Source organism: Kitasatospora sp. NPDC032757, assembly GCF_055579305.1.
On record NZ_JBVINN010000058.1, the window covers coordinates 1 to 48,136 of the forward strand.

34 protein-coding genes, 3 pseudogenes and 1 riboswitch are annotated in these 48,136 nt (G+C 72.8%); of the genes and pseudogenes, 21 read left to right on the top strand and 16 right to left on the bottom strand.

Annotated features, from left to right (window positions below):
• The 5 genes and pseudogenes from ACZ5WK_RS37120 to ACZ5WK_RS37140 form a co-directional block, all read right to left on the bottom strand.
• Positions 1–350: pseudogene (locus ACZ5WK_RS37120) on the bottom strand (hypothetical protein); the annotation flags it as partial.
• Between the two features lie 100 nt (positions 351–450).
• Positions 451–1,152 carry an urease subunit gamma gene (ureA, locus tag ACZ5WK_RS37125; RefSeq protein ID WP_465554461.1) on the bottom strand — a complete coding sequence of 234 codons (702 nt, stop codon included), beginning with the start codon at positions 1,150–1,152 and terminating at the stop codon, positions 451–453.
• A gap of 115 nt (positions 1,153–1,267) precedes the next feature.
• Complete coding sequence (locus tag ACZ5WK_RS37130) at positions 1,268–2,485, bottom strand: agmatine deiminase family protein (protein WP_465554463.1); 1,218 nt, start codon at positions 2,483–2,485, stop codon at positions 1,268–1,270.
• Between the two features lie 93 nt (positions 2,486–2,578).
• On the bottom strand, positions 2,579–3,751 hold the full coding sequence (locus ACZ5WK_RS37135) for an agmatine deiminase family protein (RefSeq protein ID WP_465554465.1): 1,173 nt from the start codon (positions 3,749–3,751) through the stop codon (positions 2,579–2,581).
• Positions 3,752–4,176: 425 nt separating this feature from the next.
• A complete protein-coding gene (locus tag ACZ5WK_RS37140) occupies positions 4,177–4,731 on the bottom strand; it encodes a TetR/AcrR family transcriptional regulator (protein WP_465554519.1) in 555 nt (184 codons plus the stop codon).
• A gap of 287 nt (positions 4,732–5,018) precedes the next feature.
• Here ACZ5WK_RS37140 and ACZ5WK_RS37145 point away from each other — a divergent pair, with 287 nt between their 5' ends.
• The 7 genes from ACZ5WK_RS37145 (at position 5,019) to ACZ5WK_RS37175 (ending at position 17,500) form a co-directional block, all read left to right on the top strand.
• On the top strand, positions 5,019–6,668 hold the full coding sequence (locus tag ACZ5WK_RS37145) for a serine/threonine-protein kinase (RefSeq protein ID WP_465554467.1): 1,650 nt from the start codon (positions 5,019–5,021) through the stop codon (positions 6,666–6,668).
• Between the two features lie 212 nt (positions 6,669–6,880).
• Entirely contained in the window at positions 6,881–7,861 is a 981-nt protein-coding gene (locus ACZ5WK_RS37150) for an alpha/beta fold hydrolase (protein ID WP_465554469.1), read from the top strand.
• Positions 7,858–9,963, top strand: coding sequence for a vWA-MoxR associated conflict system protein (locus ACZ5WK_RS37155; RefSeq protein WP_465554471.1), 2,106 nt, complete (start codon positions 7,858–7,860; stop codon positions 9,961–9,963). The genes ACZ5WK_RS37150 and ACZ5WK_RS37155 overlap by 4 nt, the downstream gene beginning before the upstream one ends.
• Positions 9,963–10,898: an AAA family ATPase gene (locus ACZ5WK_RS37160; RefSeq protein WP_465554473.1), complete on the top strand. Its 936-nt coding sequence runs from the start codon at positions 9,963–9,965 to the stop codon at positions 10,896–10,898. The genes ACZ5WK_RS37155 and ACZ5WK_RS37160 overlap by 1 nt, the downstream gene beginning before the upstream one ends.
• Positions 10,891–14,082: an SAV_2336 N-terminal domain-related protein gene (locus ACZ5WK_RS37165; RefSeq protein ID WP_465554475.1), complete on the top strand. Its 3,192-nt coding sequence runs from the start codon at positions 10,891–10,893 to the stop codon at positions 14,080–14,082. Before ACZ5WK_RS37160 ends, ACZ5WK_RS37165 begins: the two co-directional genes overlap by 8 nt.
• 384 nt (positions 14,083–14,466) lie before the next feature.
• Complete coding sequence (locus ACZ5WK_RS37170; protein WP_465554477.1) at positions 14,467–16,425, top strand: glycoside hydrolase family 5 protein; 1,959 nt, start codon at positions 14,467–14,469, stop codon at positions 16,423–16,425.
• Positions 16,426–16,888: 463 nt separating this feature from the next.
• Positions 16,889–17,500 carry a TIGR03086 family metal-binding protein gene (locus ACZ5WK_RS37175; RefSeq protein ID WP_465554479.1) on the top strand — a complete coding sequence of 204 codons (612 nt, stop codon included), beginning with the start codon at positions 16,889–16,891 and terminating at the stop codon, positions 17,498–17,500.
• Between the two features lie 89 nt (positions 17,501–17,589).
• Here the strand turns inward: ACZ5WK_RS37175 and ACZ5WK_RS37180 are convergent, their stop codons facing one another.
• Positions 17,590–19,716 (bottom strand): SpoIIE family protein phosphatase, encoded by a 2,127-nt coding sequence (locus ACZ5WK_RS37180; RefSeq protein ID WP_465554481.1) that lies wholly within the window; start codon positions 19,714–19,716, stop codon positions 17,590–17,592.
• 235 nt (positions 19,717–19,951) lie between these two features.
• Between ACZ5WK_RS37180 and ACZ5WK_RS37185 the strand changes: the two genes are divergently transcribed.
• A complete protein-coding gene (locus tag ACZ5WK_RS37185) occupies positions 19,952–20,875 on the top strand; it encodes a ketopantoate reductase family protein (RefSeq protein ID WP_465554483.1) in 924 nt (307 codons plus the stop codon).
• 57 nt (positions 20,876–20,932) lie between these two features.
• On the opposite strand, the gene ACZ5WK_RS37190 is transcribed toward ACZ5WK_RS37185, so the two are convergent.
• A complete protein-coding gene (locus ACZ5WK_RS37190) occupies positions 20,933–22,642 on the bottom strand; it encodes a PLP-dependent aminotransferase family protein (RefSeq protein WP_465554485.1) in 1,710 nt (569 codons plus the stop codon).
• 180 nt (positions 22,643–22,822) lie between these two features.
• On the opposite strand from ACZ5WK_RS37190, the gene ACZ5WK_RS37195 reads away from it, so the two are divergent.
• The 7 genes from ACZ5WK_RS37195 (at position 22,823) to ACZ5WK_RS37225 (ending at position 30,188) form a co-directional block, all read left to right on the top strand.
• Positions 22,823–23,326, top strand: a complete 504-nt coding sequence (locus ACZ5WK_RS37195) for an Lrp/AsnC family transcriptional regulator (protein WP_396323309.1) — start codon at positions 22,823–22,825, stop codon at positions 23,324–23,326.
• 342 nt (positions 23,327–23,668) lie between these two features.
• Complete coding sequence (locus tag ACZ5WK_RS37200; RefSeq protein WP_465554487.1) at positions 23,669–24,664, top strand: GlxA family transcriptional regulator; 996 nt, start codon at positions 23,669–23,671, stop codon at positions 24,662–24,664.
• The gene (locus tag ACZ5WK_RS37205) at positions 24,661–26,370 is read left to right on the top strand and encodes a thiamine pyrophosphate-binding protein (protein ID WP_465554489.1); all 1,710 of its coding nucleotides are present in this window, start codon (positions 24,661–24,663) and stop codon (positions 26,368–26,370) included. The genes ACZ5WK_RS37200 and ACZ5WK_RS37205 overlap by 4 nt, the downstream gene beginning before the upstream one ends.
• Positions 26,342–26,995 (top strand): SRPBCC family protein, encoded by a 654-nt coding sequence (locus tag ACZ5WK_RS37210; protein WP_396323301.1) that lies wholly within the window; start codon positions 26,342–26,344, stop codon positions 26,993–26,995. The genes ACZ5WK_RS37205 and ACZ5WK_RS37210 overlap by 29 nt, the downstream gene beginning before the upstream one ends.
• Positions 26,992–28,026: a 3-oxoacyl-ACP synthase III family protein gene (locus ACZ5WK_RS37215; RefSeq protein ID WP_465554491.1), complete on the top strand. Its 1,035-nt coding sequence runs from the start codon at positions 26,992–26,994 to the stop codon at positions 28,024–28,026. Before ACZ5WK_RS37210 ends, ACZ5WK_RS37215 begins: the two co-directional genes overlap by 4 nt.
• A 101-nt stretch (positions 28,027–28,127) precedes the next feature.
• A complete protein-coding gene (locus tag ACZ5WK_RS37220) occupies positions 28,128–29,039 on the top strand; it encodes a phytoene/squalene synthase family protein (RefSeq protein WP_465554493.1) in 912 nt (303 codons plus the stop codon).
• 177 nt (positions 29,040–29,216) lie between these two features.
• On the top strand, positions 29,217–30,188 hold the full coding sequence (locus tag ACZ5WK_RS37225) for an NAD(P)-dependent alcohol dehydrogenase (protein ID WP_465554495.1): 972 nt from the start codon (positions 29,217–29,219) through the stop codon (positions 30,186–30,188).
• Between the two features lie 107 nt (positions 30,189–30,295).
• Here the strand turns inward: ACZ5WK_RS37225 and ACZ5WK_RS37230 are convergent, their stop codons facing one another.
• Together ACZ5WK_RS37230 and ACZ5WK_RS37235 are read right to left on the bottom strand one after the other, a co-directional pair.
• Complete coding sequence (locus ACZ5WK_RS37230; RefSeq protein WP_465554497.1) at positions 30,296–31,285, bottom strand: PI-PLC domain-containing protein; 990 nt, start codon at positions 31,283–31,285, stop codon at positions 30,296–30,298.
• Between the two features lie 561 nt (positions 31,286–31,846).
• The gene (locus tag ACZ5WK_RS37235; protein WP_465554521.1) at positions 31,847–32,755 is read right to left on the bottom strand and encodes an alpha/beta hydrolase; all 909 of its coding nucleotides are present in this window, start codon (positions 32,753–32,755) and stop codon (positions 31,847–31,849) included.
• Between the two features lie 469 nt (positions 32,756–33,224).
• On the opposite strand from ACZ5WK_RS37235, the gene ACZ5WK_RS37240 reads away from it, so the two are divergent.
• The gene (locus ACZ5WK_RS37240) at positions 33,225–33,374 is read left to right on the top strand and encodes a hypothetical protein (protein WP_465554499.1); all 150 of its coding nucleotides are present in this window, start codon (positions 33,225–33,227) and stop codon (positions 33,372–33,374) included.
• A gap of 80 nt (positions 33,375–33,454) precedes the next feature.
• Here the strand turns inward: ACZ5WK_RS37240 and ACZ5WK_RS37245 are convergent, their stop codons facing one another.
• Together ACZ5WK_RS37245 and ACZ5WK_RS37250 are read right to left on the bottom strand one after the other, a co-directional pair.
• The gene (locus ACZ5WK_RS37245) at positions 33,455–34,744 is read right to left on the bottom strand and encodes an LLM class flavin-dependent oxidoreductase (protein WP_465554501.1); all 1,290 of its coding nucleotides are present in this window, start codon (positions 34,742–34,744) and stop codon (positions 33,455–33,457) included.
• 271 nt (positions 34,745–35,015) lie between these two features.
• Positions 35,016–37,661 carry a SpoIIE family protein phosphatase gene (locus tag ACZ5WK_RS37250; RefSeq protein ID WP_465554503.1) on the bottom strand — a complete coding sequence of 882 codons (2,646 nt, stop codon included), beginning with the start codon at positions 37,659–37,661 and terminating at the stop codon, positions 35,016–35,018.
• A 430-nt stretch (positions 37,662–38,091) separates the two neighbouring features.
• Here ACZ5WK_RS37250 and ACZ5WK_RS37255 point away from each other — a divergent pair, with 430 nt between their 5' ends.
• Complete coding sequence (locus ACZ5WK_RS37255; RefSeq protein ID WP_465554505.1) at positions 38,092–38,895, top strand: glycerophosphodiester phosphodiesterase; 804 nt, start codon at positions 38,092–38,094, stop codon at positions 38,893–38,895.
• Positions 38,892–40,277 (top strand): MFS transporter, encoded by a 1,386-nt coding sequence (locus ACZ5WK_RS37260; RefSeq protein ID WP_465554507.1) that lies wholly within the window; start codon positions 38,892–38,894, stop codon positions 40,275–40,277. The genes ACZ5WK_RS37255 and ACZ5WK_RS37260 overlap by 4 nt, the downstream gene beginning before the upstream one ends.
• 50 nt (positions 40,278–40,327) lie before the next feature.
• Here ACZ5WK_RS37260 and ACZ5WK_RS37265 read toward each other — a convergent pair whose 3' ends face one another.
• The 5 genes from ACZ5WK_RS37265 to ACZ5WK_RS37285 form a co-directional block, all read right to left on the bottom strand.
• Positions 40,328–43,114: an ATP-binding protein gene (locus ACZ5WK_RS37265; protein WP_465554509.1), complete on the bottom strand. Its 2,787-nt coding sequence runs from the start codon at positions 43,112–43,114 to the stop codon at positions 40,328–40,330.
• A gap of 214 nt (positions 43,115–43,328) precedes the next feature.
• Positions 43,329–44,060 (bottom strand): heparin lyase I family protein, encoded by a 732-nt coding sequence (locus tag ACZ5WK_RS37270; RefSeq protein ID WP_465554511.1) that lies wholly within the window; start codon positions 44,058–44,060, stop codon positions 43,329–43,331.
• 213 nt (positions 44,061–44,273) lie between these two features.
• Complete coding sequence (locus ACZ5WK_RS37275) at positions 44,274–45,695, bottom strand: uracil-xanthine permease family protein (protein WP_465554513.1); 1,422 nt, start codon at positions 45,693–45,695, stop codon at positions 44,274–44,276.
• A 72-nt stretch (positions 45,696–45,767) separates the two neighbouring features.
• Positions 45,768–45,953 carry a hypothetical protein gene (locus ACZ5WK_RS37280; protein ID WP_465554515.1) on the bottom strand — a complete coding sequence of 62 codons (186 nt, stop codon included), beginning with the start codon at positions 45,951–45,953 and terminating at the stop codon, positions 45,768–45,770.
• 82 nt (positions 45,954–46,035) lie between these two features.
• Positions 46,036–46,662: a hypothetical protein gene (locus tag ACZ5WK_RS37285; protein WP_465554517.1), complete on the bottom strand. Its 627-nt coding sequence runs from the start codon at positions 46,660–46,662 to the stop codon at positions 46,036–46,038.
• A gap of 375 nt (positions 46,663–47,037) precedes the next feature.
• Here ACZ5WK_RS37285 and ACZ5WK_RS37290 point away from each other — a divergent pair.
• The 3 genes and pseudogenes from ACZ5WK_RS37290 to ACZ5WK_RS37300 form a co-directional block, all read left to right on the top strand.
• Positions 47,038–47,313, top strand: a pseudogene (locus ACZ5WK_RS37290) (PTS transporter subunit EIIC); the annotation flags it as partial.
• A 139-nt stretch (positions 47,314–47,452) separates the two neighbouring features.
• A riboswitch (SAM riboswitch) is annotated at positions 47,453–47,594 on the top strand.
• A gap of 6 nt (positions 47,595–47,600) precedes the next feature.
• Positions 47,601–47,819, top strand: a complete 219-nt coding sequence (locus tag ACZ5WK_RS37295) for a hypothetical protein (protein WP_396461375.1) — start codon at positions 47,601–47,603, stop codon at positions 47,817–47,819.
• 210 nt (positions 47,820–48,029) lie between these two features.
• Positions 48,030–48,136, top strand: a pseudogene (locus ACZ5WK_RS37300) (IclR family transcriptional regulator); the annotation flags it as partial.

A 48,136-nucleotide genomic window follows, 5' to 3' on the forward strand; every position in this document is an offset into this window, starting at 1 on the left:
CCGATCGAGGCGATCCGGCCCTCACGGATACCGATACTGGTCTTCCGGATGCCGAGCACCGCGTCGATCACCAGCACGTTGCTGATCACCACGTCACAGGTGTCGCGGACGGCCGCGGCCCGCAGGAGCATCCCGTCGCGGGCGGTCTTGCCGAAGCCGGCCAGGAACTCGTCCCCGGGCGCCTGCGCGTCGGACTCCACCCGGACGATCAGGCCGGAGTCGCCCAGCCGGATCCGGTCCCCGGCCCGGGGCCCGTGCACGGCGATGTAGTCGTGCGGGTCGATACCGGTCGCCACCACACCGCCCGGACGGCCGTGGCAGCCCGCCGCGTCGAAGACACTGCCGCTCATGCGCCCGCCTCGCCGCAGTCGACGGCCGCTTCGCGAAACGCGCGCCCTTGACCGATTCGCTCTCCCCCGGCCTTCGGCCGTGGGCACCCCCATCGCTCGCTCATGCCTGCTCCTGCCAGTTCGTGAGATAGCCGGTCGCGCGGGCCTTGGCCAGCGCGGCCTCCTTGACGCCGGGCGCGTCCAGCGGGCCGTCCACCAGCCCGGCGAAGCCGATGACGACCCGCTCGCCGCCGATCGGCACCAGCCCGACCTCCACGGTGGCCCCCGGGTCGAAGCGCACCGAGGAGCCGGCCGGCACCGCCAGGTGGGCGCCGTAGGCGGCGGCCCGGTCGAAGGCGAGCCGCGGGTTGACCTCGAAGAAGTGGAAGTGCGAGGTGACCGAGACCGGCACCGTCGCCGTGTTGCGCACCGGCAGCCGCAGTGCCGCCTCGGCCGGCCGGTAGCCCGCGCCGTCGCCGGCGAGCGCCGCGCCGGGGGTCTCGGCGCCCAGGGAGCCGCCGGCCCGGAACGGATCGTCGATGACGCAGAGTCGCGTCCCGTCCTCGAAGACGGCCTCCACCTGAAGCGTGGTCACCACGTCCGCCACACCGGGCAGCACGTCGGCGGCGGTGAGGACGGAGCGTCCGGCCTCGACGGCCTCGGCGAGGCGCCGGCCGTCGCGGGCGGCCTCGCAGACGGTGTCCGCGATCAGCGCGTGCGCCTCGGGGATGTTCAGTTTCACGCCGCGGGCCCGGCGGGCACGGGCCAGCTCGGCCGCTGTGAAGATCAGCAGCCGGTCCCGCTCGGTCGGGGTCAGTCGCATGGTGCCTCCTCGTGGGTGGGAGCGGATGCGCGCGGGAACCAGCCCCGGCACGTCGGTGGCGTCGGTGCGGGGCCGGTTCTGCGGGGGTGGTACCTGGGCGGGGGGTGGGCGCGGGTCAGCCCTCGGCCGGACCGCCCGGCTGGTCGTGGGTCGAGCAGTGGATCCCGCCGCCGCCGGAGGCGATGTTGTCGATCTTCACCGGCACGATCTCCCGGCCGGGGAAGTGGTCGCGCACGATCTGCTGGGCGCGGTCGTCGGCCTTGGCGTCCCCGAATCGCGGGAGGAACAGCGAACCGTTGGCGACGTAGAAGTTGATGTACGAGGAGACGAACGCGTCGCCGCGCCCGGTGATCCGGTCCGGGTCGGGCTGCGGCAGGTCGATCACCTGCAGCGGCTTGCCGTGGGCGTCGGTGGCGCTCTTGAGGACTTCGCGCGCCTGCGCGGCGGAGCGCGACCAGACGTCGGCGGGCGCACCGGGGAAGGGCTGGTCCAGCAGGACGACCCCGGGGGCCGCGAACCGCACCAGGCAGTCCACGTGCGCGTCGGTGATGTCCTGGTCACGCACGCCGGCGAACCAGATCACCTTGGTCACACCCAGGACCTTCTTGAGCTCGGCCTCGATCTCGTCCCGGCTCCTGCCCGGGTTGCGCCGCTCGTTGACCACCGAGCTCTCGGTGACCAGCAGCGTGCCCTGGCCGTCGGTTTCGAAGGAGCCGCCCTCCGCGACCACCGGCGTGCGGATCCGCTCGATCCCGTACTTGCCGAGGGCCGCGGCCGCCAGCGCGGTGTCGTTTCCGTGCTCCTTCTGCTTGTTGCCCCAGCCGCTGAAGTTGAAGTCGACGCCCTTGAGCGTGCCTCCCTCCTCGACGAAGACCGGGACGGTGTCCCGGGCCCACAGGTCGTCGACGGGCAGCGGGACGACCTCGACGTCCTTGCCGCACGCGTTCTGCGCCGCGTCCGCCTGGGCGGGGCGGGCGAACATCACCACCGGCTCGTGGCCCGCGACGGCGCGGGCCAGCCGCGCGATGTCCGCGCGGACGTCGGGCAGTTGGTCGGCCCAGATGCCGGTGGACGCCGGCCAGGCCATGAAGGTGCGGGCGTGGCTCTCCCACTCGGCGCCGAACCGGCGCCCGGGTGTCGCCCCCGGAGCACCCGGAGCACCCGTCGGGCCGGGCGCCGGCGGCCGGGAGGCGTCGGGTGTGGCCGGGGCCTCCTCCCCCTCGTCCGACGGGGCGCAGGCGACGGCCCCCAGGGTCAGCAGGCCGGCCCCGGCCACGGCACGCAGCACCGTCCGGCGGGACGGGGAGGGACGGGAGGAGGTGAGGTCTGACACGGAGCACTCCGGCGGGAGGAGGAAGGAGGGTGGTGGTGCGGGGCACGGCCCCGGCTGCGTCCCGGGCTGCGGCCCGGCGGCTGCGCGCCGGAGCTACGGCAGCGGCTGCTGCATCGTGGAGCAGTGGATGCCGCCGCCCCCGGCCATCAGGCGGTCGACGTCGAGCTGGACCACCTCCCGGCCGGGGAAGGCCGCCGCGAGGGTGCGCCGAGCGGCCTCGTCCTTCACCCGGTCGCCGAACTGGGCCGCGATCACGGCGCCGTTGACCACGTGGAAGTTGAGGTAGGAGTCGACGAACTTCGAGTCCCTCGACCGCACGGTGTCGGGGCCGTCCACGCGGATCACCCGGAGCCGGCGGCCCCTGGCGTCGGTGGCCCGGGACAGGATGTCGAACTGCTGGCGGGCGTCACGGGCCCAGACGTCGTTGCGGTCCTCGGGCGGAAGCTGCACCATCACCACGCCGGGCCGGACGAACCGGGAGGTGACGTCGATGTGGTCGTCCGAGATGTCCTTGCCCTTGATGCCGGGGACCCAGATCATCTTGTCCGCGCCGTAGACGTGGAGCACCTCGTGCTCGATCTCGTCGCGGCTCATGCCCCGGTTGCGGTTCTTGTTGACCAGGCTGCTCTCGGTGGCCATCAGGGTGCCGTCACCGTCCGTCTCGACCGATCCGCCCTCGCCGACGAAGTCCGCCCGGCTGAACCGGAGCCGGGCCCGGTCGGCGACGTAACCCGCGACCTCGGCGTCGTCGCGGTGGGTCTGCTTGTTGCCCCAGCCGTTGAAGTTGAGGCTGACGGCGTCGAGGCCTCCCCGGGCGTCCCGGCGGAACAGCGGGGCGATGTCCCGCATCCAGAGGTCGTCGGTGGGGATCGAACCGATCACCTCGACGGTGGGGCCGCAGAGCGACCGGGCCTCCCGCACGCTGTAGTCGTCCGGGGCGCACAGGACCACCGGCTCGTAGCAGGCGATGGTCCGGGCGATCAGGGCGATGTCCTGCTGGACGCCCGCCAGCTGCCGGCCCCAGATGGACTTCCGGGAGGGCCAGGACATCCAGGTCCGGGCGTGCGGCACGTCGTCGCGCTCCACCCACCAGCGCGGGAGCGCGCCGTCGGCCGGGCCCGCGGACCGGGCGGAGGCGGGCGCCGCGCCTGCGGCGATCCCCGCCGCCCCCAGGCCCGCGGCGGCGCCCAGCACCGACCTGCGGGAGGGCTCGCCGCCGAAGAGCCGGCCGAACAGGGAGCGGTCGTCGCGGTAGGGGTCGCTCATGCGGATCTCCAAGTCAAGTATTGCCCACCGGTCCGTACCGGGCGCGGCGCGGACGCTGTCCCGGAGGGGACGGTGTCCGCGGAACGGGCGGCCCGTCGGTACGGTGCGGTGGCCTCGTGCTGCGCCGCCTGCGAGCGGTGCGTCGCCCGCGGCCCTGCGGGGCAGGGTGGCGGCGTGGCACGGCTTCACGGAGGCGTCGTGCGGTGCCGTGCTCACACTCTCGCACTGACTGAAAATTCAGTCAAGGCGCGCCGGGCGTGGAGATGGCGGGTGTGGAGGTGGCGGGCCACCCGGCGAAGGGCGGCGCGCCCTGGGAAAGGGGCGGGCGTCCCTGCGAAAGCGGGGGCCGGCAAAAGGCGGGGACCCGGCAAAAGGCGGCGGGCCCCGGGATACCCCGGGGCCCGCCGTCGTTCGCCCTGCTCGCGCTACCCGCGCAGGTGCTCCAACTCGCTGTCGATCGCGCCGGCCATCAGCTCGCGCGCATGCGCCAGCGGCACGCTGCCACTGAGCCACCGGACGCTCAGCCCCTCCAGCAGTGCGGTCAGCCGCTCCGCGGAGGCGGCCAGCGCCGCCGCCCCGCTCATCGGCCGGACCTTGCCGAGCAGTTCGGCGATCTCCTGGACCCAGACCAGCGTCGCGCGGGCGAGGTCCTCCCGGAGGTCGGGGTCGAACACCGCGCTCGCCCGCAGCTCCCCCCAGGCCGTGCTGTTCTCCCGCACCTGGGGGGTGTCCTGGAACTCCAGCAGCAGTGTCTGCTCCAGCTCGCCCCGGGCATCCAGGGGCGGTGCCTCCGCGGCGCGCTCGGTCGTGTACCGCTCGGCCCGGTCGTTGATGAACTCCAGGGTCGCCCGGAGGATCCCGGTGCGGTCCTTGAAGTGGTAGTAGATCAGCGCGGTGGACACGCCCGCCTCGGCTGCCAGCTCCTCCACGCGCAGCCCGCGGACGCCGCGCCGGGCAATGACCCGCGCGGCCGCTTCCATGATCAGGGTTCGACGGTCAGCCACAAGCGATCACCCTACCCGGACGGCCGCCCGACCGGACGCACCGGTCCGACCCTGACTGAAATTACAGTCCGGGGTATGATCCGGTCCGATCCGGAACGCCGGCGCACACATGGGCCCCGACGACCCGAACCCCGGTGCCGAACGCTGGTGCCGAACCCCGTCCCGCCGGACACCGCGTTCGCGGATCCGCCGGCCGTCCGGCCCATCCACCACGGGCGGCCCGTGCCCGCCCGCCCCACCCGCTCGACCCGCTGGGAGCCAGCATGACCGCAGAGCCCTTCGGCGCCCCGTCGCCCACGGCCTTCCAGGCGCTGTCCTCCGACGACCCCCGTGAGGTCGGCGGCTACCGCCTCTGCGCACGGCTGGGCGCGGGCGGCATGGGCCGCGTCTACCTCGCCTACACCCCCGGCGGACGCCCGGTCGCACTCAAGGTCGTCCGGCCCGAACTCGCCGGGGATCCCGAGTTCCGGTACCGCTTCGCCCAGGAGGTCGCCAGTGCCCGGCGCATCCACGGCCTCTACACCGCCCAGGTGGTCGATGCGGGCAGCGACGCCGCCACTCCCTGGCTGGCCACCACCTACGTACCCGGCCCCTCCCTCCAGCAGGTCGTCCACCGCCACGGCCCCCTGCCCGAGCGGACCGTCCTGCTGCTCCTGGCCGGCATCGCCGAGGCCCTGCAGGCGATCCACGCCGCGGGCGTCGTCCACCGCGACCTCAAGCCCGGCAACGTCCTGATCGCCGCCGACGGCCCTCGCGTCATCGACTTCGGCATCGCCCGTGCCGCCGACGCCGGCGCGCTCACCGGCACCGGCCTACGCATCGGCTCGCCGGGCTTCATGGCCCCCGAGCAGGCCCTCGGACTGTCCGTCACCCCGGCCACCGACGTCTTCGCGCTGGGCGCCCTGATCGCCCACGTCGGCTCCGGCACGCCGCCCTTCGGTGACGGGCCCGAGCCCGCCTCGCTCTACCGGGCGGTGCACGAGGAGCCGGACCTCTCCGGCCTGCCGGCCGGACTGCACGAGCTGGTCCGGCTCTGCCTGGCCAAGAACCCCGCGGACCGGCCGGCCACCGCGCACCTCATCGCGGCCGCCCGCAACCACCCCGCCACCGGCGGCGAACTCCGCTTCGCCGACGACTGGCTGCCCCAGCAGGTCAGCACCGAGATCCACCGCCACACCGACCTGCCGACCACTCCTCCCCCGCCCGCCACCGCCCTCGACCGGGCCCGGGTCGCGGCCGACGCCCCGACCGCGCGTGTCCTCCCCGCCCCGCCGGCCACCCGGCTGGAGCCGGCACCCCGCCGACGCAGGGCCGCCACCGCGCGCCGGGGGGCCCGCACCGCCCTCCTGACGACCGCCGCGCTCCTTGTCGGCGCCGCCGGAGCCTTCCTCCTGCTCGATCCCGAGTACCTCGACAATCTCGACGACCAGAACGTCGCCGCCACCGGCGGCCCCGCCCCGTCTGCCGGCACCACCTCCACCCCGTCGCCGTCCGCGCCCCCGACCGCGACCCCGACCGCGCCGGCCACCACCCTCCCCGGCTTCACCGCCGTCTACACCGACCTCGAGCTCACCTCGCCCGATCACTCCTACGAGTTCGACCTCAAGGCCGGGAAGGTGGCGGCCCAGGACACCTCCACCTGGTACGTGGGCCGCCACGCAGGCGAGTTCTACATCCCGGAGGACAGCGACGCCTACATCGCGCCGGCCGGCGGCCTCACCCTCCCCGACTGCATCAAGGGCGTCGAGACCCGGCCCGCCTCCACCCTGCCCTTCAACGCCCTGCGCCCGGACCGGAGCTTCTGCGTCCGCGGCCCGGGCGGCCGGGACGTCGCCGTCGTCCATGCACTCACCACCGCCCCGGACGACGGCCCGGTCAGAGTCACCGTCACCTACTACCGCCGCTCGGCCTGAGCACGAGCGGACCGGCGGGCACGCATCGGCACTCCGGGAGGTGCCGGTGGCCGGAGCCCTTCGGACGGGACATGCCTCGTCGGTTCCTCACAGAACCCGTGCTGTTGGTACCGTTCTTTTCCGCCGTCTCCGGCACGCAGGGGCAGCGCTGCGCGCGGACGGGGAAGTCGGTGCCGGTGGGGTGACGCGTTGGTGGAGCGGGGGAACGGACCATGGCGATCGAGCGTGTGAAGCCGAAGCTGGTCTTTGTGCACGGGATCGGCGGCCGGCGCGACGCGCAGGCGGAACTCACCGACTGGAAGAGGGCGCTGGCCGAGGGCGCGCGGGAGTCCGGGTACGCCTCAGAGATCTCCGCTTTGACCGCGGAGTGGTCAGCCGACTGCTCGTTCGCCTACTACGGGGACCTGTTCGCCTCGGACCGACAGGCCCAGGGGTCGGCCGGAGCGGAGGGGTTGGACGAGGATCAGACGGACATCGTTCTCGGCCTGCTGGAGGAGTTCCTCCGCGAGCTGGCCGCCCTACCCGAACACCGCGACAACCGGCGCCTGGCCCGGATCCGCGCTCAGGTGCGGCCGGACGGCGAGGCACAGGGCATCGGAAATGCCGGCCGGCACCTCAGCAGCTTGCTCGCCGCAGTAGCCTCCGTCCCCGGGCTGAGCTGGGGTGCCCGGAAGCTGAGCCAGCGCGAACTCCTCGGGATTCTCTCCCAGCCGGGCCGCTACCTGCGACGGGCCGAGTCGGACGAGTCCGGCAGAACGCTGGACCAGCGGATTCGTGAGCGGGTGCTCGACTGTCTCGTTCCGGGAAGGCCCACGATCGTGGTGGCCCATTCACTGGGCACCGTCGTGGCACTGGAGGCGCTGGCCGAATTTCGGGGCCCGGTCGAACTGTTCGTCACGGTCGGCTCCCCGATCGCCATGCGAGGCCTCATCTGGCCTCTGCTGCGCCCCCGTCCCCCCGCCACTCCCGAGTCGGTCGCCGCCTGGCTCGACTTCCGGGACGGTGACGACGTCATCGTCCCGAAGCGCAGGCTGGCCGACGTCGTCGCGCCCAACACCGCGGGTGTGCAGCCGGTTCCCGATCGGCTGGAGTCGGCCTTGTTCTGGTCCCACAACGCAACGACCTACCTGAGGCGCCAAGAGATCGCGAAGCCCGTGATGGAGACGCTGGCAGCCTGGACCGCGCGGTCATGAGCGAGGCGTGGCAGCCCCCGGCCCGCCATGTCCTGCTGATAGCCACCCAGTCGGACGCGGCGGGGGAAAAGCTGCCGCAGCTGGAGTCGGCGGCCGACGATCTGTTCAGGGCGCTCACCGACCCGGCGATCGGGGGCTGCCTGCCCAGCCCCGCGGCCGAAGCCACCCGCCTGCGGTCGGGATCGGTGGGCCGACACGAGATCGACGAGGCCGTCCGCGCAGCCGTCCGCGCGGCCGGCCAGGCCGGGGCGACGCTCGTCCTCGCCTTCCTGGGCCACGGCCAGGCGCCCTCGAACGGGACGCGGCTCTGGTACATGGCCGCGGACAGCGAGGCCGACGAGACCGACAGTTCCGTCGACGTGCCGGCCCTGCTCGAGATGGCGGCGGACTGCAAGGGGGTGGCCGGAGTCATCGCGGTGATCGACACCTGCCACGCCGAAGCCGCGATGCCCGACATCAGCGCGCTGATCGGGGGCTTCAACACCGGAGGCAAGCGAATCGCCGTGCTGGCGGCGTGCGGCGCCCGGCAGGAGGCGTACGGCCTGAGTTTCACCCGGGAGCTCGTCGCCACACTGACCCAGGGCATTCCGGGGGAGGGCGAGTTCCTGCGCACCGGAGTGGTGAAGCTACCTGTAGCAGGGAGGCTGAAACAGCAGAACGTCAAGGCGTTCGAGTTCGACGGGGACTCCGACGCCGACGGACCGCTGTGGCTCGCGCTGAACAGGCAGCGCCCCGCATGGCGGCCGAGCGCGGCCATCGGCCGGATCGGCACCGACCACCTCGCCAGGGTCCTCCGGAATTGGCCTGACGCCCCCGCCGCACCGGCCGTCTGGACTCGTCAGGGCCTGGTCGAGCTGGCCGCACAGGCCGCCGGCTCCGGCGCGGGGTGGGCCGTTGAGGTCGCCGCGGGCGTGGTCGCTGCCATGGACACCGGCCGCCTCATTCTCGAGTCGGCCGGTCCTGCCTTGAACACGCCGCTGCTCCGCCGCCTGGCCGCCGACTTCAACCGCCAATGGGCCGACCGCCTCCCTCGGCCGGTCCGACCGCCCGCACCGCTCGCCGGCAGACCGCTGCTCCAGTACCTCCTCGAACACGCCGCCCTGCGAGCGACGCTGACGGACAGCCAGCAGAGCATGCACCTCGCGCTGGCCTGGTACGTGGTCGCAGCGGCGGAGGCGTGCGGGTTCGACCCGTCGGATGCCAGGGTGAGGCACTGGGCCGAGCAGACCGGCGCCGAGATCGCGCTCAACGACGCCCGCGCGATGCACGAGGCACACCGTTCGCACGGCCGGGCGCTCCGGCTAGTGGTCAGCCTGCACGCCGCCCGGGTCGACTGGCCTGATTCCCTCTCCGCCTGCCTGCGTAACGGGCCCGACTGCGTCCACCACCAGCACTTCCCCTGCGTGCCGGACCGGCACGGTGTGGAGAAGGCACTGCCCGAGGTAGTCGCCTGGGCCGAGGACCGACTTCCCGGGGAGGCTCAGGTGACACACGTCGACATCGTCGTTCCCGCGCCCGTCCTGCTCGACTGGCATCCAGAACAGACCATGGTCGGCATGTTCGTCCTGGGTGCCACTCGCACCGTGACCCTCCGCTGGGCCGGACGGCTCGTCGTGCCGGGCTACATCCGCGGCATGAACGAACACGCCCGTGCCCTGCTGGAGAAGATGGACAACGCCTCCCTCGACCAAGGCGCACCGGTCGACTGGGTGGACCTGGGCGGGACCGGCACGCCGCAACTTCTGCGCGCCTTACAGAGGGGCGCGTACCAGCGGGCGATCGGGATCGGCCACCACCCACCCCACCTTCAGGACCTCGTCACGACGTTGCTGCCGTACACCCCGATCCTGTTCTGGCCGAGCGCGGACGCCGACCACTCCCGCACCGAGTGGCCCTGCCTGGCCCACCTCTGGGAAACCCTGCCCGACGGCTTCAGCGACGCCTACCGCCGTCGCTGGCACGGCCCCGGCGACCGAGACCCGGAGACCGATGGCCACCTCGACGACCTGGCCGACGTCCGCTCGGCGTGGCACGACCGCGATTGGCTCGACTTCTGCAGCCGCTACGCGCAGCACCCCTCCCCCGCCCCGAGGAGCACCTGATGTCCTGGAACAACTACTACCGAGGCGACGGCGAGCCACGGGACGTCGAACTCGCACCTCCGCCGCCGTGGCGCAGCTTTACCCGGAACGGCGCCCACAGGGCGTTCCTTCCGCCGGAGGGCCTCACCGACGCCGTCAACGCCGCCCTCTACCTGCACCGACCGTTGCTGATCACCGGCAACACCGGCACGGGAAAGTCGACGGTCATCGAGCAGGTCGCGGCCGAACTGAAGCTGGGCCCGGTCCTGCGGTGGCACATCACCTCGCGCAGCACCCTGCCGGAGGCCCTGTGCCGGTACGACGCGCTCGGGCACATCCACGCGCTCCGGCTCCAGCAGGGGCGCTCGGAGGAACCCGCGGACATCGCGCCCTTTCTCCAACTCGGCCCTCTGGGCACCGCGCTGCTTCCCGGGAACCGGCCCCGGGCACTCCTCGTCGATGAGATCGACAAGAGCGACATCGACCTGCCCGCCGACCTCCTTGATGTTCTGGAGAGCGGGCGGTTCGAGATCCATGAACTCGCGCGGCACTCGACCCGGGAGGTGGCCGTCCGGGAGTGGGACGCGAAGGCCACCCACGCCGTCGTGGACGGTTTGGTGCAGTGCACGACATTCCCGTTCATCGTGATGACCAGCAACGGCGAGCGGGACTTCCCCGCGCCTTTCCTACGCCGCTGCATCCGCTTCGACATGCCGACTCCCACGGAGGAGACGCTGTGCCGGGCCGTCGAGTCCCATCTGGGGCTCCGACGCGACGAGCTGGGCGAAGCAGCCACGCTCATCAGCGCGTTCGCCGAGCGGGTCGCCCGCGGGGACAGCCTGGCGGTGGACCAACTCCTTAACGCCGTCCGGCTGGTCACCGACGCGGACGCGCCCACCGGGGCACTGCGAAGCCGGCTACTGGACCTGATGCTGCGGGACCTTTCCGGTGGGTGACCGCGTCGTCGGCCTGGTCGCGGCTCTCAGCCGGATCCTGCCACCGGACACGGACGCCGCCACGGTGGCGGACGCGCTCTGGCTCGCCGCCAACTCGGGCGAGGACACGACCGACGGTGGCGAGCCGGCGAGTATGCCGTTGCCGTCCGCCGCGGCCGGTCTACCGGAGGGGACGCGCCCGAGCACCGCCGTTCCTTCGCCGGACACCCGGCCGAACCCGGCGCCCGAGGCCGTCCCCGGCGTGCCGCTGTACGAGAACCTGCCTGCCGGGCCCTCAGCGCCAGGCCGCCCGGTGCGGGTGGCTGCCGGCCGGGCGCTGCCACACGCCCTTGAACTCGGCCGTGCGCTACGCCCGTTCAAGCGCCGCCACCCGCGCGGTGCGCGGCGGGCACTGGACCTGGAGGCGACCGTACGTGAATACGCCCGGGGCGGCGAGCTCGCGCCCGTCCTCGGTCCCGCACCGGAGCCGTGGTTCGAGGTCGTCGTCCTGGTCGACACCCATCCGACCATGGAGGTGTGGCGGGAGACCATCGAGGAGTTCGCCACCCTGCTGGCGAGCATCGGCGCGTTTCGCCGGGTCCTGTCGCTGCGGCTCACCGTCGACGACGAGCCGCCGATCACGGATGACCGCGGCCGCGCCGTCCCCCGTGGCCGGGTGACCGCACCGGGCGGGCGGCGGCTGATCCTCGTCCTCTCCGACTGCGCGGCCCCCGGCTGGCGCCGGCCGGAGTCCTGGCAGCTGTTGCGCTCCTGGGGCGCCAGCACACCGGTGGTACTGCTCAACCCGCTACCCGGCAGGCTGTGGAGCGCCACGGGCCTCGACCTGCCGACCGTCCGGGTACAGAACCGCAAGCCGTCGGCCCACAACACAGAACTCTCCTACGACGTACCACTGATGGTGAGCGCCCTCTTCGGCACCGACCCCGGCTGGATGCCGCTGCCGACCCTCGCCCTCACCCCGCACTCACTCCACCGCTGGGCCAACGGCGTGATGCGCGGCGCACCGGCGGGCTACGATGCCGCGCTCGTCCCCGCTTCGGGCGTCCTCGACTCCCCCTTCGCCGACCATGCCGAGCCTGCCCCCGATGCCGCGCGGCGAACGGCGGCCTTCCTGCACACCGCTTCCCCGGCAGCGAGGCAACTGGCGGCCCTGTGCAGCCCGTTCACCCGTCTCAGCCTCCCACTGCTCCAGCTCGTCCGCCAGACGGCAGTGCCGGAGGCCACCGTCGGTGACGTGGCCGAGCTGCTCACGAGCGGCCTCCTCGACATCCAGGTCGTGGAGAACGCCCCGGCCATCCTCACCTTCCACGAGGCCGCCCGCACCCGACTGTCCCGCCTGGTCACCCGTCACGACGCCTGGACGGTCCAGGCTGCCCTGACCCGCCACACCGCCTCGCACCGGCCCCAGGCAGGCCGCGGGCTGGCGGCCGTCGCGGTGGAGGACCCGGCCCTCCTCCCGCCTGACGTCCAGCCGTTCGCGGTGGCTTCGGACGAGCTGCTGGCGGTGCTCGACGGAGGCCGACGGGAAGCCCGGGCAGGCACGCCCGAGCCGGCGCTCTCACCCGAGGAACTGTCGGAGGCCGAATCCGCCGGGCCCGAGTTCCCCGACCCGGCCAGAAGCGCCGCACTGCTCATCGGCGTGTCCGGGTACCGGGAGTTGCAAACGCCCCCCGGTGTCGAACAGGCACTGGAGGACATGCGGTCCATTCTGACCTCGTCGAACAGTTGGAACCTCAGCACCGACCGCTGCCAGATCCTGCTCGACCCGAGCTCACCCGAGATGGTGCTCGACGCTCTCCGGGCCGCCTGCGACCGGGCCGATGACACCGTTCTGGTGTACTTCGCCGGGCACGGTGTCACGAGTGGGGCGCGCGGCACCGACAGTCTCCTGGCGCTGGACGACAACGTGGGGCTTCCCCTCTCCCGGCTGAACGCGGTTCTCGCCCGAGAGCCGGCCGAGCGAGTGGTGCTGCTGATGGACCTGTGCGGCAGCAGCAGAGCCGGGACGCATCTCGGTTACGGCAGCCGGGAGTCGGACTTCTACGCGTTGTCCACCCATGACGTGAACGACACGGAACACACGCTCCTGCTCGCCGACCACCTCGTCGGCCTACTGCAGAAGGGACTACCGGGTGCACCGGAGCTGCTGGACTTCCCTACCGTCGCCGCCAGCGTGCACCGGGACGCGGCCAGCGGGATGCGACACGGCTCAGGGGCGTCAAGGCGCCCGCTCGCGATGCTCCGCAACCGGAGAGCGCCGGGCTATGTCGAGCCCCACCTCCGCGACGTCTTCGCCCAGGTGTGCCATGCCGTGCGCGGCCAGTTGGTGGCCCGGTATCCCGTGCGGTACTACAACGAGATCCACCGCATCCTCCTGGCGCTGATCACGCTCACCAGCAACCACGTCATCACGCTGACCGAGAAGAGGCCGTCGGCGATGGTGGAGCGCTCGGTCGAAGACTTCCTCACCCGCAATCTGGAACCCGAACTCGTCGTCCGTCGGGCGGAATCCGACGTGACGACGCTTTACGTCCAGGAGGCTGACGGTGACTTCCGCATGCCCGTGGACGTTCGCACCGTGAGTCTTCGCGGGCTGAGCCCAGTCGACGCGATCATGATCAGCAGCGTCAGAGAGCCTCTCAGGGTCACTGTCGTGCTCGACCGATCCGACGGCATACGGGACTCCGAGCTGTTCGACATCTCGCGCGATGTCGGCGTGACCACCGTCCACGGCGCCGGCCAGACATCGGAGGTCGTCGTCCTGCGGATCCCTGTTCACGGTCCCGAGGCGTCGAGGGCACGGACACTCGACGAAGCGCTACGCGAAGCCGTGGTCAGCGCCTGCGAGGACCTGCACGGCGACGTCATAGAGCTGGGCCTCGAACCGGACATGCCCGAGCTGTCGGGTGCGTCCGACGCCACGATCGAGCACCTGGAGCCCGACCTCCTGACGGTGGAGTGGCACCTGGTGGAGGCCTTCGAATCCGGACTCACTCTGGGCGAGGTCCGGGTGGATGCGGATATCGTCCTCAGTTCGTTCGTGACCCCCGTCGAGGCCCCCGAATGGATCGACGAACACCCCGCCGAGCTGTCCGCGAGGATCCGGGTGGAGCTCGTCTTCCACGCCCAGGTCGACGGGCCCGACTTCCAGGTGTCGCTGGAATACGCAGGCATGGAGGTCTGAGCCCTTCCGAACCGGAAGCCGCGCGACTTTCAGAGGGCGTTATGTGGTGTTTGGCGACTCGTTCCGGGATCGGCGAAGTTCCTTTTGCTGCAAGCCCGGCCTGTTCACCCTGGCGCGCCCGAAAACACGCACCTAGCCGCCCCCGGCGTCCAAAGAGGAATCGGGCGAAGGCTCATATATCGCCCTCTCAGACGATCTCGGCCAGGGTCGGGCCTTCCCAGGCAGGTCGAGGACGGGCGGCCGGAGGTGCCGGCGAAGCAGGCGGGTCAGCGGTCTCCCGGGCGGGCCGGGGGTGTGCCAGGATCCCGGGTGACCGTGTACATGCGGGCCGGGGCCCGACGGGGGGCGACCGGCGTCCATCACCCTCACCAGTTCGGGACGACCATGAGAAGACTCGCACTCCGCGTGCTGTCCGTGGCCACGGCCTTGTCAGCACTGATCCTGGTGCCGCCGGGAGCGGCCCCCGCGGCCCCGGCCACCGCCGCACCGCTCGTCACCGCGCCGGCAGCCGCCCCGGTGGCGCTCACCGGCGCACAGCTGGCGGCCTCCTGGACGGGCCCGTTGAGCACCCGCGGGCGGTACGTCGTCGACGCGTCCGGCAACCGGTTCAAGCTGATGTCCGGCAACTGGTCCGGCGCGCAGGGTACTTGGCAAGGCAGCGGCTCCACCACCGACCCGGCGAACAACCAGGCCGGCCAGGTCTCGTACAACCTGCCGCTCGGTCTCGACCGGGCACCGCTGTCCGAGATCATGACAGGCTTCCACAGCCTCGGACTGAACAGCATCCGGCTGCCCTTCGCGGACGCGATGATCCGGGACACCACGGTCGTCCCGGACGCCGCCGTCGCCGCCAATCCGCAACTGCGCGGCAGCACCCCGCTCCAGGTCTTCGACGCCGTGGTGGCGGCCCTCACCGCCGACGGGTTCGCCGTCATCCTCAACAACCACACCACCACCTACCGCTTCTGCTGCGGCCTGGACGGCAACGAGCGCTGGAACAGCAGCCAGTCCACCCAACAGTGGGAGGAGGACTGGCTGTTCATGGTTGACCGGTACCGGGCCAACAAGCGCGTCGTCGGTGCCGACCTGCGCAACGAGGTCCGCCGCGACACCTGGGACAACCCCAACTGGGGCATGGGCGACAGCCACGACGAGTACGCCGCCTTCGAGGGGGCGGGCAACCGGATCCTCCTGGCCGCGCCCGACCTGCTGATCATCATGGAGGGCATCAACTGGCAGGGCATCCCGCTGGCCGGTCTCCCCCACGGCCGCCCGATGCTCAAGCCGGTCGCCACGCTCTCCAACACCCTGATCGACTCCGGCAAACTGGTCTACTCGGCCCACTTCTACGGCTACACCGGCTCGGCCAACACCGGCGCGGGCAGCGGGCCCGGGTCGACCAGTGATCCGCGCTACCAGGATCTGACGCCCGAACAGCTGGCCGCGGTGGTCGACGAGGAGGCGCTCTTCGTCACCCGCGCCGGACAGCACTTCACCGCTCCCGTCTGGATCAGCGAGTTCGGCGCGGGCGGACGCGGCTCGACCGATGCCAAGGAGCAGGCCTGGCTCGACCACTTCACCGCGATCCTGGCCGCACGGGACGCCGACTTCGCCGTCTGGCCGTTGGTCGGCTGGCACAACGACGGTGTCCCGCAGGACAGTTGGGCGCTGCTTCACTACGACCGGGCCGGCCGGCGGCTCAGCATCGAGGACCAGGGCGACTGGCGCGCCGACGACTGGAACCGGCTGGTCACGGCCCCCTCGTACACCGGCCGGGTGCCGCAGGCGCCGCGCTGGAACCTGCTCGACCTCGACCACGCCGACCAGAACGTGTCCCGGCGGATGCTCGCCCTGCCCGACTGGAGCAGCGGCAACCGCAAGGGCAACTGCCCCGACGGGCAGCGCCTGATCGGCCTCGGCCGCAGCGACAGCCGCGGTCTGTGCACCGACGCCGGCCGGCCCGCCATCGGGCCGGGCGCCTGGGTCACCGTGACCGACGAGCGCTATGTCACCGACGGCGACTGGGCCTCGGGCTACAACAAGCTCCAGTGCCCGGCCGGCCACCTCGCCGTCGGTTACAGCGTCCACAGCAACGCGATGGCGGCGCTGCTGTGCGCTCCCGCCGGCGGTGCACTGCCCGCCACGAACCGGGTCCTCTGGTTCGACCGGGGCGACAACCGTCCGCCGGCCTCCACCGGCGCCGACTCGGCCGCCAGCGACTGGGCGCCCGGGTACTACAAGGGCCAGTGCGCGGCCGGCGAGTACGTCGCGGGCGTGGCGATGACCTGGCGTTGGCTGCACGGCGGTGTCCCGGACGCGCTGCTCTGCCGCCCGCTGGCCTGACCCGTCGCCCACGGGCGCGCATCACCCCGGGGCCCTGCCCGCCCGGCCACCCGGCTGGGCGGGCAGGGCCCCGCCGGGTGGCCGGTACGTGATCCGGGTTCGGTACGTGATCCGGGTACGGCAGGGCGCCGCGCACGGCGGGGGCAAGGCCGGAACGCCGGCGGCAGCCCCCGGCCCGTGAACACCCTGTCACCATGACGGCCCGCTCCGAGAGGGCCGCCGCGCCCCCTCGGAGCGGGCACCGACCGGGCACGGACACGGACCGGGCACGGACCGTGACGGTGCCGGGTGGCGAGGGGGCGGCCGGGCGGCGGACAGCCGTCCGCCCCGGCCCGGACGGACACCCGGCGTCACCGCGACTGCGCCGTCCGGCCTCGCCGTCGAAACCGGCCCGGCACCTCTGGCCTGTCACGCCCCGTAGCGGTTTACTGGGAGGGAGCAGGGCAGGAACGGAGGCCCGGCGATGGAATGTCCGCACCCGTCCGGGACCCACACGGAGGTCCGCCGGCACTACGCGGCCGCCGGGGCGGAGGTGGCCCGGCTGATCCGGGCCGCTCCCGAGGACCAGTGGTCGGCGCCCACCCCCTGCCGTGACTGGGAGGTGCGCACGCTGGTGAACCACCTGGCCGCCCAGCACCTCTGGGTCTGCCAGGCGATCGCCGGCTACACCCCGGACCAGATCGGCCGCCGCTTCCAGGGGGACGTCCTGGGCCAAAACCCGCTCGGCGTGTGGGAGATGGCCGTGGACAGCGCCGTACGCGCGCTCGGCCGGCCGGGCGCCCCCGACCTCCTGGTGCACGTGTCGTACGGGGTGCGGGACGTCGGCGGGTACGTCCGTGAGCTGACCGCCGAGACCGTCGTGCACAGCTGGGACCTCGCCCGGGCGCTGGGCGAGAGCGGCCGGATGCCGCAGGGCGCCGCCCGGTACGCGCTCGCGGAGTTCCGGGGCTACCGCGACCTGGCCGGCACCGGCCTGTTCGACCCGCCGCTCACCGCACTGCCGGGTGCCGACGCCCAGGAGCTCCTGCTGGCCCTCACCGGCCGCGACCCCCACTGGTCCGCCGAGCGGATCTGACCGGACCCGGGCCCGCCGCCACGTCCCTCCCGCCGTCGGTTCACCGGCGGCGGACCGCGTCCGTTCATCCGACGACGGACCGCGTCCGTTCACCCGGGGACGGAGCGGACCAGCAGCAGCGCGATGTCGTCGGTGCGGTGCTCCGACTGCCCGGCCTGGCCGATCAGCGCATCGGCCAGCCGGTCCAGCGGTTCGCGGCCGTGCCGGGCAAGCGTGTCGACGAGGCCGGCCATCGCCTGGTCGAGGTCGGTGCCGGGCCTGTCGACGAGGCCGTCGGTGTACAGGACCAGGGTGGTGCCGATCGGCAGGTCGATGCGGATCTGCGGGTACTCCGCATCGGGGTCGACGTTGAGCACCATGCCACCGGGCGACTCCAGTGCCTCCGCCCGGCCGTCCGGGCCGTACCGCAGGGGCACGGGGTGCCCGGCATTGGCCAGCCAGGCCTCGCGGCGTTCGAGATCGACGCAGAGGTAGGCGCAGCTGGCCAGCAGGGCCGTGTCCAGGTCGGCCAGCAGGCGGTTGGTGCGCGCGAGCACGGTGCTCGGATCGGCATCGGCCGCGGCGAAGGCACGGACGGCGGTGCGGACCTGGCCCATCAGCGCGGCGGCGTGGACGTTGTGGCCCTGGACGTCACCGATGACGACGGCCACCGTGTCGGGCCCCACCCGGATGAGGTCGTAGAAGTCGCCTCCGACGTCCATGCCCTCGGTGGCCGGCAGGTAGCGCGCGCTGATCTCCAGGTTCCGTACGACGGGCAGCGCACGGGGCAGCAGGCTCTCCTGGAGACCGTGGGCGAGCACGAGCTTGGTGTCGTACAGCCGGGCACGGTCCAGGGCCTGGGCGATCAGACCGCCGAGCGCGGTGAGGACGGCGCGCTCCTCGACGTCGAAGCGGTGCGGTTCGTCGAACGCCATCACGCAGGTGCCGAGCAGCCGGCGCGAGGTCACCAGGGGCAGGTAGGCCCAGGCGGACATCCCGTCCTGCGTCTCGTGGCGGTCCGGGTAGAGCCGCTCCAGCTCCGCACGGGTCTCGAAGAAGGCCGGCACGGAGTTGGTCGACGCCTGGACACCGGGCGTGGGCTCCGTCAGCCGGGTGCCGTCGAACTGGTCGACCAGGCCGGCCGGATAGCCACGATGACCGGCGAGGCGCAGCCGTCCGCCCTCGGCCATCAGGACCGCGACGGCCCGGCCGCCGAAGGCCGGCAGGATCTGCTCGGCGACCATGCTCACCACGTCCTGAACGCTGATGGCCTCGGTCAGCGCGCTGGCGAGGTGCAGGAGGTGGTAGAGGGCTCCGGGCCGCGTGTGCACCGCCTGTTCGGCGGGTGCCTCGGTGTGCTCGTACAGCGAGGCATCGGCGGCGGCGATCCGCGCGGTGACTCCGGTGGCGTCCGGGTAGAGCTGGAACGACAGCCACCGGTCCGGCGGCCGCATGGCGACGAACGACGTGGTAGCCCCGCCGATCACCGCTGCCCGGTAGTGGTACTCGTACACCGGATCGCGCAGCCAGGGCAGCGCCGTCCACGGCCGGACGCCCAGCAGCCGCTCCACCGGCGCGCCGAGCAGTTCGGCGGCGGCCGGCGTGACCGCCGCCAGCCGGCCGTCCAGGTCGATGCCGCAGATGCCCTCCGGCAGTCGCGCCGCCACCATGGTCAGGGGGTCGGCGGACCGGTTCTCCGCCGTCGCGGCGCGGGGGGAGGGCCTGATCGGACGGCCCGCCCTGGCCGCCTCCGCCAGCAGCTCGGCCAGGCGCAGCGCGAGCGCGTCGAGCAGGTCGCGTTCGCGGCGGGACAGCTCGGCGGGGTGGGCGGCGGGCCAGATGCCGAAGACGGCGCCGTACGTGGTCCTGCGCGTGACGAGCGGCGCCGCCGCGAGGCCGAACGCGTACGGCATGGCGACCGCGACCCTGGGGTAGCGTCGGGCCATCTCCTCCGCACCGCCGACCCAGACGGCCTGGCCGCTGCGCACGGCTTCGACGACCGGAATCGGCGCGGTCATGCCGATGTGCTGCCACGGCCTGGTGAACTGCCGGGCCGCTCCGAACGTCATGACCAGTTCGAGCACCTGCTGGTCCTCCGACAGCAGGTAGAGACCGCCGGAGTGGGCGCCCAGCCTGTCCGGCACCGACCGCAGGATCTGCGCTGCCACCTCCAGGCCGCGCCCGGCCACCGCCTCGGCAGCCTCGTGTCCGGGCTGCGGCACCCCATCCCGTGACATGCCCATAACAGCACTCTCGTTCGAGCCGACGGTGGACCCACCGCCTTCCTTCCATAGTGCAGGTCGTGTCCACCGCCAGGAAGCCGACGGAGTCCGGCGCGGTACGGACGGACGACGCGTGACGGACGCCCCCCGAAGGCATTGACTCGGCCGCGGACCCGCGGAGATGATCACGCAGGGCCCAGGGCGACAACCCATTCCGGGTGTCGACCCGCAAGCTGAGAGGAACCCAGCCATGTCCGGATCCGGACAGCGCACCATCGAATCCGCCCCCTTCCCGACCCGTCCGACCATCGCCGTGCTCGGCCCCGGAGGAGTCGGCGGCCTGCTCGCCGCACTGCTCTCCCGTGCGGGGCACCGCGTGATCTGCCTCGCCCGCGAGGAGACCGCCGGCCCGCTGCGCCGGGACGGCATCCGCGTCCGCAGCAGGCAGTTCGGCGAGTTCACCGCGGCGGTGGAGGCCGACGACATCCTGCGCGAGCCCGTCGACCTGTGCCTGGTGACGGTCAAGAACACGGCACTCGACGCCGCACTCGACCGCCTCCCGCCGCAGTGGCTGGCGAACGGCGCGGTGGTGCCCCTGCTCAACGGCGTCGAGCACACGCAGGCCCTCCGGGCGCGCTACGGGGGCGAGCGCGTCGTCCCCGCCGTGGTCCGCGTGGAATCGACCCGCACCGCGCCGGGCGTCATCGACCACGGCAGCCCGTTCGTCGAGATCGACCTGGCCGGCCGGCCGGAGCCGTTGGCGCCGCTCGCCGCACTCTTCGAGGGTGCACGGGTGACGACCCGCGTCGTGCCGGACGAGGACCGAGTCCTCTGGGGGAAGCTCGCGTTCCTGGCCCCCTTCGCCCTGCTCACCACCCGCCACCGGCAGCCCATCGGCGCCGTCCGGTCCGAGCGGCGGCACGAGCTGACGGCCCTGGTGGAGGAAACCGTGGCGGTCAGCCGGGCCTGCGGAGGCCGGACGGCGGTCGCCGACGTCCTGGCGCGCTATGACACGTTCCCGGCCGACAGCAGGTCGTCCATGCAGCGCGACGCCGAGGCGGGCCGCCCGCTGGAGCTCGACGCGATCGGCGGAGCCCTGCTGCGGGCGGCCGAACGGCACGGCATCCGGGTGCCGCTGACGACGCGGCTGGTGGCGGAGCTGTCGACCGGGTGAGCTCCGCCGGACCGGCGTGACCGACCACGGCCGGGTGCGCCGGAGCTGACCGGGGACCTACGCGCGCAGGGCGGGGTCCTCGGCCAGCTCGGCCAACAGGGCGTCCAGCTTCGCGCGGTCGACCGAGGGCATCAGGAAGACGTGCACGTAGCTGCGGCGGGTGGACTCGTCGCCCGGGACCATCAGCACGTCCTGGGATGACAACGACCACTTCGCCACCAGCTCGGGGCTGGGCTTGCGGAAGCGTACCGTGACGGCGCCCGGGGTGCGGGCCGGCCAGAGCTCGACGCCCGTCTCCTCCTCCATGGCCCTCAGGCGCCGCTCCAGGTAGCCGGCCAGCTCCTGGGCGCTGCGGATCCGGTCCACCTGGTCCTGGTAGGAGTGCCGGGACAGGTGGTCCCAGATGACCAGCGGGGAGAACCCGTTCCTGGAGCCCGCGAAGGTGGTGTCCGGCGCGCCTATGTAGTCCGGCTGGGACGGGGGCGAGATCTGGTACTTGACCTTCGTCATGTAGATGCCGCAGGGCCACGGCGCACCGGGCCACTTGTGGCCGCTCATGGCGATGGAGGAGACCATGTCGAGGTCGCCGAACTCCGTGGTGGGCAGCCTGAGGCCGAAGTCGTATTCGGGCAGCTCCACTTCGGGGGTCCAGCCGTACGCCGGGTCCTGGGCGGCCATTCTCAGGAACGGCGCGTAGCCGGCGCCGAGGGCGCCGTCCACGTGGATCCAGAAACCCCGGCGCAGGTCGACCAGCGGCTCACCGGTCCGCGGGTCCGTGCCGTAGGTCACCTGGCGCTGGATCAGACCGTGCCGCTCGAAGATCGGCAGCAGGCGCTCGCAGACCTTCCGGACGTCGTCGTGGGCGCCCTTGAAGGTGCTGCCGAGGTTGAGGTTGACGAAGACCGGGTGCCCGTTCGCGGCGAAGAACTCGACCAGCACCGCGAGGGCGTCGATGTCGATCTCGCCCGGCCCGTCCCAGGACCGGCCCGAGGGGCCGGGGCGGGAGGGCACCTCGGTGGGCCACTCACGGCGGCCCGTGTCGGGGTCGACCAGCGGGCACTCGTCCGCGTACTTCTCCAGACCGACCGCGTGGAAGGTCTCCACGCCGAGCACCCGCACCGCCTTGGCGAAGGAGTAGTGGGTGTCCTCGGAGTAGAACGCCACCGGGCGGTGGGCATTGGGGTTGTGCCGGTCGGGCGCGGCCTGGACGTACCGCAGGGCGTCGAACGGGGCCGCCGGCGGCTGGATCAGCGCCTTGCCGCTCAGGTAGTCCCGGGCGTTCCAGAGCGCGTACATGTTGCCCTCGGTCGAGCCCATGGACAGCATGTAGCCCCAGTACGACTCGGGGTCGGCGGGGTCGTGCGGTCGCTCGGCGTTCCACAGTGCCGCGTAGTAGTCGAGCACCGCGCGCTCTACGACCTTGGTGTTCGGCTTGTAGCCGCCGCTCTGGAACGGGTCGCCGAGGTTGTTGATGTTGTTCGGCATGAACCGGGCCAGGTCCAGCGCGCAGCCCTGCATGTCCTGGGTGGCCTGGTAGCCCACCAGGTGCCGGCGCTTCCTCGACAGGTACTCGTCCACCGTGTCGAGGGCGCGCAGCCGCCGGTCGTCGTCCAACCCGCTCGCGGGGAGCTCGAAGTCGCGGCCGTCCAGCTCCGCCCCCGGGTCGACGACGGTGCCGGCGGCCGCGGCGGTCACGGCGGTCGCATCTGTCCCGGCCGTCTCCGCCGTCTCGGCGGCGATGGTGGCGAAGGTGGCGGTGGGGCTCATGGACGCGGCACTCCGGGGTCGGTGCGGGCCGGTCCACGGGCGGGGAACGGCGGAGGGGCGTTCGCCGCCCGCGGCCAGGATGGAACTTCGCGGAGCCGAGCGGAAGATCTTCCGAACATCATTCGGTATGACCACGTAATGTCTTGCGAATCGACGGGATCAGCTGGAATCCTGCCCTGCATGCCGAATAATCCGCAGGCCCGGAGGGCGCCCATCGACGACGTGGACCGGGCGATCATGCGCACCCTGGCCGACAACGCCCGCATGCCGAACAACGCGCTCGCCGAGGCGGTGGGCATCGCCCCCTCCACCTGCCTGGCCCGGGTGCGCGCACTGCAGGAGCGCGGGATCATCCGCGGATTCCGGGCGGACGTCGACCCCGCCGCGATCGGCCTGCCGCTGCAGGCGATGATCTCCGTCCGGCTCCGGGCCCACACCCGCGAGCAGAACGAGAGCTTCCGCAGCACCGCCCCCGACCTGCCCGGTGTCCTGGCCGTGTTCCACATGGCGGGATCCGACGACTACCTGCTCCACGTCGGCGTCGCCGGCCCCGAGGGCCTGCGCGACTTCGTCGTGGACAACCTGACCACCCACCCGGCGGTCGCACAGACCCGGACCAACCTGATCTTCGAGCAGATAGCCGGCCGCCGCTACCTGGGAGACCCGGCGTCGGCCACCACCTGAGCCGCCGACGGCCGGATGATCCACCGCCCGCCGGTCACGTCCGAGGCGGTCCCGTGGGGCGACGACCTCCGGAAACCGCCGTCCGGAGCGGGCCGTCCTGGTCCCGCTCGGTTCGGGAGCCGACGGGCTGCGGAAGTGCCCGCGGATGCGGCTGCGGCTCCCGCCGACCCGCCCCCACCGTGATCCACTTCACACCCGGCCGTCGCTATCCGTGAGCAGAGCTGGTCAGTGCCGGTCCCCGGCCCCCGGCGACGGGCCCATGGCCGAATTCGTCAGTAGACCGTCATTGCCGCCGTTCCGCGCCGGATACAGGCTGTGACTGTGCATCAGCGACGAGTTGTGGTGTTGGTCTATCCCGGTGCACAGGCACTGGACATAGCGGGTCCGATCGAGGTGTTCGACACCGTGAACCGCATGCTCCCCGAGGCGGGTGTCCGGTATCGGACCGAGTTCGTCTCCCCCGACGCACCGCTCGTGCGGACGTGCTCGGGCATGGTGATCGCGGCCGAGCCGCTCGCCACGGGTGACGGCCCGATCGACACCCTCCTCGTCCCGGGCGGATGGAGCCTCAAGGAGGCTTTGGCGGATCAGGAGTTGGTCGCCTGGATCCGCCGGGCGGCGGCCCGGTCGCGCCGGGTCACCTCGGTGTGCGGCGGGGCGTTCCTGCTCGCCGAGGCGGGCCTTCTCACGGGGAGGCGCGCCACGACCCACTGGGCCTTCTGCGAGGAGATGGCCCAGCGCTACCCGGACGTGACGGTGGACCGTGAGCCGATCTTCGTCTGGGACGGCTCCTTCGTCACCTCGGCCGGAGTGTCCACCGGGATCGACATGGCCCTGTCCCTGGTGGAGGCCGACCACGGTGCGGCCTTCGCGCTGGACGTGGCGCGGTTCCTGGTCCTGTTCTTCAAACGCAACGGCGGGCAGTCGCAGTTCAGCACCGTCCTGGAGGCGCAACTCGCCGATCGCGCGCCGATCCGTGCCGCGCAGGAGTGGATTCTCTCGCACCTCGAACAGCCACTGCCCGTGCCCGAGATCGCCGAGCGCGCCAACATGAGCGTGCGGAACTTCGCCCGGGTGTTCCGGCGCGAGGTGGGGACACCCCCGGGCCAGTACATCGACCAGATGCGCATCGCCCGGGCCCGCAAGCTTCTGGAGTCCACCGATCTCCCGGTCACCCAGATCGCCCGGCGCTGCGGCTTCCCGGCCCCCGAGACGTTCTTCCGCTCCTTCGGCCGAGCCCTGGAACTGACCCCGAAGGAATACCGCCAACGCTTCCAGACCGCCTCGCCGGCCGGCCGCATCGTCGGGCCGGGCCCGTCCGACAGGAGCACCGCATGACCGCCGTGGTCCGGCTCGTCGACCACCTCGCGAGGGAGCTGGCCGAGTGCGGCGTCAGGCACGTGTTCGGTGTCGGCGGCGCGAACATCGAGGATCTCTACGACGCCCTGCACGCCACCGGCGACGTGATCCGCACCGTCGTGGCCAAGCACGAGTTCTCCGCCGCCACCATGGCGGACGGCCAGGCCCGGACCACCGGGCGCCTCGGCGTCGTCGCCGTGACCTCGGGCGGTGGAGCGGTGAATCTGGTGCCGGGGCTGGCGGAGGCGTACGCCTCGCGGGTGCCGATGCTGGCGATCGTGGGACAACCGCCCACCGAGCAGGAGGGTTTCGGGGCGTTCCAGGACTCCAGCGGCAGGGCGGGTTCCATCGACGCCCGGGAGCTGTTCACCCCCGTGACCCGGTACTGCGCCCGGGCCGACGACCCGGACTCGTTCCCGGAGCTGCTGTCCCGGGCGGTCGCGGTGGCCCAGACCGATCCCAAGGGCCCGGTCGTGCTCCTGCTGCCCAAGGACGTGCAGCGGGCACCGGTGGAGCTCCGGGAGCCGCTGCCGGCCGCCCCGCCGGTCCGTACGGAACCCCGCCTCCCGGACCGCACGGTGGACGTCCTTCGCGGCGCGCAACGCGTCCTGGTCATTGCCGGTGAGGGCGTGGCCTCGGCCGACGCCCGGGCCGAGCTGGCCGACGTGGCAGGCCGGCTCGGTGCCTGGGTGGCCGTCACCCCGGACGCCAAGGACGTGTTCGACAACCGGGACGCCCGGTTCGCCGGGGTGGCCGGGGTGATGGGTCATGAGAACGTGGCAGAGTGCCTTCGGCGGGCCGACGCCTGCCTGCTGGTGGGCACCCGGCTGCCGGCCCTCGCCCGCGGCGGCCTGGAGCAGGCGCTGGCCGGGACGCCGGTGATCTGCATCGATCCCGAGGCGCCGTTCGTGCCCGGGATCTCCCTGCGCGGCGACCTGCGGGACACCCTGCACGCGCTCGCCGCCCGGCTCGCTCCCGGCCGGCACCCGGCCCCCGCACATGCCGGCCCCTCCCCTCTGCCGACCCCGCACGCCCCGGCCGGTTCCCACCCCGCGGCCGGTTCCTACGCCGCGGCCGTGGCCTCGGTCGAGGCCGCGCTGCCCACGGACGCACACGTCTTCGTGGACGCCGGAAACGCCGGGGCCAGCGCGATCCACCTGCTCCCCGCCCCGCGCCAGGGCCGCTTCGTGGTGGCGGTCGGCATGGGCGGCATGGGCTACACCTTCGGTGCCGGCATCGGCGCGGCGCTGGCCACCGGGCGGCGCACGTACGTGATCGCCGGTGACGGCGCGTTCTTCATGCACGGCATGGAGGTCCACACCGCGGTCGAGCACACCGCGCCCGTCACCTTCGTGATCTTCAACAACAACGCCCACGCCATGTGCGCCACTCGTGAGCAGCTGTTCCTCGGGGCCGTGCACCCCGGCAACCTGTTCCGCCCGGCGGACATCGCCAGGGGCGTGGCCGGCATGTTCCCCGGCCTGGACGTGACCCGGGCCGAGGACGGTGCACAGCTGCGACGGGCACTGCTGCGGAGCAACGCGAGCAACGGTCCCGCCTTCGTCACGCTGGATTTCGATCCCGCCGAGATACCGCCGTTCCTTCCCTTCCTGAACATCGCCGGCCGGGAGCCGGCCCAGAACGAGGAGACCTCCCATGAGCGCGGACCAGTCCGTGTTGGCTGACATTCCCGGCCTCACCAGGGTCGAGAACACCGACCTGGAGCAGCTGACGGCCCGCTGTGCGGAACTGACCCGGCCCGCCTACCCACACGGCGAGGTCTACGGGAAGTACTGCACGATCCAGGAATACGTCGCCTGCCCGCCGGAGCAGGCGTACGAGTACCTGAGGCAGGGCCACCACCTGGAGGAATGGACATACAGCCTGCGGAACTTCGGCCCCACCGGGACCCCGGGGCTCTGGGTCGGTGACGACCGCCTGGAGGAGCAGACCCGGATCTTCTGCAGGGTGGAGACCAACGCCGAGGCCATGACGGTGGACTTCCACTGCTCCTGGGACCAGGGCGACGAGCTCTGGATGGTGTACCTGATGCGCGTCCTGCCTGCCCGGTCGGTGCTCGGCAAGCCCGGCTCCGTGATCACCTGGACCAACTGCCGGCACCCGTACTACGACGCCAACCCCCACCCCGGCCTGGCCCCGCGGGCCGACCGCCCGTGGGTGGGCGACTACTGGGACCTCTTCTACGCCGGCCACACGGTGGAGATGGGCAACCTCAAGGCGATCCTGGAGCACCGCCACCGCAACGGCCTGCCGGTCTGCTCCTCCCCCACCACGGCGGTGGTGCGGTGACCACGGTCAGCCTCACCGACGTCGCCGGCTACCTTCCCGGCGAGCCGGTCCCCGCCGAGTTCTACACCGAGTACCCCGGCGCGGAGGACAGGCTCCGCGACAACCCCATGTTCAGGATTCCCCCGATGCGGCACCACGTGGCCGCGGGCGAGACCAACGTCGACATGGTCGAGCGCGCGGTCGCGCCCCTGATCGAGCGGCACGGGGCTGGCGAGATCCGCTCCGTGGACGTCCTGCTGATGCACAGTCAGCTCCCTGACTCGCCCTTCGTGGGCGCCGGGACCGAGGTGGCACGCCGGCTGGGACTGAAACCGCAGTGGCTGATCGACGTGGCCAACGCCGGGTGCGCCTCCTTCGTCCACATGCTCGAACTGGCCCGGCAGATCCTCACCACCACCGACGCCAGGACCGCGCTGATCTGCAACGCGCAGAGCGCCGCCGGCCAGCTGTTCACCCAGCCCGACGTGCGCCGGCTCGCCCAGGCCGCGATCCCCGGGGACGGCTGCGGGGTGGGGTACGTCACCACATCGGAGGGCTCTCCGGTCCTGGCTCTGACCACACATCATATCGCTGGCTACGGAGGCGACATGAAGGCCGTCCTCGATGACGGCCGCAAGTACTGGGAGCCCGGCGAGTCCCAGCTGCGGATCGGCTTCACCGAGGCCACCACCGCCAAGGTCCTCGAACGCGGCAACCGCCTGGTGCCGGAGGTGGTCACCGCGCTGTGCCGACGGCTCGGGGTCACCACCGGCGAGATCGACCTGCTGGTGACCAACCAGCCCAACCGCACGTTCCTGCGCAACTGGCGGGAGCAACTGCGGCTGCCGCCGCACCGCCACCCCGACACCTTCGACAGCTGCGGCAACCTGTTCGGCGCGGCGATCCCCATCACCCTCGACCACGCCATCCGTTCAGGACGGGTCAAGGAGGGCGACCTCGTGGTACTGGGCGGCTTCGCCCACGCGGGCGACTACGCGGGCGCGGCCGCGATCCGCTGGAACACCGGCAGCACCGGCCCACTCGGCCGGTAAGGGCTGCCGACGCGGCAACGCGAGCATCATGGCCTCCTGCTCGGACGGTGTCCCCCGGCGTCTAGGCTCGGGGACATCGACCAAGGAGAGGGCGAACACGAGTGGGCAGCTGGGAGCGCGCGCTGGACGCGGCCGGGATCGACGACCCGGGACTGCGCGACGACTACAGTCGGCAGCGCCGGCAGGTCACGCAGTACAAGCGGGAGGCCGTGCTGGCCGCCGATCTCCTCCTGCCGGCACGGCTCGTGCCGCACGTGATCGCGGCCACCGCCCACATGCACCGCACCGACACCCTGCTCGACAGCGGGCCGCGCGACGAGCGGAAAGCCGCGTACTCGCGCTGGGAGCAGGAGGTCGCCGACAGCCTCGCCATCGGCGGGACGGACAACCCCGAACTGCGTCCGCTGCTGAACACCGTCGCCGCCCACCCCGCCCTGCGCGACCGAGCGCTGGAGCACCTCGCCGGGGCAGGCGCCGACCTCGACTTCGCCGGGTTCGCCACCGAGGCCGACTACCAGCACTACGTGGACGCCTACTCGCTGCCCGCGTTCATGGTCGTCGCCACCCTGCTCGGCCCGAACGGAGACCAGACGGCCTACCGTGCCGCCTGTCGCACCTTCATCGACGCCAGCCAACGGCTCGACTTCGTCAGCGACCTCGCCGAGGACCTGGCCGACGACCGCCTGACGATCCCCGAGCAGACCCTGAACCGGCACGAGGTCACTCGCGCCGACCTGGAACAGGCCGGCAACCTCGCGGGCATCCGGGCGCTGATCACCGACCAACTCGACCGGGTCGACCGCACCCTCGCCGAGGGCCGCGCCGTCGTCGGCCTCGTCCCGCCCGCCCACCGGCCCATGGTCCGCTGCATGATCGGCCTGGACGAACTGACCAGCGCCGCCGCCCGCGCCGACATCCCCGCCCTGCTGCGCCGCTCGGCGGGCCCGCCCAAGCTCGCCGCCCTTCGCCTGCTCGGCCTCGAATACCTGCGGGCGCGCCGCGTCGGGCGCTGAACGTCACCATCGCGCCGGTCGCTTCGGGCGGTGCGCTGCGGGCGGTGCGGTGCGGGCGGTGCGCTGCGGGCGGTGCGGTGCGCGGGGGCCTTCCCCAGTTCCTCACCGGGTCCGCCGGAAGAAACCTGCGCGATGACGCTCCCCGGCCGGCCGCCCGCCGCCGTACGCTACAGAGTCATGAAAGCCATGGCGCAGCGCACCTGGAAGGCCGGGGAGCGGTTGGAGCTCGTGGAGCTGCCCACGCCCGAGCCGCGCAAGGGTGAGGTCCGGGTCGGCGTCCAGGCCGTCGGGGTCAACCCGGTGGACTGGAAGATGCGCAGCCACGGCCCGCTGCGGCAGGCCGCCCGTCTTCTGGGGCCGAAGCCACCGGTGGTCGTGGGGGTGGACTTCGCCGGGGTGGTCGACGCCGTCGGCCCGGGGGTCGTGGGCTTCTCACCTGGCGACCGGGTGGCGGGCGGGACCGACTTCTCCCGGGGCCAGCGCGGCTCCTACGCCGACACCGTGGTGGTGCGCGAGGACCAGCTGTGCCCCGTCCCCGACTCGGTCGACATCGCCGTGGCCGCCGCCCTGCCGGTGAGCGGCGTGACCGCCCGGATGGCGGTGGTGGACCTGGGCCGCATCCGCCGGGAGAGCACCGCCGACCGCCGCGTGCTGGTGCTGGGTGCCTCCGGCGCCGTGGGCCAACTCGCCGTGCAGATCGCCAAGTCGGAGGACGCGTTCGTGGTCGGCGTCTGTTCGGCGAAGAACGCGGACCTGGTCGGGGGGCTGGGCGCCGACGCGGTCCTCGACTACGGCCGGGGCGACGCGCTGGTCCAGGCCCGGGCCCATGCTCCCTTCCATCTCGTCATCGACTGCGTCGGCGGCTACTCCGGCGCCGGCTGCCGGGCCCTCCTGTCGTCGGGAGGGCGCCACATCATGGTGGCGGGCGACGACCCCGCCGCCCTCGTGCAGATGCTCGTGGCGCCGTCGCGCTCCAGGGGCATCCTGGGCAGGCCCACCGGCCGGCGGCTGGCACCGCTGGTGGCGGCGGTGGCCGACCGCCGGCTCCGGGTGGCGATCGCGCGGACCCTGCCGCTCACCGCCGCCGAGGAGGCCCACCTGCTCAGCCGAAGTGGGCGTATGACGGGCAAGTTGATCCTGCTGCCCTGAGGTCCGCGGCCTGCCGGCCCCTACCCCGCCCCGACCGGCCCCCGCAGCGCGACTCGCGGCGGCGCGGCTCACGGCTCCCGTGGGCTGGGCCCGGTGAGGGGCGCGCCCTACCTGAACATGCGGTCGGCGCTGGTGGCCAGGCGATGGGTGGCGCTGTGGCGGCTCACCCAGTCACGGACGAGGTTGATGGCGTTGGCGCACTGCCAGCTGTTGTCGTACTCGCGCACTCCGGTGAAACTGCCGTAGCCCGCGATGATGCCGTCCACACGCGCGTCGCCCAGCAGCTTGTCGACGTACCACGGATCGTTGTAGGTGATCGTCCAGGACAGCGTGGCCGCGAGCCGTCCTGCGGCACGGTCCCCGGCGCCCTTCTTCAGTTCCGCGCAGGTGTTGTAGGTGGCTTCCGTGCAGTTGCCGAACCCGTTGGCGATATTGCTGTCGCCGTAGTCCATCGCCCGGTGACCGGGCGGGATCGCGGCACCGGACCGGTCGAAGGCGCTTCGGGCCTGGTCGCGGGTCCCGGTCGTCGTCATGCCCTCCAGACGGCCGAGCTTGCCTTCCAGGCTCTTCCAGCCCCTGCCGCCGACATCCGGGGTGCTGCCGCCGTGGTACTCGTAGAAACCGTAGAGCACCTGGATCCCGGCAGCCGTCAGCCGCTGCGCCTTGTCCCGCAGTCCGGCGACGCTGCACCCACGGTTCGGCTCCTCCCCACAGTAGTTCGGGTCCTTGATGTCCAGCCAGACCAGTGCCAGCCGACGCCCTGCGTTGGCGTTGGAGACGATGCGGTCGATCATGCTGTCGAAGCTGGGGCCGAGCCGGGAGTCACCGGCCGATGAACAGTCGTGGTACGCGCGCCATTCGTTCGGGTTCCACCAGGCACAGACGTCTATCTCGATGCCGTTGGCACCGTGGTTGAGCGCGGCGTCCACGCCGTCCAGGGTGTCGACGCGGTGCGCGATGGCGTAGATCGCCTGACGCTGATCGGCTGCCGCCGCCGGGGTCGTACCCGTCACGGTGACACCGATGATCCCGCACAGCGCTGCCATCAGCGCCGGTAGGATCCGCGGGCCGGCGCCGTGCCTGAGGCGAGTGGTCAAGGAACGTACTCCTTCATGTCGTTTCATGTCGGTGTCCGGGTCGGGGTGGTCATGAGCGGCAGACACCCCTCTCCCCCGCGCCGACGTGTGGCGAAGAGAGAGCGATCCGGCAGCCGCTGCGCCCTCCAGGGCTCCGACGGCATGGCCGAGGTGGCGTGCCGGCGGCGGAGAAGCGCCGGCCCGCCACCTCGGCGGGGAACTCTGCCGAGGGCCCCCGAGCCGATCGGTCGTACCCACTCTGCCCCGAGTCCCCGGGCTGCGCGAGGCACCCGGGTCGGATCTCGGCCAGGCAGGTCCACAGCCCCAACTCCCCACGTGGATATCCATGGTGAGTGACGATCAGAGGCCCCCGCCAGGAGTACCGGGGCCGCGGCGTGCGGCGCTGTGTCCGGAACTCGACGTGGCCCGGGGCGAAGCGCCGGTGGAAACCCTCGGCCGGAGGCGGTAGCCGGGGTCAGTCCACTCCGAGAAGCTGTCCGACCGGCGGTGACGTGGTCGCGCACAGCGGTTGGCGCGTTCGGGGGCCGGCTGCCTCGGTGGGGCCGCGCCCGCCACCCGTGGTCATGTGGCTTCCTCGTAGACGTGTGGCCCGGTGCGGACGGAGCCGGTGACCTCGCCGACCGCGCGACCCAGCGCCGTGGAAGGGTCCGCGAGGTCGAAGCACAGGTCGAAGTGGTTCCGGCCGGTGGCCACCACTTCGGCCAACCGGCTGGTGCGGCTGCGGGCCGCCCGGGCGAAGTCCTGCTGCTGACGGGCGAATTCGTCCGTCTCGTGTTCTCCGCGTGCCAGCACCAGCGAGGGCAGCGTTCGCGGCAGGTGGTGGAGGGGGCTGTTGCGCCGCGCCTCGTCCCGGGTCATGCCCACGCGGTCGTTGACATAGGTCAGGCGCACCGGTTCCAGGTCGTACACGCCGCTGAGCAGCACCGCGCCGGCCCATCCGGCCGACTGCCCCGGTGCGGCCGCCGGCGTCTCGTCGAGCAGGCACATGGCAGCCAGGTGCGCGCCGGCGGAGCTGCCGGCCAGCACCATCCGGGCGGGGTCGCACCCGAGTTCGCCCGCGTGGGCGAGCAGCCACCGCGCCCCCTTGCGGACCATGGCAACGATGGCGTCCAGCCCGTACCTGGGAGCCAGACCGTAGCCGAGGGCGGCGTACGCGACACCACGGGAGTTCAGCCCGGCCGCCGGGAACGACGCGTCCGCCCTGCCCAGTTCCTGCCAGTAGCCCCCGTGCAGGAACACCACCAGCGGCGCCCCGGGACCGCCCGGCCCGGCCGGTGCAGGGGCGGGAAAGAAGTCCAGACGCTCCTCGGGGCGGGGCCCGTAGCTCAGGGTCCGCCACTCGAGCGCGGCCCGGGTGCGGTCGCTCGCCGCCGCGTACGCGTCCAACTCCACCCGCAGGTCCGGCACGCACGAGCTGGGCGAGTACTGTACGGCCAACTGCTCCGCGGTGTACTGCCGATACACGGTCATCGAGCTCACGCGGCACCGCTCCCGCCCGACAGGCGCATCCCTGCTAAACGGCCGCCCACAGCCACCCGTCCCGCTGGTAACGCGGACCGGAGCGACGCCCGTCGCGAGGACCACGCGAGGACCGGCGCCTCGTCCGCGGGCGTTCGCCGCTGCGCGCCGGCGCCCGCCGGCCTCAGGGCGCGGCTGCTGTCGCACCGGCCCGCCCACCCGACATCCCCCATGCCAAGCCCCTTTCGCCTCCTACGATCCCGCCGAGCAAGGCGGGCACCGGCAGGATATGCCCGATCTCGCGGATCATTCGAAAGAACGGCCGAGTTGGCCCAACTACCGGGCAATTCACCGGGAACTGACGCTGTGACAGTAGAACGAAACAGCGAACTTCCCTCCCCGCCTGTCGACTTCACCGAGCCGGCGGCGACACTGCAACGCAACGTCGCCGCACTCGACGCGCTCGGACCACGGGGCCCGGGTGAGCACGGAAGGCCTCCGACTGCCGCTCCAGGAGCCGTACACGGCGCCGTCCGGCCTCCAGGCCGAACCCGGCGCGGTGCTGGAGCAGCACCGCGTCGGGTGGACGGTGCGGGCCCGCGATCAGGCGGTCCGCCTCGTCGCGGGATGACACCGCTCCCCCACCCGCCGGGGCATCGTCGCTCGGGGGGATCGTCGGTGCATCCGAAGCCGTCGGCCCTCAGGTGCCCGTCAGCGGTGACCGGACTGCGGGCCGGCCGGCGCCTCCTGACGGGAGCTCAACTGCGCCTCCTGGTGGGAGCCGAAGTGGCCGGGCAGGAGTGGCACGACCTTGGCGATGAAGCTCTCCATCTGCCGGCACACCTGCGCGCTGTCGTGGGTGAAGAAGTCGAACCAGAGCATCAGCCGGTCGTCCGGATGGAAGCGTTCGGTGATCTGCCGGGCGATGTCGGACGGCGTGCCGATGAGGGCGTTGTCGGCGGCGGAGGCGACCTTTCGGGGATCCAGGGTGCCTTCCAGGGCCGTCCAGTACGCGCGCAGGCGGCGCTCGGCGTCCTCGCGCGCCGCGGCCCGGGAGCGCTCGGCCGACCAGCCGGGCCGGTCCTCGAGGAAGACGAAGACCGTGCGCGGCATGTACGAGCGCTGCCAGGGCCCGCCCGAGGGGTGGTAGGCCTGCGCCAGGCGGGTGTGCGTCGCCTCGATGACGTCGGGCGGGGTGATGCTCAGGTTGAACACCCGGACCGGCCGGAAGCGGTTCAGGCGCGCCTGGAGCGCCTGGTCCTGCGATCCCAGGACCAGGGTGAGCAGTTCGGGCCGGACGGGCTCCGGCACGGCCTTGACCGCTTCGAACTGCCAGCGGCGGGGCACGACTACCCGGTCCCCGGGCGACCCGGTCTCCTTGAGGGCCTGCCGGTAGCTCTCCGCGTCGGGGAACTGCTCCGGTCCCAGTTCGGCTTCCGGAATGTCCTCGCTGGTGAGGACCTCTCCGGAGAGCAGCCGGACGAAGATCTCCGCGGCCTCCGCGGTGATCGCGGACCGGACCTGCGGCCAGGCGGCGCGCTCCCAGTCGGTCCGCGCGTCCACTCCGCTCAGCCGGTTGATGTAGTCGAAGCGCCCGCCCGCGAAGCCCACGTGCAGCCGGCGCTGCTCGGCCGGATCCAGACCGTGCCAGGCCAGCAGGGCGGCGACCCGCTCGGCGGCGGCCAGCGGGCCGCCGTTGCAGACGACGTTCATGATGGCCGACCCGACGTCGATCCGCCGGGTGCGGGCGAGCACGCGCGATGCCAACTGGCAGAAATCCGTGTTGAGTCCGACTTCACCGCGCCAGTGCGGGATCACCGGTTGCCGGTGGGTGCGCTGCAGTTCACTGCTGTAGTGGCTCTCGGCCACCCAGAGGGTCTGGAAACCCAAGTCGTCGGCCACCTGGGCCTGTTCCAGGAAGTTCTGTAACACCGTGGCGTGCGGGGGGAAGGCATCGCCTGGCTGAGCCTGCGTCAGACTGCAGAAGAGATCGAACTTCATACGCGTCACTCCAGATAAGGGGCCTGCCGTGGAACCGATGTCGCACACGGATGCGCGCGCCGGTGCGCACTCCTTCTCTCCGCTGCCGGCCGCCGCTTGTAGGTCACATCCGCAGGGAACGGTACCAACGCCCGTGGCGACCACTCGTGTTGCAGGTACGGGCCGCCATGACTGCGAGCGGGGCGGTGCGCAGGCCCCCCGGTCCGGCGACGCGCCTTCTCGGGCTGCCCGCCTATCGGGCGGCCCGCTTCTCGGGCTGCCCGCCCACGCGTCAGGCCGTCGGGGTGTCCGGTCGCAGGAACTGCTCGGCCCAGATGATCTTGCCCTCGGGGGTGTAACGGACGCCCCAGCGTTCGGCGAGCTGCGCGACGAGGAACAGGCCGCGGCCGCCCTCGTCCTCGGCCGCCGCGTAGCGCAGGTGGGGGGCGGTACTGCTGCAGTCCGAGACCTCGCAGATCAGCGAGCGGTCGTACAGCATCCGCACCTTGATCGGACCGGCCGCGTAGCGGATGGCATTGGTCACCAGCTCGCTCAGCACCAGTTCGGTGACGAAGACGGCCTCGTCCAGGCCCCACTCGGTGAGCAGCCGGGTGGCCTCGGCGCGCGCCTGGGCCACGGCCGCGGGGGTCCCGGCCACCTCCCACTCGGCGGTGCGATCGGGGTCCAGTACGCGGGTACGGGCAACGAGGAGGGCGATGTCGTCCGTCTGACGGGCGGGCAGCAGGGCGTCGAGCACGGCGTCGCACACCTCGTGGGGCGACCGGCCGGGGTGGGCCAGGGAGGCGGTGAGGAGGTCCAGGCCGACACCGATGTCGCGGGTACGGTCCTCGACCAGGCCGTCGGTGTAGAGGACCAGGCTGCTGCCCTCCGGCAGCCGCACCTCCGTGGCTTCGAACGGCATCCCGCCCACGCCCAGCGGCGGACCGGCGGGGAGGGAGAGGAGCTCCACTCTGCCGTCCGGGTGGACGAGGGCGGGCGGCGGATGGCCCGCCCCGCCCAGGACACAGGTGGCGGTGGTGGGGTCGTAGACGGCGTAGAGGCAGGTGGCGCCGCTGATCGCGAGCGCCCCCTCCGTGGTGGCCGTCTCCTGGTCGATGTGGCTGACCAGTTCGTCCAGGTGCCCGAGGAGCTCGTCCGGCGGCAGGTCGAGGGTGGAGAAGTTCTGGACCGCGGTGCGCAGGCGGCCCATGGTCGCGGCCGCGTGCAGGCCGTGACCGACCACGTCGCCGACGACGAGCGCCACACGGGTGCCCGGCAGCGGGATGACGTCGAACCAGTCGCCCCCGACCCCTGCCTGGGCGGGCAGGTAGCGGTAGGCGATGTCGAGAGCGCTCTGCTCGGGCAGCTCGCGCGGCAACAGGCTGTGCTGCAGGGTGACGGCCATCGCGTGCTCGCGCGTGAAGCGGCGGGCGTTGTCGACGGACACGGCGGCCCGGGCGGCCAGCTCCTCGGCCAGGGACAGGTCGTCCTCCTCGAACGGACCTCTGTCCCGGCCGCGCCAGAAGCAGGCGATGCCCATCAGCACACCCCGTGCCGTCAGCGGAACGGCGATCAGCGATGTCAGGCCGAACTCCAGCGCTGCCCTCGTGCGCTCGGCGTCCTGCATGCGCCACCCGGCGTCGGTCGCCAGCTCGGGGACCAGCGCGGAATGCCCGCTGGCGAAGCCCTCCGCCTGCGGGGTGCTCCCGGCCCACGTGACCAGTTCCCCCTGGGGGTACAGCGGCGAATCGTCCCGGATGCCCGTGAGCGCCACCCGCCGCAGCTCCACCGGGGCGCCGACCGCCAGGGACCGCGGCTCCTCGCCGCGCATGACCTCCTCGGCGAGATCGACGGTGGCGTAGTCGCAGAATTCCCGGGCGGCCATCCCGGCGAGCTCCTCCGCGGTGCGCCGGACGTCCAGGGTCGTGCCGATGACCATGCTCGCGTCGTACAGCAGCCTGAGCCGGCCGCGGGCGATCTCGGTCTTCCCGGCGAGGACGAGCAGCTCGGTGGAGTCGCGCAGGGTGGTGACGCTCCCGGGCGGGCCTCCCCCGCTGTCGGTGGGGCGGTGGTTGACGGCCAGCACGCGGTCACCGACGGAGAGCACCTCGTCGGTGACCGCGTGGCCGGCGAGCAGCAGCTCGGTCGTCCGGGGGCCGAGGCCGAGGTCGGTGACGGCGCGCCCCTCCGCGTCGGGCGGCAGGTCGAGCAGCCGGCGCGCCTCGTCGTTGGCGAGCAGGACGCGGCCGTCGCCGCTGACGATGGCCACTCCCTCGCGCACCGCGTGCAGCACCGCGTCGTGGTGCTCGTACATGCGCGTCATCTCCTCCGGCCCCAGGCCGTGGGTCTGCCGGAGGAGACGCCTGCCCACCAGCGCCGTACCGGCCGTGGCCAGGCCGAGCGCGACGGTGCCGGCACCCAGGACGACCGGCAGCTGATGGTTGATCGCGCTGCTCACATTGGTGATCTTCATCCCGGACGACACGATGCCCACGACCGCACCGTTGGCGTCCTCCACCGGGACCACCACCTGGTACTCCCGGCCGAGAGGGCCGTTCACCTGCTCGACGGTGACCTTGCCCTGCAGCGACGGCCCGATGGTGCCGACGAACTTCTTGCCGATCTGCTCGGGCTCGGGGTGGGTGAAGCGGATGCCGTTCCGGTCGGCCACCACGATGAAGTCGACCTGGGCGCCCTTGCGGGCCGCTTCGGTCAGCGGTTGGAGCTCTGCGCTGGGGTTGGGGCCCTGCATCGCCGCCACCAGACCGGGACTGTGGGCGAACGACTCGGCCGCGGCGAGCGAGCGGTCGCGCGCTGCGGCGTACCGGTCGCTGCGGGACTCGATCAGCAGCGCGACGACGGCCGCCACCACGAGCAGCAGCACGATCAGCACCTGGAGAACGAACATCTGCCCGGCGACGCTGCGGATGCTCAGCATCGACCGCAGGGGTCTGGCCGACGACTCCCCCGGGACGGGGCGTGGGTCTCGCCGCCCACGACGGCCTCCCGACCGGCGCGAGGGCGGCCGGGGAGAGGAGCCCTTGTCTCTGGCCATACACCCATGGTCCCGCCCGGGCAGGAGGTGGTCACATCGCACAGAGGCCCGTAGGGCAGCCCCACAGCGCAACGTCGCCGGTGCGGTGCTCTCCGTGCCCGCCCCCGGCGGACGGGCGGCTCTCCGTGCCCGGCCCGGTCGACGGGCGCACCGGCCGGCCGGGGCTCCGGTCCGGCCACTCGCACCGGGCGTTACCGCTTGACAAGGTGCGTAATACTGTAACGCGCACCACCCGGACGTCGTCGGAGCCGGCAGCGCCGCCTTGGGCCTCGCGGGCCCGGCCGGTCCCTCTCCCAGCAGCTCGGAGCACGACATGCACCCCTTCCTCGACCATCCGGGGCCGCTCGCCTTCGCGCACCGGGGTGGTGACCTCGGCCGCCCCGAGAACTCGCTCGCCGCCTTCGAGTCCGCCGTGGCCCTCGGGTACCGGTACCTCGAAACGGATGTGCACGCCACCCGCGACGGCGTGCTGGTGGCCTTCCACGACTCCCGCCTCGACCGGGTCACCGACCGCACCGGGGCGGTGTCCGAACTTCCCTGGGACGCCGTCAGGCAGGCCCGGATCGGTGGCACCGAGCCGGTACCGCTGCTGGAGGACCTGCTCGGCGCGTTCCCCGGAGCCCGCTTCAACATCGACGTCAAGGCGGCACCGGCCGTCGGGCCGCTGGTCGAGGCGATCCGCCGGACCGACTCCTGGGACCGGGTCTGCGTCGGCGGCTTCTCCGACGGCCGCCTCGCAGCCGTCCGCGCCGCCGCCGGCCCCCGGCTGGCCACCTCGCTCGGCCCGCGCGAGGTGGCCCGGCTGCGGCTGCGCTCGCTGGCCGGGCCGCTGCTGCGGGGGCGCGGGGCGCCGTTCACCGGGGTGTGCGCGCAGGTGCCGGAGCGTCACCGGGGCCTGCCGGTCGTCGACCGCGCCTTCGTCCGTGCCGCCCACCACGCCGGACTGCAGGTGCACGTCTGGACCGTGGACGATCCCACACGGATCCGGGCTCTCCTCGACCTGGGTGTGGATGGCATCATGGCCGATCGCATCGACGTCCTGCGGGACGTCCTCGGCGAGCGCGGCTGCTGGACCGACGGCAGCACCGGCTCCAGCACGGTGATAGGAGCCCCATGAACACCACGGCCCAGCTACCGCACCACCTGACGACCGCCACCGACGACCGCGCCCTGCGCCGGATGCAGTTCGGCTGGTACATCAACGACTGGGCCAACGCCGCCTTCTCGGCCACCGTCCTGACGGTGTTCCTCGGCCCGTACCTGACCTCGGTGGCCAAGAACGCCGCCGACGCGGCCGGCAACGTGCACCCGCTCGGCCTCTCGGTCCGCGCGGGGTCGTTCTTCCCCTACACGGTCTCCTTCTCCGTGCTGCTCTCGGTCGCGGTGATGCTGCTGACCGGGACGGTCGCGGACCGCACCGGGCGGCACAAGGAGCTGATGTGCGGCTCCGCCTACGTCGGTGCGACCGCGACGATGGGGATGTTCCTCCTCGGCGGCGACCGCTACCTGCTCGGCGGCGCACTGCTGGTGGTCGCCAACATCGCGTACGCGGTGTCGGTCGCGCTCTCCTACGCCTACCTCCCGGGCCTGGCCGCGCCCGACGAGCGCGACGCGGTCTCCTCCAAGGGCTGGGCGTACGGCTACGCGGGCGGCGGCCTGCTGCTGATCGCCAACCTGGCGCTGTTCGAGGGCCACGACGCGCTCGGCCTGTCCTCCGGCACCGCCGTGCGGATCTGCCTGGCCTCGGCCGGCCTGTGGTGGGCGCTGTTCACGATCGTCCCGATGCTGCGGCTGCCCTCCCGGGCGGGTACGACCCCCGGCCGTACCGCGGCCGCGGCCGTGCCCGACCGGCCCGCCGCCGGCAGCCTGCGCGAACTCGCCCGCACCCTGCGCGGCATGCGCGACTACCCGCTCACCCTTCTCTACCTGGGCGCCTTCCTCTGCTACAACGACGGGATCCAGACCGTCGTCTCCCAGGCCTCGCTCTACGGCAGCGAGGAGCTCGGCATGGACCAGACCTCGCTGGTCGTCGCCGTGCTCCTGGTCCAGATCGTCGCGATCGGCGGGGCGCTGCTCCTCGGCCGGATCGCCCGCCGGTACGGCGCCAAGCGGACCGTGCTCGGCTCCCTGGTCGGCTGGGTGGTCACCCTCGCCCTCGGGTACCTCATGCCCGCCCACCAGCCCGCCTGGTTCTTCGCCCTGGCCTGCATGATCGGCCTGGTCCTCGGCGGCAGCCAGGCGCTCTCCCGCTCGCTGTTCTCCCACCTCATCCCGGCCGGCCGGGAGGCCGAGTACTTCAGCGTCTACAAGGTCAGTGACCGCGGCACCAGCTGGATGGGCCCGCTCGTCTTCGGCCTCGCCTACCAGATCACCGGCAGCTACCGCTCCGCGATCATCTCCCTGCTGGTCTTCTTCGTGATCGGCTTCGCCGTGCTGGCGAAGGTGCCCGTCCGCCGCGCCATCGAGGCCGTCGGCAACCCCGTCCCCGAGCGGCTCTGACGGTCCGACCCACGGCGGCCTGAGCTCGCCTCGGCCCGCCACAGGCCGCCTCAGGCCGCCCCGCCCGTGCGCAGGAGGTCCCCGGCGCGGGCGGCCAGGCCGTCGGCGCCGCAGTGGGTGGCCAGCTGCAGTCCCCGGGCCAGGGCGGTACGGGCGGACGGAGCGGTGCCCAGCGCCTCACCGAGGTCGACCAGGGCGATCGCGTGCTCGTACCGGGCGGGTGACCGCTCCAGGTGCCGGACGGCCTCCGCGAGCAGCCCGGCCGCGCGCGGCCGGTCGTGTACCGCCGCGCAGAGCCGCAGAGCGCTGCCGACCGCCGAGTCCGTCCCGGACTCCCGGGCCCGGCGAACGGCCTCCTCCGCGAGGTCGCGGGCCCGGTCCGGCTGGTCGGGGGCGACCGCGCGCGCCAGGTGCCCGAGCCACGGCGCCCACACCGTGTTGCGCCACCCGCGCGCGTCCAGGGCCGCACCGGCGGCGGTCAGCGTCGCGGCCGCGGCGGGCGCGTCTCCCCGGGCCAGCAGGAGGCGGCCGTACAGCGTGGGGGCGTCGGGCAGCACCATCACCGTCGGGTACGGCGGGCCGAAGGCGTGGGTCTGCGCGAGCTCCAGGGCCTCGGCGAGCCGGCCGCGCGCGGCCAGGGTCTCGGCCAGCGCCCCGACCGCGTCCCAGTGCAGCGGGACGCCCGGACCTATCCGTCCGGCGATCCGCAGAGCCCGGCGCAGGTAGTCCTCCGCCTCCGCCAGGGCACCGCAGCGGAACCGGAGCATGCCGGTCAGCAGGTACGCGAAACCGAGGTGGCCGCCGCTCCACCCGGCGACCTCGTACGCGCGCACCGCCTCGGTGAACAGCTCCTCCGCCCGGTCGACGCGGTCGGCGTAGAGGTAGCTGATGCCGAGGATCCCGGGCAGCTCGAAGCCCCAGGTGGTGTTGGTCCAGCCGAGGCTTCGGGGCAGTCGGCCGTCCGGCAGCGCGGACTCGGCCAGGGCGATCGCCTCCTCGCGGTCCGCGCCGCGCAGCGTGAGGTCCCAGCAGCGCAGTACGGCCACCGCATGGGCCAGGCCATCACGTTCGAACAGGGCCTCGTCCGGAGTCGGCTCGCCGACCGTGCCGGTGTCAGTACCGGTACCGGCGTCAGTGCCGGTGTCGGTGAAGGCCAGACCGACCGTGCCGAGCATCCGGTCGAACTCCGCGAGCCGCCGGGAGCGGCCCGGGCCGTCCTCGTCCTCGAACTGGAACGCGGCGAACATGAAGTGGGCGACCTCCAGGCGCAGGCGGCCCGGGCCGGGCCCGGTGCGAGCGGCCTCATCCGCGCACACCACGGCGGCCTCGCCGAGCCGGTTGCTGTGGGCGAGGGCCTGGGCGAGCCGGAAGGTCGCGTCCACCCTGAGCTCGGGGCCCAGCCCGGACGGGTCCGCGAGCGCCAGGCGCAGCTGGTTGACCGTGGTCGCCGGGTCGGTGAGCAGTGCCGAGCAGCCGAGTTCGTAGAGCACGGCGGCCCGGTCCTCGTCGGCGGGCGGTTCGCTGATGGCGCGGCGCAGGCAGCGTTGGGCCGCCTCGGGCGCGCCGATGGCCAGGTGCTCGCGGGCGGCCCGGCGCAGCTTGCCGACGATCTCGCGGTCTCCGTCGGGCACGGTCTCCAGCAGGTGCCGGGATGCCGTCAGCAGACCGAGGCCGGCGTGCTCGGTCTCGACGGCGGCGACCCCGTGCATCCCGGTACGGGTGGCCTGCGGCATCGACCGGTAGACGGAGGTGGCGATCAGCGGGTGGACGAAGTCGAGCCGGCCTCCCGGCGTGCCGGTCAGCACCCCGTGCCGGCGCAGCTCCCGGATCGACTGGGCGGCGGTCTCCGGGCCCTGGGCGCAGATGACGGCGGCGAGGTCGGGACGGATGTCGGTGCCCAGCATGGACGCCGCCCAGGCGAACTGCAGCGTGGTCGGGCCCAGCTTGTCCAGCCAGTGACGGAGTGTCATTCCCAGTGCGGCAGCGGCGAGTTCGCGCAGCTGTCCGGTGCTCTCCTCGACCGGGTCGAGCCGGTGGTCGCGCACCTCGCGCAGCAGGGCGGCGGTCTCGTACGGGTTCCCGGCGGTGACCGCCCAGACGTGTCGGCAGAAGGCGTCCTCCGCCTGCGCGCCCAGGGCCGCGCGGACGAGGTGCGCGACCGAGGCCGGCTGGAGCGGGCGCAGTTCGTGCCGCCGGTCGGCCCTGCCGACCAGGCCGCGCTGCAGTGTCAGGGCGTCATCGGGGAACTCGTCGCGGCAGGCGAGCACGAGCAGGGCCGGCAGCTCCCGCGAGCGCAGCGCGAAGCCCGCGAGCCAGCCGAGCGACTCCGGATCGGCCCAGTGCAGGTCGTCGACGATCACGGCCACCGGCGCGCCCCGCTGCACGAGGCGGGTGAGCACGAAGTCCAGCCCGTCCCGCACCCCCTGTGGGTCGAGCTGTCCTCCGGGCGGCTGGAGCCCCACCGCCGGACCGACGATGTCCTCCCACGGTCCGAAGACCTGCGCCCGCTCCTCGTCGGAGAGGGCCGCCAGCACCGGCTGCACCAGCTGGCGCACCACGCGGAACGGCTCATGGCGCTGCCGCTCCCCGCCCCGGGCGAACAGCACCGTGCAACCCGCGCGTTTCGCCGCCCGTCGCACCTCGGTGAGCACCGCGGTCTTGCCAAGCCCGGCCGCGCCGGTGTAGAGCAGCAGCTCGCCGGTCCCGGCACCGGCGGGCCGGGTGAGCGCCTCGACCGCCTGCCCGGCCGACCGGATCTCCGCCTCGCGCTCGTGCAGCGGACAGCCGTCCTTGCCGGCCCCGCCGTCACCCCCGGCCCCGGGCCCCCCATCGGCCACCGTCGACTCCAATTCGTCGTTCCACGAACTTCGTTACCGCCGAGGCTACTGCCGAACGGACGACTCCGCTGCGGGCTTGACAATCCGCCCGGTCCAGCAAGAGTCTGCGGCCGGCCGTAGAGGTGGCCGCAGCGGGCCGAGGCGAACCCCCGGCCCGTCGTGCGTCATGGGCCGGTGGACCGGCCGGGGGCGGCTCGGCCGGTCCACCGGGCCGTCACGAACCGGCGGTGGCCGCCTCCAGGGTGGTCGCCATGACCGGGCTGGTGAAGGTGTTCGTCGCGTTCCCCGAAGAGGGGTGGTACGAGCCCCACTTGAGGTAGTTGCGCTCGCCGTCCCAGGTGGTGCCCTTGAAGGTGCCCGAGCCGGTGGTGAAGGTCTGCTTCACGCCGTCGAACCAGAAGTCGATGGTGCCGTCGGTGCGGCCCAGACGGATCTTCAGCGCGTACGAGTGCCACTGGTTGTTGGCGGTCGGCGCGGTCCACAGCGTGTGCGCGACGTGGTCGGTGTCCCACTCCTGGAGGCGGATGCGCCCGGTCGTCGCGTCGATCTCGATCGGGTGGTTCGCCGTGTCGGTGCTCGGCGAGCACTTGAGCTGGAAGACGTAACGGCTGTTCGAGTCCTTGATGTCCACCTTGGAGGACCAGCCGAGGTAGAAGGTGTCGCCCTCCTTCAGATCGGGGCCGAGCGTCTCGCAGCGCTCCTCGCCCGCGGCCTGGAACGCCCGCCACACACTGCCCTTGGCGGAGTCCTTGACGACCTTGAAGTCGCCCGACGCGCACTGGACGGCGGCGAAGGAGGACGGGCCCTTGCTGGTGCTCGGGGTCCACAGGACCTTGCCCGCCGCGGCGGCGGAGCTGCTGGCGGTGGCCGAGCCGCAGGAGATCGCGAGCGCCGTGAGGGCCACGACGCCGACGGCGGTCTTGCGGTGGTGGGACAGAAGGGACATGCCTCTCCCGGGTGATCGAGTGGCTTGGATCGGACGCCGTCCGGGCCGGTGGCCCGGACGCACGGAGCGATTCGATCACCTGACGGCTCGTCGGGCCAAGCGGGCCGACCGGCAGCTGCACTTTCGGGCAGTTCCACCGGTCGGCCGCGGGCACCGGGTCGGGGGCACTCGGGTGCGGGCACCCGGGGCAGGGGTGCCGCCGCGGGCGGGCCGCTACCGGGTGCGACGCTGCGCCCCGCCGCCCGGTTCCCCGGCGTCCTCGGTGCCCGCGTCGTAGGAGGAGGTGCCCTCGTCCAGCAGCGGCTCCTGCGACTTGAGGTGCGCGGGGGCCAGCGCTCGCAGCACGTGGTAGCCGACGATGACGACCAGGGTGCCCAAGGCGATGCCGCTGAGGCTGAAGGTGTCGGAGAACGTCATGGTGACGTTGCCGACGCCGATGATGATGCCCGCCGCGGCCGGCACCAGGTTCAGCGGGTTGCGCAGGTCCACCCCCGACGTCGTCCAGATCTGCGCGCCGAGCAGGCCGATCATGCCGTACAGGATGACGGTGATGCCGCCGAGCACCCCGCCGGGGATCGCGGCCACGACGGCGCCGAACTTCGGGCAGATGCCGAACAGCAGCGCGAAGCCGGCCGCGGCCCAGTAGGCGGCGGTGGAGTACACGCGGGTGGCCGCCATGACGCCGATGTTCTCGGAGTACGTGGTGTTCGGCGGTCCGCCGAGCGCGGTGGAGAGCATGGAGCCGACGCCGTCCGCGGAGATCGCGGTGCCGAGCTTGTCGTCCAGGGTCTGGCCGGTCATCTCCCCCACGGCCTTGACGTGCCCGGCGTTCTCCGCGACCAGCGCGATCACCACGGGCAGGGCCACCAGGATCGCGGACCACTGGAAGGAGGGGCCGTGGAAGGCGGGCAGGCCGACCCAGTCCGCCTTGCCGACGCCCGACAGGTCCAGGCGCCAGTGGTCGGTGAGGTGTCCGCTCGCGTCCACCGAGTGGATCTTCCCGAAGATCCGGTCGGACAGCCAGGAGATCCCGTAGCCGAAGAGCAGCCCGAGGAAGATCGCCACACGCGACCAGAAGCCGCGCAGGCACACCACGGCCAGCCCGGTGAACACCATCACCAGCAGCGCCGTCCACTGGTCCTGCGGCCAGTAGGTCGAGGCCGTGACGGGCGCGAGGTTGAAGCCGATCAGCATGACGACGGCGCCGGTGACGATCGGCGGCATCGCGGCGTGGATGATCCGCGCCCCGAACCGCTGGACGGCCAGGCCCACCAGGAACAGCGCCGCGCCCACCACGAACACGGCGCCGGTGACCGTCGCGCTGGTGCCGCCCTGCGCCCGGATCACCGCGGCCACACCGACGAAGGACAGCGAGCAGCCGAGGTAGCTGGGCACCCGGCCGCGGGTCGCCAGCAGGAAGATGACGGTCGCGACGCCGGACATCATGATCGCCAGGTTGGGGTCGAGCCCCATCAGCACCGGCGCCACGAAGCTCGCGCCGAACATGGCCACCACGTGCTGGGCACCGAGCCCCGCCGTTCGGGGCCAGGAGAGTCGTTCGTCGGGGCGGACGACCGCTCCCGGCGCGGGCGTACGCCCGTCACCGTGCAGCGTCCAGCGCACGCCGAGATCCATGGGGGGGTTCGCTTTCTCTGTACTTCCGGGGGACTGTCGCACCATTCTCGTGGTCACCGTGCCGCCCGTACGTCACCGCCCCCGCCCCTGACCTGCGCGCTCGCCCGGCGCGGGGCCGCTCGCGGGGCCGTCGCCGCCCTCGTCGAGGCCGCTGAGGCCGCCGCGCTCGCCGAGGTTGCCGAGGCCGCCGCGCTCGCCGAGGAGATCCGCCACGTCGTTCCGCCCGGCCGCGCGCAGCAACAGCCTGCCGCCGAACACCCTGTCGCCGGATCCGGACTGCGGACCCTCGGCTGCCCGCAGGTGCCCGATCCCTCCGACGGCGCGATGCCGGCCGGACCGGTCAGGCGCCGTCGGCCAGTCGGCGGCCCTGCTCCAGGAAGGCCATGATGCCGGCCACGCCGCCGAGTTCACGGATCGTCCGGGCGGCACCGAAGGGCGCGTTCCAGAACGCACCCTGCAGCGGGGCGGGCGGGCCGACGTACGCGTACGGCTCCGGCTGGAACGCGTCGCCGGGTGAGATGCCGTAGTTCACCTCACCGGCGGTCACCCCGATGTCGAAGTGCTCGGGCCAGATGACCGGGTCCGCACCCGCGAACAGCCCGCGCAGCGCGGCGTCGCCGAGCGCGAAGCAGTGCGCGAGCCGGCGGGCGGCGGACGGGTCCGCCTCGATGGCTTCGTCGGCGGCGATGCCCGGCCCGTCCTGGTACAGCCCGACGGGAGCGCCGACGGTGAGCCCGAGGGCCGCGCCGAGCGCGGTGCAGGTGGTCCGTTCGAGGGACAGCACCTGCCCGGGCGCGACCAGCTCCGCGCCGATCACCCGGAGCCGCGGCTCGACGCCGGTGGCGAAGCCGCCCGCACAGGCGCGCAGCCGGATCGTGCCGCCGGCCCGGTACTGGGGGCCGGCCAGGACCAGTTCGGCCACCGCGTGCAGGGCGCGGCGGGTGCGTACGACCGTCTCGGTGTCCATGAGGGCATGGTCTCCCAGGAGAGGGATCCGCGCGCGGTCCGGGCGGGGACGACACAACCGTGGATCAGGCTCCGCCTGCCACCGGCGGCGAGTTGCCCCGGGCGGCGAGGGAGGGAGCGCCATTCTGGTGATCCTCGGCTCGCTCGACGCTCCGGCCGCCGCCGCGTTTGCTCCATCGTTCCGTCGGTCGACCGCGCGACGCGCTCCGGCAGCTCCGACATTCCGCATCGAGCCCACGGAAGGCCCGTCATGTGCGACCACCGCGCGCACGCCGACACGGTGGGAGCCATCAACGTCCTACGGGCCGGGCTGGTCCGTCGCGAGGCCAACCCGGCTTAGCGAGAAGCCCCCGGATTCATCCGGGGGAGGAGTCACTCCGTCGCCCACTGCATGACCCGGCTGGGGCTCGGCCTGCGCGACCGCTCCCTGGTGGACGAGGAGAAGCTCCGCGCCCTTCCCGCCGTACTGGGCGTCGTCGAGGACGACACCTGCCAGATCGTCCTCGGCCCGGGCGTCGTCGCCCGGGTGGCACCCGAACTCCAGGCGCTCCTCGACGGGCGGCGGGAGCGGGAGGACGGCGGCGCCGCCCCGGGACCGGATGACGCCCGGGAGGGCCCCGGCACCGGTGCCGCCGTCGGCGCAGAGGACCTGGTGCGGGCCCCTGCCCGGTGGCTTCCGTGCGCGGACCGGGTCGGCTGCGGGAGGCGGCGACCCGTCTCGAACACCTCGCGGGCACCCGGCACGGGAGGCCGTTGGCAGAGCGGCGCGACCGTCTTGTATGGTTTCTGGCGAATCATCCAGAGGGGTGGAGGGACCGGCCCTACGAAGCCCCGGCAACTCCCCGGCCACGTCGATGCCCGACCACGGGCCCGACCGCCGGGATCAGTGCCAACTCCGGCCCGTCGCCAACGTGGCGCCGGGAGAGATGAGGAGAAGCGGTGCTTTCTCTGCCCTCCGTCGCCTGGGATCCGCGCGCGCTGAAGCGGCCCGCCCCGAGCGACGCCACCGGCCCGTCCGCCCCCGCGTCCCCGCACACGTCGTTCGCGGTACCGCTCACCGTGACCCGCGCCACGCCGCACGCCGGACGCCGCTCCACGGCGGGTGCCCCGGCGTGGGCCGCCACGCCGCCCCCCACCGCGGGCGCCCGCACGCGCTGACCGGACGCCCGCCCCTGGCCTCGGCCCCCCGGCCGCCGGGCGCGACGTGCTCTCCCCCACCCCTCCCCGGCTCCGACCGGCGGCCCCGCGACGACGCGGGACGTGCCCCACCCGACACACCGCCGACGGCGCCGCGCGCCGGTACCGCCTGCCGCCACCGTGCGGCCGGCGGGTCAACCGCGCCTCGAAGAAAGAGACTTGGTACTACCCATGGACAACAGCAGCGGCGTCGGCGTTCTCGACAAGGCCGCTCTGGTGCTCAGCGCACTGGAGTCGGGCCCCGCCACGTTGGCGGGGCTGGTCGCCGCCACCGGTCT

Coding starts and splice junctions, on each gene's coding strand:
- ACZ5WK_RS37150 (WP_465554469.1), top strand. CDS start 6,881: ATGGCGATCGAGCGTGTGAAGCCGAAGCTGGTCTTTGTGCACGGGATC.
- ACZ5WK_RS37275 (WP_465554513.1), bottom strand. CDS start 45,695: ATGGATCTCGGCGTGCGCTGGACGCTGCACGGTGACGGGCGTACGCCC.
- ACZ5WK_RS37260 (WP_465554507.1), top strand. CDS start 38,892: ATGAACACCACGGCCCAGCTACCGCACCACCTGACGACCGCCACCGAC.
- ACZ5WK_RS37140 (WP_465554519.1), bottom strand. CDS start 4,731: ATGGAAGCGGCCGCGCGGGTCATTGCCCGGCGCGGCGTCCGCGGGCTG.
- ACZ5WK_RS37245 (WP_465554501.1), bottom strand. CDS start 34,744: ATGAAGTTCGATCTCTTCTGCAGTCTGACGCAGGCTCAGCCAGGCGAT.
- ACZ5WK_RS37180 (WP_465554481.1), bottom strand. CDS start 19,716: ATGTCACGGGATGGGGTGCCGCAGCCCGGACACGAGGCTGCCGAGGCG.
- ACZ5WK_RS37255 (WP_465554505.1), top strand. CDS start 38,092: ATGCACCCCTTCCTCGACCATCCGGGGCCGCTCGCCTTCGCGCACCGG.
- ACZ5WK_RS37205 (WP_465554489.1), top strand. CDS start 24,661: ATGACCGCCGTGGTCCGGCTCGTCGACCACCTCGCGAGGGAGCTGGCC.
- ACZ5WK_RS37175 (WP_465554479.1), top strand. CDS start 16,889: ATGGAATGTCCGCACCCGTCCGGGACCCACACGGAGGTCCGCCGGCAC.
- ACZ5WK_RS37155 (WP_465554471.1), top strand. CDS start 7,858: ATGAGCGAGGCGTGGCAGCCCCCGGCCCGCCATGTCCTGCTGATAGCC.
- ACZ5WK_RS37160 (WP_465554473.1), top strand. CDS start 9,963: ATGTCCTGGAACAACTACTACCGAGGCGACGGCGAGCCACGGGACGTC.
- ACZ5WK_RS37210 (WP_396323301.1), top strand. CDS start 26,342: ATGAGCGCGGACCAGTCCGTGTTGGCTGACATTCCCGGCCTCACCAGG.
- ACZ5WK_RS37285 (WP_465554517.1), bottom strand. CDS start 46,662: ATGGACACCGAGACGGTCGTACGCACCCGCCGCGCCCTGCACGCGGTG.
- ACZ5WK_RS37270 (WP_465554511.1), bottom strand. CDS start 44,060: ATGTCCCTTCTGTCCCACCACCGCAAGACCGCCGTCGGCGTCGTGGCC.
- ACZ5WK_RS37225 (WP_465554495.1), top strand. CDS start 29,217: ATGAAAGCCATGGCGCAGCGCACCTGGAAGGCCGGGGAGCGGTTGGAG.
- ACZ5WK_RS37250 (WP_465554503.1), bottom strand. CDS start 37,661: ATGCTGAGCATCCGCAGCGTCGCCGGGCAGATGTTCGTTCTCCAGGTG.
- ACZ5WK_RS37185 (WP_465554483.1), top strand. CDS start 19,952: ATGTCCGGATCCGGACAGCGCACCATCGAATCCGCCCCCTTCCCGACC.
- ACZ5WK_RS37145 (WP_465554467.1), top strand. CDS start 5,019: ATGACCGCAGAGCCCTTCGGCGCCCCGTCGCCCACGGCCTTCCAGGCG.
- ACZ5WK_RS37170 (WP_465554477.1), top strand. CDS start 14,467: ATGAGAAGACTCGCACTCCGCGTGCTGTCCGTGGCCACGGCCTTGTCA.
- ACZ5WK_RS37195 (WP_396323309.1), top strand. CDS start 22,823: ATGCCGAATAATCCGCAGGCCCGGAGGGCGCCCATCGACGACGTGGAC.
- ACZ5WK_RS37235 (WP_465554521.1), bottom strand. CDS start 32,755: ATGACCGTGTATCGGCAGTACACCGCGGAGCAGTTGGCCGTACAGTAC.
- ACZ5WK_RS37135 (WP_465554465.1), bottom strand. CDS start 3,751: ATGAGCGACCCCTACCGCGACGACCGCTCCCTGTTCGGCCGGCTCTTC.
- ACZ5WK_RS37190 (WP_465554485.1), bottom strand. CDS start 22,642: ATGAGCCCCACCGCCACCTTCGCCACCATCGCCGCCGAGACGGCGGAG.
- ureA (WP_465554461.1), bottom strand. CDS start 1,152: ATGCGACTGACCCCGACCGAGCGGGACCGGCTGCTGATCTTCACAGCG.